Genomic DNA, 56,830 nt, shown 5'->3' with positions numbered 1-56,830 from the left:
TGATGCCTTATCTGACGGCGGAAGAGAATATCGCTATCCCCGCACTCTATACCGCGATGCCCGCCGCTGAACGCCAGGCGCGAATCGCGCTACTGGCGGAAAAATTGGGGATTGATGCGCGTTTACAGCATAAACCGGCGCAACTTTCCGGCGGGCAGCAGCAGCGGGTCAGCGTCTGTCGGGCGCTGATCAACGGCGCGCAGATTATTCTCGCCGATGAACCTACCGGGGCGCTGGATAGCGTCAGCGGCCGGGCGCTGATGGATGTTCTGCACCAGCTCAACGCCGACGGGCACACGGTGATTATCGTCACCCATGACCGCGAAGTGGCGCAGCAGGCGCAGCGGATCATCGAGATCAGCGATGGACAGATCGTCGCCGATAATCGCTATTCCGCGCGTGATAATGATGACATTCAATTGCTGCCTGCGGTACAGGATAACGGCCGGGCTTCTCTTTCTCGCAGCGTGGCGGAGTCGGTACGGATGGCGTGGCGCGCGTTGCTGGGCCATCGAATGCGCGCCTTCCTGTCGATGCTTGGCATTATCATCGGTATCTCATCGGTGGTCTCCTCCATGGCGGTAGGCGAAGGCGCCCGGCGGACCATCATGGACGAGATAGGCAAGCTGGGTAACACCACTCTTGAAATCCGTCCCGGCACCGGTTGGGGCAGCAAACGCCCGGACATGGAACGGGCGCTGTCGCTGGAAGATATCGCCAGCTTCAGCCAGCAGCCCTGGGTGCTCGGCGTGTCGCCCGTTGTCTCCAGCATGACGACCGCGGTGCGTCAGGGATTTGACTCCTCAATTATTCTCTCCGGGGTTTCCGCCGACTATTTCTCATTGCAGGGGATCCGTTTTATTCATGGCAACGGTTTTACTCACCGCGATGTCAATGATCGGGAGCCGGTGCTGGTACTGGATGAAACCAGCAAAGAGACGCTGTTTCCGGGCAATGAAGATCCGTTGGGGAAAATTGTGCAAATCGCCGGCGCGCCGTGGCGGGTGATCGGTATCGCCAGCAAACCGGGGCCGAAGGTGGTCAGTGGATTTATGTCGGCGTGGATCCCCTACACCTCGCTTCTGCAGCGGATTTCCGGCGATAAGCCGCTGGAGGCGCTCACGCTGCGCTTTCCGGAGACGCTATCGCCGCAGGAGGCCGCGCGGCGTGCGGAAAGGCATCTTATTCGCGAACACGGTAAAAAAGATTTCTTTGTCCAGACTGACGAACAGCTTGCCAGGACGCTGCAAAAAACCTCTGACTCGATGTCGCTGCTGATCACCGCGATTGCCGCGATTTCGCTGTTGGTCGGCGGCGTCGGGGTCATGAATATCATGCTGGTGTCGGTTACCGAGCGAATCCATGAGATTGGTATTCGCCTGTCGGTGGGCGCCCGTCCGTCCGACATCATGCATCAGTTCTTGATTGAGGCGGTGATGATTTGCGCGCTCGGCGGGCTGACGGGGGTGTTAGGCTCCTGGGTCGCCGGTAACCTGTTTGCGCTGCTGACGCAGGCGTTTTCGATGGTCTTCACCTGGCGACCGGTGGCGATGGCCTGTGGTTTTTCCGCCCTGATTGGCCTGACGTTCGGGTATTTCCCGGCGCGCAGAGCCGCGCGGCTTAATCCGACGGAGGCGTTGGCACGCGAATGAGATCCTCTCTTTTATTGATGTTGATAATCCTGCTCACCGGCTGCGGGAACCTGACCCGCAGCGATTATCAGCGTCCGCTGCTGTCGGTGCCTGCACACTGGCAGCGGACGGAGGCGCTGAGTATGACGTCTTCACAGGAGAACGCGGGACGCTGGTGGGATCGTTTCGGCGACGAGCGGCTGTCGCGGGTGATCGGTCAGGTGCTGGAAAGTAACAACGATCTGGCCGCTGCCGCGTTAACGCTAAAACAGGCGCGTATTTCAGCCGGGCTCACCGGGACGAATATCAGCCCTGAGGCGACGCTCAACGGCAGTGGTACGCATTCAAAAGCGTTAAATAGCGGACGTTCGCAGGAGAGTTACAGTGCCTCCTTGTCATTAAGCTATGAACTGGATCTCTGGGGCAAGCTGGCGCGGGTTCGCGAACAAAGCGAGTGGGAAGCGATTGCCAGCGAACAGGACTACCGGGCGACGATCCTGTCAACCATTGGTACCACTGCGCAGCTTTACTGGAATATCGCTCTGCTGAATCAACAGATGGCGTATCAGACGGTTAGCCTGGACATTGCCAGACAGACGCTGGCGCAGATTGAGTCCTGGCAGCGGGCAGGGAAGGTCGGGCGGCTTGATGTGCTGCAGGCCCGGCAGACGCTCATTAGCCGCCAGAATGAACGGCTTGCCCTGCAACAGCAGCGGGCACTGGCACGCAACGCGCTGGCGCTGCTGCTTAACCGACCACCCGCCCAGCATAGCGATGAAGCCCCCGGGCTGGATGTTCGCCAGCGTATCGCCATTGATTCCGCAACCCCGCTGGCGGCGCTCGCCAGCCGACCCGACCTGCAGGCGGCGGAGTCCCGTCTGCGCGCGGCGCTGGCGGGGTCGGATGCCGCGCGGCTGAGCTTCTATCCCACCCTTTCGCTACAGGGAACCCTCAGCGCCGGGAGCCAGATTTTTCGCCAGTGGTTTAGCGATCCGCTACGGGTTGTCGGCGGCAGCGTCGGCGCCCCCTTTATCCAGTGGAATACGGTACAGCTCACCGTGGCGCAGGCCAGCGTCAAGGTACAGCAGGAGGCGGTGAATTTCCGCACGACGGCTTATACCGCGCTGTCGGAAGTGGATAACGCCATGGAAAAACGGCTTAACGCCGACGAGCAGCGCGATCGTTTGTTGCAATCGCTGCAATGGGGTCAGCAGCGTCTGACGCTCACCGCGAGTCGCTATCGGGCGGGCGCGGTGGACTACCAGACGCTACTGAACGCCCAGGATACGCTGCTTGATGTGCAGAACAGCCTCGCACAAAACCAGTACGACTATCTTTATGCCACTTTGCAGCTCTGGCTGGCGCAGGGAGGCAATAACCCGCAACAGAGGATATCCCGACATGCGTCACAGTAACCCTCCCTATCGCGTAGTGATAACCGGCTATGGCGCAGTGACTCCTCTGGGCGATAGCGCCGCCGAAAGCTGGCAGGCGATCATGGATTATCAATACGGCTACCGCTATGTGGATCTTTCGTCTCACGGTATTCATACCCATTTTATTGGACAGGTGGCGAACGAACCGAGTCTGAAGGGCGTTCCCGCCGTCATTCGTCGGCGTCTGCCGCGCCACGCGCGCCTTGCGCTGGCCGCCGCGCGGGAAGCGATGGCGATGGCTTTTGCCGGTGAACAGCCCGCCGCGTTTTATGAGCCGCTGATGTGCGGCGCGATTATTGGTTCCGGTTGGGCCGGGTTAGATGAAAGCTATCTGGCGGTGCCGGAGTTTGAGAAAAAAGGCGTTTCTTCACCCTTTAGCTGCTTTTTCTCTATGCCGAATGTCACCACTGCCGCCTGTAGTCAACTGTGGAACTTACGCGGATATCAAAATACGCCGGTTGCCGCCTGTGCCACCGGCACCATCGCTATCGGCGAGGCTTATGATGCGATTCGCTTTGGACGCGCCAGCATGATGCTCGCCGGTGCCGGGGAGTCATTAAACAGCGTTTGCGCCATCTGGAATATTGATGTGCTTGGCGCGCTGAGCCGGGAAACGGAATCGCCGGAGCGTGCCAGCTGCCCGTTCAGCCTGCAACGCAGCGGGTTTGTACTTTCGGAGGGGGGAGCGGTGCTGTGCCTGGAAGAGCGTGAGCGTGCGCTTGCGCGCGGCGCGACGATCCTCGCGGAAGTCACCGGTTATGCTAATTTTTCCGATGCGGTGGATTTTACCTCCCCGGCGGAAGATTGCGTGGCCCGCGAACAGACCATCCGCTGGGCGCTGCGCGGCGCGGATCTTCAGCCCGCCGATCTCGACTATATCAACGCTCATGGCACTTCGACGCCGCTTAACGATATTAACGAAACGCAGTCGCTGAAAAAGGCCCTGGGTGAATATGCGTACCGGATCCCGGTTTCCAGCACTAAAGCCTACTCAGGGCATCTGATCGCCGCAGCAGGAAGCTTTGAAACGATCGTCTGCCTGCAGGCGATGGCGTCCGGGATCATGCCCGCGACGGCGCATTTAACCCAACCCGATCCGCAATGCGATCTTGACTATATCCCTGAAGGGCATCGTCAGGGCGAGGTTCGCCGGGCTCTGAATCTCAGCTTTGGTTTCGGTGGCGCAAATGCCGCGCTGGTGCTGGAGAAACATGCGTGAAGCGGCTTCATTACACCCTTGCCGACGCCCGGCAGTGGGCGGCTTTTTCCGGGGATGATAATCCAATCCACTTCGATCTTGAGGCTGCGCGCGCAATGGGCGGCAGTCAGCTGAGCGTTCACGGGATGCGCGCGCTGCTGGACGTGAAACGCGATGTCCAGGCGCGGTTGCCCTATCTGATGTCTGATGCCGGACGTTATCTGAAATGCCGGGTTCGTTTGCGCAGGCCGCTATGGTGCGATACCGACTGGTTGTTAATGCCAGGAGCGGCGAGAAAGCACATTTTATCCGCCGCGACAGTCAACGATCCACAGCGCGGCGAGGCCTGTTTGTCATGCCAGCTCAGCTTTGCCGCTGAGCCGGAATCGCTGGCGGGAAAGCAGCCCAGCACGCTTGCCCCCCGGACGCTACTTGCCCTGCAATCTTATTTCAACAGCGCCTGGCCCGATCTTGCGCAGTGGCAGTTTCTCGACGCGTTGCTCTTCCGCCAGTTGATTTGCGATGAAGCGTTGCTGCGCCAGGAGAACATTGCCGTTCTGCTCGGTCAGGGGGAAACCTCGTTGCAGCAAATCTTTACCCATTATCCGGTGCTGCAAACCCATCAGGAAGTGGTGTTCGATACCCGTCTTATGAACACAGGGGGGCCGATTTGGCCCGAATCTCTGTCGCTCTGGCTGCTGCCCTCGCTGGTGGTCGGCCAGGTGGGCAAGGGAGCGGTGGTGCGTATTGCCGCGGCGGCACAGTGGGATGACCTGATAATGACGAATGTGCTTACGCTAAAAGTTGGTCCAGTTATTAATTGATAAATAAGGATAATTTATGATTCCGTATGATGAGGTTCTGCAAAAAGTCTGCGAAATGCTTTGCGATGCCAAAGATCTCGAGCCTGATGAGGTGGATGAGAACACGCCCCTCGTTCGGCTGAAGCTGGATAGTCTGGACTATGTTGAGCTGATGGTACTGGCAAAACGTGAATTCAACATTACCCTGGAGGCAGACTGGTTTATCCATAACCCTGGGATGACTATCGGTGAACTCTGTCAGCATATCAGCAAAGGATCGGACAACTGATATGGCGCAAAAATGGATACTGGTAACGGGGGGGAGTCGCGGTATTGGCCGGGCGCTGGTCACAGGGTTAGCGCAACACTGGAACGTGGTGTTCACCGGGCGCAACGAAGCCGCTATTCACGCTATTACAGCTCAGGAGCAGAACAAAAATTCCTCCCATTGGGTGCAAGGCTACGCCTGCGACGGCAACGATGAAGCAGGCGTGGAGTGTCTGGCGCATGATTTGGTGGCCGAGTGGGGCGCTCCCGAGGCGATCATCCACAATGCGGGGATCGCTCGTGATGGACTGCATATTCATCAGCATGCCGCGCAGTGGCGTGATGTGCTGGAAACCAACGTTATTTCAATGATTAACTGGAATCGAACTCTGCTTCCGGCAATGATGGTACAGCGGCGCGGCTCCCTTGTGCTGATGTCATCGGTCAGCGCGCTAAAGGGCAACGTGGGGCAGACAGCGTACGCCGCAAGTAAAGCGGCGATGAGCGGCATGGCCCGTTCGCTGGCGTTGGAGGTGGCGCGCTTTGGCATCCGGGTGAACTGCCTGGCGCCGGGCCTGATTCGCACGGAAATGTTGGAGGAGATACCCGCTCAAAAATTAAAAGAGTTACGCCAGTCCATACCGTTGCGCAGGCTTGGAGAAACGGAGGATGTGCTTCAGGCCGTGGCGTTTTTAATTGGCGAGGGGAGTCAATATATGACCGGGCAAACCCTGGTGCTGGACGGCGGGCTGTGTGCCTGAATACTATCGCCGTAGGTACCAGGCTGGCCTGCTATCTGTCGGCGTCAGTAAGTTGTGAAATGCGTTCCACTAACCCTGCTATCTCTTTATCTGTCGTCTGATAAATCTGCATAATCTGCGAGGAATATTGTGCGACCAGGGACATAATAAATTGATGCATTTTATCTCCGCGATGATGGTTGATGATCTGAGCCAGCGATTTTTCCCCCGTTCGTGTGCTGGTGAAGACTTGAACTATCTGGCGCCCGATTGCGATCAGCGCCGCTTCGGGTTCAAGGCAAGGATTGCTTAATTGATAGGGGTTAAGGCTATTTTGCATAATCATCCATTCTGAAATATCGTCAATGCCCTCAATAAGATAGAGCGGTTGTTTACTTTTCTTCGCAGTAGATAAACGTTGCAGTGGCGGGCTATGGTCGAGACAAGAAATATTATGCAATAACCCACCAATTTCGACTTTTAGCGTTTGCGCTGCGCTCATTCCCATTTTTGTCGCCAGATAACCGGCAATACGTCCCACGGCTGCGGAATAGCATGGCGTTTGCTCAGCGAATTGATCGATGATAAAAGAGAGCAGTTTGGCGATATCGCGTAGGTTATGTAGTGAGATCGTGTCGTTATGAATTCCGGGTATTTCTTTGATGTAATCCCGATAGTCAGAGGAGGCCATGACTGTCCAGAAATGTTTATTTTCCGAGAGTGTCCTGAATGCTTGTATATATTCTTCTTTATAGAGGATGTGCGCACCGGCATTAACGATTTCAAGGAGTTTTTTACCTAAAAAAGCGATATGGGTCGCGCGGTGTTGACTGTAAAGGACATCAAGTCGATCGGCGAAAAACAACAGATGGCTCTCTTCGGGAACCAGTTCCCCTTCTATGTAATGCCCCAGACCGTTACGCCAGTGGGTATGGTGGTAGCGAACTATCTTGTTCAGTGGACGAAAAAGCGGAATCCGACTGAGTAATTCGCTCCCGATGAGCGCATGGTTGTTACGCTCATCATCAATGTAATTCAGTGGTTCCAGACGGGATTTTTCATTTAATCCGCCGATATCATGGACCAGCGCGGCAAGAACAGTTTTGCGCTGTAAAGCGGGTGACAGATCAACCCGACTGGCCAGATGCGATGCGATAAACGCGGTTCTGATATGATGCAGGTTCAGTTTCGGATTGATCATATCAATAGTATTGGCAATGCTGGCTAAGGTCGGGAGTAAATGTATGGTCATGATATCGCTGTAATATTAAACGGATGAGATAAGAGCCTATCCCATTAGGTCTATTTTGCTTGTCATTTTGAACCTGGGCAGTGCTCAGAATCCTCACGTACTACGTGTACGCTCCGGTTCTTCCGCGCTGGCCGTGTTCAAACTGTCTGCGCCAATAACGCCTGGTGGGATAGGCTCTAAGTCGCAATCAATGATGGACTATTTACGCTTGCAGCCATATTGAGGGAACGCCGGATTACCGAATAATATAGTATCATCATTAATATGATTGATATAGATTATTCTGTCATTGTTTTGGTCACTAAAGATGATTTTTTGAGCAATGCTTTCTGGCGTGTTATCATTATTATGACGAATTATCCTAATTTCCGGCGCGTGGAAAAGCGTGCGGCTGTTTTTATATTTTTTCAATGAGAGAGAAATACTGCGCGAGACAATATATTTTTCATCGTTACTGGTGATCAATCCTTCAAAATTGATAAAAAGACCATCCGGTGAGAACTCAGCGGAGAGGAGTCCCTCGGCGCGGAAAGTATCTTCATTTATTTGCTGAGTAACATCATACTTCGATTCGCAGGATAATACACTGCGGTTATTGAGACAAAAATAAAATAACAGCGAAACTGCTATGATCAGGCCAACGCCAGTCGCTAATAGATATTTACGCATTTTTTATTTCCTTATAATAGTAACTGTGGCATTGCTGGTGTTTAAGATCGCATTCAAGGATAAATATGTTCATGTAACGTCCTAATCCATGGTCATCATTGATTTTTCGTTTGAAAAAATAAATCTCCTTAGGTGTCGAACAGTCAATTTCCGAGGGGAGCATTTTTTCATTTTGAGGATTATCAAGAAACTCTGTTGTGGATAGCGCGTCGACAGAGTGGATGCTACACTTATCCTGATAGAAGGTTTGATTGCTGGTTTGTTTTTTATAGAAAAATGAGTAAGTGATAAAAAAAATACTTACGGATAATATCAGGGCGAAAAATAATGTCTTGCGGTGTCGCCAGATAAGTCTTTTTCTGGAGAGTTCCGGAGGAATGTCCGGAAGGGTGAATGATGAGTGGTAATCGCAGTCGGTCGTGACAATGATTTCATCAGAAATCTTAAAACCAATTCGCGGTATCGTAATAATCACATTTTTCTCAATGCCAAGGTCCGAGAGGCTGCGACGAAGCGTTGAGATGTATTGATTAAGATTACTGTTTGACGGCCTGGCACCGTATTTTTCAAATACCGCCTGAAAAATATCAATACGTGAAATGATATCTCCCTGCTGCCGCAACAGGGTGGCCAGAAGACGAGTCGATGTCGCTGAAAGTTCAATACAATCACCCGTTAACAAGTTGACCAGAGAAGCTTCCTCTGTATCGAAAGTAATAAATCCCTCTATATCGAACCGCATTTTTATCTCCATACGGAATTAAAAATCCACTCTTTATATCAGGGTTTTTATCATAAAAAAAAGTAATTTTTAGATAAATATTCTGTTTAAAGTGAATTTTTAAGCTAATGTTGTCGTTTTTGTGTGGTCAATCCATACTGTCATTCGTTGGAATTGACAGAAGGAGCTGATGCATGAAGATTGCAACCTCATTATGTAACCCTGGCTTACAGCATAGGTCTGGTCGTGCTGTTGAGAGTTTAAGGGTATTGATGACCGCTATGGGTATCAATAAACTCTCCGGGGTGAACGTACCAGAGCAAGAGCATATTCTTTACATACTAAAAGAACATTCTCCTGAAGGATTACTTACTCGTGAATTAGCTGACATATGTGAAATGTCAATATATAAAGTCAGACATTTGCTATTGCCACTAGAGAAGTATGGTCAGGTCGTTAGAATAAAAATAAAAAAACATCATAAATGGTATTTTTATAATAAATATATTGATTGAAAGCCATACTAACAAGAGGCCTGGATGTTTGCAATCAACAGAGGGAATTTAGCTGATTTTTACATTTATTAATTATGCCTGAGGGGCTAAATCTCGCGAGATACTGAGAATGTTCTTAGTAATAGTGCGTCTCACCTCTTAAAGAGATCGTTTTTTACTTTGGCAATTCTTATTTTGATAAGTATTTATCAATAATAACAGATAATTCTTATAAAAAGCGTTCGTGATGGCGCCGGTAGACGCCGACTCTGTTGATAAAATGCGGCGGTTGTTTGTGACATGTTATTGTTATGTAGCAATGAGTTTTGCTCAGCATCGAGTGCATCTGACTACGGTTCATTGGACGGCCAGGGACTGGCCTGATTATTGTGCGTAGCGCACGTCATCCTGAAAGCGTACGGGTATCTATACGCTATCTTTCATTCTGTCTGATCCGTTCTGCTCTACAGCCCGGTTTTATGTGTAAAAATGCGATCCCTTTCACTGCACGGGATAACAGTGTGATCTGGCTCAAATTAAACACTGCGTGAGAGAAATACTTCCCGTTGGATTATATGCTGAGCTGTGACTCAGGACCGCTGTGACCACGGCAGAGAGTGATGTCCAATATACTGGAAAAACTTCCCGTAATATAAGGTGAATGAGAATTAACTGAGCTTGAGTGCGGGAGGATTGAGGGGTTGTTTGATATTAAATAATAAAACTACCGTGTCATTCACGTTACTGTAAGTCTAAATATTATGGTGATTAAACATGTGTACTGGAGGGAGTACAAGATGGCTTACAGAATGATTTTAAACGAAACCTCTTATTTTGGCGCAGGCTCCATTAGCTGCATTGTCGATGAAGTGAAAAAACGGGGATTCAAAAAAGCGCTGGTGGTCACTGACGAGGATCTGATTCGTTTTAAGGTTGCGACAAAAGTATTCGACATTCTTGACGGAGCCGGACTGGCCTATAGTATCTTTGATAAAGTGATCCCCAATCCGACGATTGAGGTGGTGCAGCAGGGCGTTGAGGCCTTTAAGCAATCGGGGGCCGACTATCTGATTGCCATTGGTGGCGGTTCGCCGCAGGATACCTGTAAAGCGGTCGGGATTATCATTAATAATCCCGAATTTGCCGATGTTCGCAGTCTGGAAGGTGGTGCAGACACGAAAAATGCCGCCGTGCCAATGATTGCCATCCCAACGACTGCCGGTACGGCGGCGGAAGTGACCATTAACTACGTCATTACCGATGTTCAGAATCGCCGTAAATTTGTTTGTTATGATCCACATGATATCCCGGTTGTGGCGATTATCGATGCTGAGATGATGGCCAGCATGCCCGCCAGCCTGAAAGCCGCGACCGGTGTTGATGCGCTGACTCACGCGATTGAAGGATACATCACTAAAGGTGCGTGGGAACTAACCGACATGCTGCACCTGAAGGCTATCGAAGTCATTGGCCGTTCGCTTCGCGCTTCGGTACGGGGCGAGGCGCAGGGAGCCGAAGGGATGGCGCTGGGGCAATATATTGCCGGGATGGGCTTCTCGAATGTCGGGCTTGGTCTGGTTCATGGCATGGCGCATCCGCTGGGCGCGTTCTACGGTACGCCGCATGGCGTCGCGAATGCGGTGCTGTTACCGCATATTATGGCCTACAATGCCGAATTTACCGGTGAGAAATATCGCGATATTGCCGTTGCGCTGGGGAATAAACAGGCGGCGACCTTACCGATCGCTGAAGCGCGTAAGGCGGCGGTTGACGCGGTGGCCGCGCTTAATCGCGACGTGAATATCCCTGCGCGTCTGCGCGATGTCGGAATGAAAGAGGACGATATTGACGCCCTGGCTGCCGCAGCGCTGGCGGACGTATGTACCGGCGGTAACCCGCGTGATACCAGTCTGGAAGAGATTAAGGCGCTGTATCGGGCAATTTTTTAAGCTAACCATCTCAACCGTAGCCGGTAATGCAACCGGCTACGGTGTGATTTCGCTATAACCATCCATCAATTACCGCTCGTTTCAGACTTAATCTTGTCAATGGCAGTCACGTTTTCCGACATCGCTTCATTGAGGACTTTTACCGCTGTGCTGGCATCGCGATTCTTAATCGACATATAGACCTTGATATGGGCTTCAACGCTTTCAAGGGTAATGCCCAGTGCGCGGTTAAGTTCTTCAAGATAATAGTAATAAATATCTTTGATAGAATTCATTACGTTATAAAAGACGCTATTGTGCGAGGCTTTGACAATCGCCAGATGGAAAGCGTAATCCGCTTCAGAATATTTTTTATAGTCGCCTTTGTTGATGAGCATATTGTTGAGCGCTTGTTCAAGCTGGAGAATATCTTCATCAGTAGCGTGAGTGACGGCCAGTTCTACGCATTTGAATTCCACGGTCTGACGGAAGATCATCATATCGTGAAACTCTTCTCGGCTAAGATGCATGATAGGGCGAGGATCGTTGCTCAGCATTTGCGGTGTGAAGTGATCGCTAACGTAACTACCGCTTCCCTGGCGGGTGACGATAATGCCGAGATCGCGAAAACGTTGAACTGCGCTGCGCACGCTGACCCGGCTGACGTTAAAGGAAGTGGTAAGCTCAGCTTCAGAGGGGAGGCGGCTACCCGGCGGCCAGCTACCATCCAGCAGTTTTGCGCTTATCTGATCATAAATTTCACTGACAACATTCTGTTTTTGAATGGATTTTATGCTCAAAATCGCTGTCCATTAAAGTGCTGAGAATAACAGCATTGTATAACAATTCATTTTTAAGAACAAAGCGCCCGACCGGGCGCTTGTCACTATTATTCAAAGCGAATGAGGACCTTAGCAGAAATATTTTTGTCGGTGGCGGTAATCAATGCCTCTTCAATTTTTTCTGGAGAGAACTCGGCGCTGATTAACGGGCGTGGATTAATGCGCCCGTCTTCCAGCCACCTCACCGCAGTTGTAAATTCGTCGATAAATCGGAAAGAACCAATCCAATTTATCTCTTTGACCAACATTGCTGAAACTGGCCAACTTTCCGGATTTGCGCCCATACCAACCTGAACGATCTTTCCCGTAGGTCGCGTGAACGCCACCGTTGAGGTGATAGCGGCTGGTGCGCCTGATGCTTCAAAGACTACATCAAAGTAACCTCTATTTTGCTGATAATGCGTCACGCGTTTTTCGTCGCGTGGATCCATAACTGCCGTAGCCCCCATCTGTCGTGCCAGATCCAAACACCGTGGACTTAAATCGGAGGCGACCAGTTCAGAAGCACCAGCACATTTTGCCGCGGCTAAAATCAGACAACCGATAGGTCCCGCGCCGATGACCAACACACGTTTCCCGGTGAGCTGTCCCGCCATTTTTACCGCGTGTATGGCGACGGCTAAAGGTTCGGAAAAGGCCATCACATTTGCCGGAACCTGACTGGCATAAGGAATGCATTGTTCCGGTTTAACCACCACATATTCTGAGAAGCCGCCATTAACGTGAGGGTTAAATTGCGCACTTCCCATAAAGCGCATCGCGCCACACATATTTTGCTTGCCTGAAAGGCACATTTCACATTGGTTACACGGGCTGGAGGGGTTTATGGCTACAGTCTGACCAACCTTCAATTCACTGCCTGCCGGGATTTTTTCGACGATGCCGACAAATTCATGTCCGATAACCATCGGATGTTTCAGAATCGACATGCCAGCGCGACCATGCTGATAATAGTGGATATCAGAGCCACAGATCCCACCGCAGGCTACTTTGACCACGACGTCATCATTACTGTATTCAATGTCACGCGATTCAAAACGAACATCTTTTTCTGCATGCGCCAGGCATGCATTACAGGTTATTTTCTCAGTGTTCATGATTTCCTCATTATTTATTTGTGGGGGCGGCTGGATGCATTACGCTGTCATTGCTACTATTTGCCTTCTTGTTATCAGGCAAAATAACTTCGATTTTTCCTACCAGGAAAATATAAGCCAGCAGTCCGAGTCCGGCGACCGCTGCGATATACCACATGGCATAATGAAAGTTATGCGTACGATCGAGAATAACGCCGATAACTATTGGGCTAACGATACCAGATAAATTTCCACATATATTCAGGATTCCCCCCATAGTGCCGAGAAAATTACGTGGTATGACATCGCTCCAGACTACCCAGCCTAAATTTGAAAAAGCATTGGCGAAAAATGCGATTGAGAGAATAACAATAGCGACGATCGGTTGATCTTCAAAAAAGTTCACCATGACAATAATCATGGTGACGCACAGGCCAGCCATTACTGGTAATTTACGTGCTAATGTTCTGGATTTTCCTTTTTTCAATAGCATATCACTGAGTGTTCCGCCGCATAACACGCCAAGCATTGCCATAATATAGGGGAGCATGGCACCAATGCCTGCTTTGGAAATAGAAAGATGTAGCCCTTTTTCCAGATAGACAATAAACCAGGTGAGAAAGAAATAGAGCGTTGAGGAACAGGCGAATTGGGTAATAAAAAGCCCCCAGACGGTCTTCTTAGTGAGAAAGAATTTAATATCCTGCCAGCTTATTTTGGTATTGACGGAAGATTGGTTTACGGAACCATAACCACCACCGGCCTTGATATAATCGAGCTCTGCTTGATTAGCCGAAGTACTGTGTTGCGGATCACGGTAGTATATTAACCAGTATATGCCAAACAATATTCCCACGCCACCGGACAAATAGAATGACATTTCCCAACCGTAATTCGCCACAACAAATGATAGTGCCGGTGTCAGCAGAGCCAGACCGATATATTGTGCGCTGGAGTAAATGGCCGTGGCTCGTGCGCGTTCATGATCCGGAAACCAGGTAGCAATAATTTTTGTATTAGAAGGAAATGATGGTGCTTCGGCGACGCCAATTAATGCGCGGCACACTAATAGCATAGCGAATGAAGCAGTAGTGGTAGTGAATAAATGATGAGAGGAAAATCCCATCATGAAAGTAAATATACTCCATAATATAATTGCACCGCCATAAAGAATACGCGAGCCAATTCGGTCGAGAACGTAGCCGACGGGGATCTGGCTGGCGGCATAAGCCCAGGTGAACATAGAAAAAAGTAAACCGAGCTGTGTTGGCGTTAGCGTAAAATCATTCTGGATATTCGTGCCGGCAACTGCAAGATTGGCGCGATCCATATAATTAATTGCCGTTACAATAAACAACAATGTGAGAATAAAGAGTCGTGATCTTGAAGCCTTCATAATAATACCTGTGTTATGTCGGCAGGTTTTTACATTTAATGCAAAAACTTGCCGGGAATTTTAAAGGCAAAAATGTTAATTTCTTTGCCGAATTACAGCACCGCCAGCCAGCCGCCATCGACGTAAATAATCTGCCCGTTTATATAATCAGAGGCTTTTGATGACAGAAAAACAGCGGTGCCAATTAATTCACTTGGGTGACCCCAGCGCTGTGATGGGTTGCTATTTTTCACCCAACTATCGAACTGTTGATCTTCTATAAGCGCGGTATTCATATCTGTCAGAATATAGCCTGGGCCAATGGCGTTAGTCTGGATATTAAATTGCGCCCATTCGGCTGCCATGGAGCAGGTGAGCATTTTGATGCCGCCTTTCGCCGCTGTATAGGGGGCGACAGTCGGTCGGGCTGCCTGGCTGGTCAGCGAACCAATATTGATGATTTTCCCTCCGGAATTGCGAGCAATCATCCGTTTCGCAGCGGCACGAGAAACGAGGAAAGCGCTGGTCAGGTTGGTATCAATCACCTTTTGCCAGTTTTCCAGCTCAAGTTCCACCATCGGTTTACGATACTGAATACCGGCATTGTTTATCAAAATATCGACGTGGATATTTTGCGCATCAAGCTCTGCAAAGGCTTTTTCAATGGCGTCTTCATTTGTCACATCAAACGCCATGCCGTGTGCGCGATACCCTTTACTTGCCAGTTTTTCTACAGACTCTGTCAGCAGCGTATCGCGAATGTCGTTCAGAATTACTGTTGCGCCCTCAGCGGCGAGCCCTTCCGCATAGGCAAATCCCAGCCCACGTGCCGATCCGGTGACCAGCGCTGTTTTCCCCGTTAAATCGAATAATGCGCTCATTTCATTTCCTCATTGGCTTTATTTGTATGACGACTGTCTTATTTAAGATTGTTTTTTTGAATGATAAAAGCAACATCCTAAAAATAAATTTGCAACCATGATCACAAATGCAAGGCATTCTTATAAAGTGTTTATAGTTATATTATTGTTATTAATGTATTTTTTTATATTTTGTATCAATGATATGATCGAGGTCACAGAATAGGGCATTGAGGAAACGCTTACCTTTCAGGCGTGATATAACAATACTAAGTTGTAGGACAACCTACAAATTTAGCGTTGCCATTTCATTATGACTTGTTGCATGGCATGTAGTTAATTCGCGGAACTAAGGAGTTAAAGTGAGTAACCTGAAAATCACCAATGTGAAAACGATTCTGACGGCGCCCGGTGGCATTGATCTGGCCGTTGTAAAAATCGAAACCAACGAACCAGGGCTGTATGGCCTGGGCTGTGCGACATTTACCCAGCGTATCTTCGCGGTGAAAAACGCCATCGATGAGTACATGTCGCCTTTTCTCGTTGGCAAAGATCCGATGCGTATTGAAGATATCTGGCAGTCAGGTGCGGTCAGCGGTTACTGGCGTAATGGGCCGATTATGAATAATGCGCTATCCGGCGTTGATATGGCTCTGTGGGATATTAAAGGTAAGTTGGCGGGGATGCCGGTTTATGAGTTGTTGGGCGGCAAATGCCGCGACGGTATCCCGTTGTATTGCCATACCGATGGTGGTGATGAGGTGGAAGTTGAGGACAATATCCGCGCCCGAATGGAGGAAGGTTATCAGTATGTACGCTGTCAGATGGGGATGTATGGCGGTGCAGGGACAGATGATTTAAAGCTGATTGCAACTCAGTTGGCTCGGGCGAAAAATATTCAGCCCAAACGCTCTCCACGGAGTAAAACGCCGGGTATTTATTTTGACCCGGACGCCTACGCGAAAAGTGTTCCGCGTCTGTTTGACCATCTTCGCAATAAGCTGGGCTTTGGTATTGAATTCATACATGACGTACATGAGCGAGTGACCCCGGTTACCGCGATTAATCTGGCGAAAACGCTTGAACAATATCAACTTTTTTACCTTGAAGACCCGGTAGCACCGGAAAATATCGACTGGCTCAAAATGCTTCGTCAACAATCTTCCACGCCGATTTCCATGGGGGAGCTGTTTGTGAATGTGAATGAGTGGAAGCCGTTAATCGACAATAAGCTGATCGATTACATCCGTTGTCACGTCAGCACCATCGGCGGCATTACACCCGCGAAGAAACTGGCGGTATACAGTGAGTTGAACGGCGTGCGTACTGCGTGGCACGGACCTGGCGACATCTCGCCGGTCGGTGTCAGCGCAAATATGCACCTTGATCTGAGCTCGCCAAACTTCGGCATTCAGGAGTACACGCCGATGAATGATGCTTTACGTGATGTCTTCCCGGGATGTCCAGAGATAGAGCTAGGGTACGCTTATGTGAACGATAAGCCGGGCCTGGGAATCGATATAGATGAAGCTAAAGCGGCGAAGTATCCCTGTGAAGGCGGGATCCCGTCATGGACGATGGCGCGGACGCCGGATGGGACCGCGTCAAGACCGTAAGCTGCGCAGTAAACCACTGAAACGGCGCAAGCGGGCTTTATATACGCTTGCGCCCTTTTGCTCACGGCGCCAGATACACCTGCGGTACGGCGATATCCGGGTGCTCTCCCATACTTACCTCCGCCCCATACCAGCGGCTAATAATCGGTTGTTGAATCACTTCCCGCGGCGTGCCCTGCGCTACCACGTTGCCCTGATGCAGCAACAGAATATGGTCGGCCCAGAGCGCCGCGAGATTCAGATCGTGCAGGACCACACAGACATGCAGTTTGCCGCTGCGGGTCAGACGCCTGAGCAGGCGCAGAAGATGTTGCTGATAGTACAGATCCAGCGCCGAAGTGGGTTCATCGAGAAACAGCCAGCCTTCGGGCGCGCCATCGCGCCATAGCTGCGCCAGACTCCGGGCCAACTGGACTCGCTGCTGCTCGCCGCCGGAAAGAGATGGATAGCGTCTCCCGGCGAGGTGATCACAGCCGGTCTCATTCATCACCTGGCGGATCATCTCCATGTTCGGCGTGCTGCCCCAGGGCGAGCGGCCCATGGCGATAACGGTTTCAATCGGCCAGTCGGCGTGGAGCTGAGTACGTTGCAGCATCACCGCCCGGCGACGGGAAAGCGCTTGCGCCGACCAGCTTTCCAGCGGCCGTCCCTCGATTAACCGTTCGCCATCGTCGGGGGTTAAAAAACCGGTTAACAGACGCAACAGGGTTGATTTCCCCGCGCCGTTAGGGCCAATCAGCGCCATCATTTCGCCGCCACGCAGTTCAAGGGAAACATCGTTAATAATCTGCCGATTACCGATGCGCAAAGAGAGCGAACGCGCACTATAGCGGTTATCCATGAATTTCTCTTTCCCGACGAAAAATGAGCCACAGGAACCACGGCGCGCCGAGCGCGCTGGTCAACAGACCGACCGGCATCTCCGCAGGGGCGGCGACGGTGCGCGCCAGGGTGTCGGCCAGCAGGAGCAGTATCGCGCCGCACAGCAGCGAACCGGGGATCAGGCCGCGATGGTCAGGCCCCAGCCACATCCGCATCAGATGCGGCACCACAAGGCCGATAAAACCAATAATGCCGCTGATAGCCACTGCGGAGGCCACCAGCAGTGCGCTGCATAACAGCAACAGCCGCTGCAATGCGCGGACGTTAACGCCGAGATAGTGCGCTTCTTCATCGCCCAGCTGTAACAGATTAAGACGCGAGGCCATTGCCCATACCACGATGGCGGCCGGGATCATCAGCGTGGCCGCCACCAGCAGCGTGGACCATTCCGCCTGGCCGAGGCTACCCATGCCCCACAAGGAAAGCTGACGCAACTGGCTATCATTGCTGAGCCACGCCAGCACCCCGACCAGCGCGCCGCACAGGGCATTAATGGCAATGCCGACCAACAGCAGGCGCGAGAGCGAGGCGTCTCCGGCCCGGCTGAGAATAAAAATGACTACCATCACCGCCACGCTACCGATAAACGCCGCCAGCATCGGCGCATACAGCGCCACCAGCGCCGGGACCGACAGAGGGAGCACCAGCCAGCAGGCCACCGCCAGCGCCGCGCCGCTGCTGATCCCTAAAAGCCCTGGATCGGCGAGCGGATTGCGAAACAGCCCCTGCATCACGCAGCCGGAGAGCGCCAGCGCAGCACCCACCAGCAGCGCCAGCAGTACCCGCGGCAGGCGTATGGTTAACCAGATATTTCTCAGGATCTCATCGCCGGAAGGGAGCAGGCTGCTCAATGGCAGACGCATCGCCCCAAGGCTCGTGGCAAACAGCGTCAGGATGACCAGAAGCAGCGTCATTAACCACAGATGACGGGCAAGGTGGGATCGCATCAGGGCAACTGCTCCGCTTTTTGCCGCAGGGCGAGTATCGCCTGCGGCGTGCGCGGGCCAAAGCCAAGCAGGGCCATATCGTCAATCACCAGCACCTGCTTATGACGGCCCGCCGGCGTTTGCGCCAGTCCCGGCAGCTTCCACAGTCCGGTTTCGCCGCCCATCCCTTTCAGACCATCGGCGGAAATGACCACCAGATCCGGCCGGCTGGCGATAACGCCTTCCTGGGACATACTGCGATAATGGTCGAAGCCCTGCATCGCGTTCTGTAGACCAGCCGCCCTGATCGCGCCGTCTGCCGCCGTTTGTTTACCGGCCACCATGCTGTTCATGCCGCCGTGGCTGAGAATAAACAGCACGCGTTTATTCATGGGCTGAGACGGAATTTGCGCTATCTGCCGATGAAGCTGCTGACGCAAGGCTTCACCTTCGCGCTGTTTGCCGAGGGCGTCAGCAATGACAGCGATCTTTTTCTCGATTGCCGGAAAATCATAGCCGCCCGGTACGCTGACCACTTTAACCTTGTTCTCTTCGACCTTTTTCAGCACCAGAGAGGGCCGTGCCTGCGCGCTGGCTAAGACCAGCGTCGGGCGCAGAGAGAGGATCCCTTCGGCGTTCAACTGGCGCAGATAGCCCACATCCGGCAGGTTCTGCGCGGCAGCAGGCCAGGTACTGGTGCTGTCTTTGGCCACCAGTTGCGGCTGGGCGTCAAGCGCGTAAACCACCTCCGTGACGTCGCCGCCGAGAGAGACTATCCGCTCGGCGGCGGCGCAGACCAGCAGCGGAAACGCCGCAAGTAATATCAGCCAGCGCTTCATGCGATCGACCCTTCGGTTGTTAAACGATCAACCTGCGTGCGCCACTGCGCCTGTTCCGGGTGGCCTTCGCTGCGTTGGCCATATAGCTGGGCGATTTGCGTGCCGTCTTTCGCGAACAACTCGACGCTGGTAACGTGACCGTCGGACGTGGGTTTGCGGGTTACCCAGATTTCATCGACGCTATCTTCGCGCAGATGCAGGGTAAAAGCGGTATTGAATATATTCAGCCAGCCGCGCATTGGGGCAACGTTTTCCAGTACGCCGGTGAAGATCTGCACGCAGCCACGGTTGCCGACGAAAATCATGATCTCATTGCCATCCTTGTGGATGGTGTCCAGCAGTGCCGGGAGTGTCTCTTTTTCAATCCGGCAGGCGAGATCATCGCTGACCAGGCGGAACGCCTGCTGACGTGACAGGTTATATTTTCTCAGCAGGCCGAAGAACTGGTGTACGTCGGTCATGGCGCGCCATTCCTTTTCCAGCGCCGCGCCGTCGGCGGAATCGGCAAATTTCACCTCCGTGACCGGAAGAATCGTCAGCGGAGCAGGAGCGCTTTGCCGGTACCCGGCAATCAGCGCATCCCAGGCCGCCATATCCGTATTTCCGGTGGTGTAAACCTTGAGCAACGCATCGCCGTGGGCGTCGAAGAACTGAATACTCTGGCGACCATTGTCGGTCAGGTGAAAAGCGCTGGCCCACTGGCTAAGGAACAGGCGCAGGTCGAGGGCGCGTGGATTGAGGATCAGCCCGGCGTGGCCGCTCAGATGTTGATGAGTAAATGCGCCGACCTGTTCATGTACCGCGTATTCATTGCGGCAGATGCATTTGGTTTCGCCTACCGCTTCCAGCGCCGCCAGAATCGCGCGCGCGTCGTCCTGCAGGCGTACAGCATCGTGGCCCAGACGGGCCTCGGTCAGTTCGGCTTCGCTAATCCCCATTTCACTGGCGATATCGCGCGCGTATCTGGCGGAGGATTGTGCTTTGGTGGTCAGATAGCGCTGCCACAGCGGAGCATGTTGCGATGGCGTGTTTGGCATAATTCACATCCTTCTCTACGATGAGTATCCCCGGCGCGCGGGCCGGGGAGCAGGTTTCTTATTATTGCGTTTGTCAAAAACGTATCTGGCTAATCAGAAATCGACGTTAACGCCCAGTTGCCAGGTCCGTCCAGGCATCACCGCCAGCGCTTTATCGTTAGCGTCCTGATTGGTGGCCGTTTCGATATTGCGGCTGCTCAGATAATCCCAGTATTTACGATCGGTAACGTTGTAAACCCCGCCGTTCAGGCGCACGTTTTTCGTCACCTGCCAGTAAGCGGTCCAGTCCAGCATGCCGTAACCCGGAACGCGCATATATTCGCTGGTGGAATCGGTAATGGCCGAGCCGCTGTTGGAGTAGCTTTCGCGGTTGGTGGCGGTAGCGCGTTTGCCCTTAACAAAGGTGGCAGTCAGGGCGGTACCGTACCGTTTTGCCGGATCGTCCCATGCCACGCCGACGATCGCCTTCATTGGCGCGACGCTATCAAGATCGACGTATTTATCGCCGCTGTAGCTGGATTTCGATTGTCCTTCGCTATAACCGTAGGCGAGGGTGGCGCTCAGGCCGTTAACCTCTTCAAACCAGGTGCCAAAGTTGAATCTGGCGCTAATTTCGCCGCCGTAAATATAGGCTTTATCGCGGTTTTCCGCCTGGTAGATGGTGTAGATGTTCGACGGCACATTGGTGAACTGTGTCGGGTTATTGGCGCGGGTGTAGCGGGTATAGGCGATAAAGTTCTTATAGCTGTTGTAGAACAGTGCGGTGCGCAGGGTAATGCCTTCCGTCACTTCGCCCTTCATCCCCCACTCGAGGTTATCGCTGGTTTCGGTTTTCAGATCGGTATTCCCGATCAGTGCATACTGCTGACTGGCCGCATAGCTGGAGCCGAGGTTCCAGGAGCCATACAGCTGGCTGGCGTTGGGGAACTGCGCCCCGCGCTTATATTGCAGGTAAGTCATCAGCCGAGGAGTGATATCGTACTGGAAAGTCAACGACGGCAGCGCCTGGGTATCGGCGTTCTTGCCATACAGCGTCGAGACCGCCGACCCCGTCAGCACGCTGCTGTTGTTGGCCAGGTCGGAGAGATTTTCCGGTTTGGTCGATTGATGTACCACACGAATGCCCGGGATAACGGCGAAATTATGGCTGTCGAGGTCGAAGTTAATCTGGTCCTGCACGAAACCGGCGACGATATAACTGCGGCTGTCGGCGTCCGGTTGCATAATCACGCTGTAGGCACCAGGGGTTGGCGACTGGGTTAGCGGGCGCTGAGTTTTGGTGGTGCTGGCGTTAAAACCGGCGCTCAGGTCGTGGCGGCCGATCGATTTTACCAGCGCGCTCTGAATGCCCCAGGTATCGGTATCGTAGTCGGAGCTCACTGTTTGCATCGCGCGGGTGATACTGTCCGGCATATAAGTCCAGTCATGGGCTTCGGTATGCTGGTAGTAGACTTTGGTTGATACGCCGTCGATATAGTCATTCATCGGCGTCCAGTCATCTTTCAGGCTCAGGCCCCAGCGGCGGGTCTGGCTGGTCTGGTTGGTGGTGCCGATGATGCTGCTGCCGCTGGAGTTCCAGGCGTCGTAATGGGTATGGTTGGTTTTATGGTAATAATCGAATGTACTGGTCAGCTTGTGTTCGTCATTCGGCTGCCAGATCCCGGACGCCATAAACGCGTCCGAGTGCCAGTTTGCCGGGTATGAATCAAGCGTCCCGCTGTTATTTTCCGTCTCCTGACCGTCGCGACGGCTGTAGACGAAGATGCCGCGCAGGGTTTCATCGCCGCCAGCGACCGTGACGCCATTGTGCCAGCTACGGTCGGCGGAATCATAGCCGCTGCGGTAGCCGAAGGCGCTGGTTTTCCCCGGATGCAGATAGTCATCGGCGGATTTCGGACGGAAAGAGACGTTGCCGCCGATAGCGTTGTTGGGGGTATCGATCGAGGTCGCTCCGGACTGAATATCAATGCTGCCGTACATGTACGGGTCGATGTAGTCGCGCCCCATTCCGAAAGTATTGAGGCCTGCGCGGCTGGCATAGCTGCGCCCGGTGGCATTGGGCTGGGCGATACCGTCGACGTCGATACCGACGCGGTTGCTTTCCATGCCGCGAATGTTGTAGCCGGTATAGCCGCCGCGGTCGAAGCCGCTTTTACCGTTGCCGGAACCGCCGCTGGCGCCGGTCGCGCTAATCAACGGTTCGTAACGCATAATGGAACCAAAATCGTTGGCGCCTTTATCCTGCAATTCCTGAGCGCTGATGGAATGCTCGCTGCCTGCTTTTAGCACAGGGGCTGGCGCGGTCACGGTCATCTGTTCCGAGCTATCCTCAGAGGCGGTATTGCTGGCCGCTTTCGTGTTGGTATCTGCCGCCCCGGCAGAAGTTTGATAGATTGCTGCAAGCAAAGAGGTCACCAGCAGGCTTTTCTTGAACCATGCTGTTGATTGAGTGGAGATATACATAATAGCCACGCCTTGATAATTATTAGTATTGGCCCACGCATTACTTCCAGAGTGCAGGTGTGTCCTGTTATTCCATGACCGGACATATTGTTCCATACTTAATTATCGCGAATGGTAATGATAGGTATTATCGTTTGCAACAAAATTATTGATTATTTCTCAATTAATCTGCAAGTTGTTTACAATTTACCCCTTTACTGACAGTGAGAAAGCGATGAGTCACAAAGCCGCTATTACCATTACCTATTGTTCGCAATGTAACTGGATGCTGCGCGCCAGCTGGATGGCCCAGGAATTGCTGCACAGTTTCAGTACCGATATTGGCTCGGTGACGCTGGTACCGGGAACCGGCGGGATTTTCGTGGTGACGGTTAATGAGGTACAAATTTGGGAGCGTAAGCAGGATGGTGGTTTTCCCGATGCCGCCGAACTGAAACGCCGGGTTCGCGACGTTTGCTTCCCGGACAAAGCGCTGGGACACGTGGATAAACCGGCATACTCCTCAGGGAGTAGTGAGTGACATTGCTCTCTTTAAACGTGTATTATTAATGCATCTTTATTGGTGAGGAACAGTCTATGGCGGGGAAACGTATTGCGCGGGAAAAAAAGACCATTAGCAGTATGATTTCGCTCTATCGGCGCCTCTGTCAGGATGCCAGTGACGACGCTGAACATTACCGGGCGCTTAATGCCTACGCGGACAAGCGTCTGGATAAGTGCGTATTTGGTGAAGAAAAACCCGCCTGCAGGCAGTGTCCGGTACACTGCTATCAACCCGCGAGACGCGAAGAGATGAAGCAGATTATGCGCTGGGCCGGGCCGCGAATGCTCTGGCGTCATCCGATCCTGACTCTTCGCCATCTGATTGATGATAAACGCCCTGTCCCCGCGCTTCCCGAAAAGTACCGGTCTAAAAAATAGCCCCGGCTCGCGCTGCGTAGCGCCTTCGGAAGCGTCCCCTCACCCTGAAAGGGCAAGGGGGCCTGTTTTATTCCAGGCACTTCCGGCGGCGCTAGCCGCGGCCTGGTGCTTCTGACAGCGTTCGATGATCGCGAACCGACGTACTGACAAACGCGATAACAAACAGGAGGGTAAACAACACCACAATGGTCGGCGCGGGGGCGCTGTCGAGATAAAACGACAACCACACGCCGCCCAGTGAACAGCTCACCGCAATGACCACTGCCAGCAACAGAGCGCTGACGAAGCGCCGTGTCAACAGCAGGGCGATTGCCCCCGGCGCGATCAGTAATGAAATCGACAGAATAATCCCCACGGCTTTTAGCGTTGCGACGATGGTCAGCGCAATCATGCACAGCAGCCCGTAGTGCAGCAGCCCGCAGCGCAGCCCGCTGGCCCTGGCCTGCTGCGGATCAAAGGCGTGCAACAGAAAATCGCGCCACTTCAGGCCGATAATTAAGGCGATGAGCAGCGCAATCAGCGACGTTTGTACAATATCATTGGCCGAAATACCCAGCATATCGCCAAACAAAATATGGTCGAGATGAACCTCCGACTGAATCGCGACGTACAGCACCAGACCCGCGCCGAACATCCCGGAAAACACAATTCCCATGATCGTGTCGCGCTTGATGCGACTGTTATCATCGAGGTAACCGGTGGCGATAGCGCAGAATAACCCGGCGATAAACGCGCCGATGGCGAAGGGGACGCCGACAATATAGGCCACCACGACGCCGGGAAATACCGCATGGCTCATGGCGTCGCCCATCAGCGCCCAGCCTTTCAGCACCAGGAACACGGAAAGCAGCGCACAGGGAACGGCGACAATCATTGCCACCAGTATGGCGTTAACCATAAAAGGAAACTGGAAAGGTTCAAGCAGCACGTTCAGCATGGGACCTCCTGGCGAGACGACGGCTGGCAAGCAGGCCGTGCTTCGGTGCAAAAACAAAAGCGACTAAAAACAGCAGCGTTTGCGCCACGACGATGATGCCGCCGGTCGCACCGTCCAGATAGTAGCTGATCCACGCGCCGAAAAAGCTGGTCAGGCTACCGATAGCCACGGCAATGAGCAGCAGGCGCGGGAAGCGGTCGGTCAGCAGCCAGGCGGTGGCGCCGGGGGTGACCACCAGGCAAATCACCAGAAATGCGCCGACGGTTTGCAGTGCCGCCACGGTACAGGCCGCCAGCAACGTGAAGAACAACAGTTTCAGCCCACGGGTATTGAGGCCAATTGAACGGGCGTGGTTCTCATCGAAAAAGGTTACCATCAGGTCTTTCCACTTCAGCAGCAGAATTACCATCGAAATAAAACCAATTGCCGCCAGTTGAATAATATCCTCCGGGGCAATGGCCAGAATATTGCCGAGAATAATGGTCTGGATATTCACCGACGTGGGATTCAGTGAAACCATAAACAGGCCGATGCCGAAAAAAGAGGAGAAGATCAGGCCGATAATCGCATCTTCTTTCAGCTTCGAGCGTTGATTGAGAAACAGCATACTGCCCGCTGCCAGCCCGCCGGAAAGAAAGGCGCCCAGCGCGAAAGGCAGGCCGAGCATATATGCTCCCGCCACGCCGGGTACGATGGAGTGGGAGAGGGCATCGCCAATCAACGACCAGCCTTTGAGCATCAGATAGCAGGAGAGAAACGCGCACACGCCTCCCACCAGCGCCGAGACCCACATCGCGTTCAGCATATACTGATAGCCAAACGGCTCCAGCAGCCAGTTCATTCCTTACCTCCCGCCACGCAGCGGCTAATAAACGGCCGCTCATCGTCGGTAATAATTTTCTCTTCCGCGCCGCTCAACACTACATGGCGCAGTACGCCGCTAAAAGCGATCTCAAGGTTTTCAGCGGTAAACGTGGTTTCCGTCGGGCCGCTGGCCAGCACGGTACCTTTGACCATCACCGTGTAGTCGCAGAATTCGCTCACCGAACCGAGGTTATGGGTCGAAACCAGCATGGTACACCCTTCATTGCGCAGCTCCCGCAGCAGCTCAATGATGCGCGCTTCCGTCTGCACATCGACGCCGGTAAAGGGCTCATCCAGCAGAATCACTTTCCCTTGTTGGGCGATCGCGCGGGCCAGAAACACGCGCTTTTTCTGTCCGCCGGAAAGTTCGCCTATCTGCCGGTGGCGATACTCGCTCATGCCGACCCGCGCCAGCGCGGCATCAACAATTTCATGGTCGCGTTTTTTCGCTCGTCGTAGCCAGCCCATATGGCCGTAGCGGCCCATCATCACCACGTCTTCCACCAGCACCGGGAAGGACCAGTCCACTTCTTCCGCCTGCGGGACATAGGCGACGAGGTTCTGGCGCAGGGCCCGGTTAACCGGCTGGCCGAGAATCGCAATATCGCCGCGCGCCACGTGAACAAAGCCCATCAATGCTTTAAACAGCGTCGACTTTCCTGAGCCGTTCACCCCGACCAGCGCGGCAATCGAACCGCGTGGGACGTTGAATGACGCATCCCGCAGGGCGGTATGCCCGTTACGCCAGGTCACGCTGACGTTGTTGACTGCGATCCCCGGTAGTGCGTCACTCATGATTGTTTCCTCAATCCGTCGTTGATGCCCTGGACGATGGTTTGCGTGGTGACGCGCAGCAGGTCGAGATAGGTCGGCACCGGGCCATCGGCGGCGCTCAGAGAGTCGACGTATAAAACGCCGCCGTAGTGAGCGCCTGCTTCTCTTGCCACCTGGCGCGCCGGTTTATCGGAGATAGTGCTTTCGCTAAAGATGGTCGGGATATGCTTTTTCTTCATCGTATCAATGGTTTTGCGCACCTGCTGCGGCGTGCCCTGTTGGTCGGCGTTGATTGGCCACAGGTAGAGTTCGCGCAGATCGTTGTCGCGAGCCAGATAGGAGAATGCGCCCTCACTGGTCACCAGCCAGCGTTTATCCTGCGGCAGTTTCCCCAGTTCCGCCTTCAGCGGTGCCATGGTCTGGCGAATTTTCTCTTTGTAAGTCTCGGCGTTGTGGCGGTAAGTATTGGCATTCTCAGGATCGTATTTCACCAGCGCGTCGCGGATATTGTCGACATAGATCAGGGCGTTATCTGCGGACATCCAGGCATGTGGGTTGGGTTTGCCGTTATAAGGCCCTTCGCTGATGCCCATCGGCTGAATGCCGTTGCTGACCACCACCTCTGGTACGCCGTTCAGGTGCTGATAAAAACGGGCGAACCACAGTTCAAGATTGAGGCCGTTGGCGAGGATCAACTGCGCGCCTTGTGCCCGCCTGATATCCCCGGGGGTCGGCTGATATTCATGGATCTCGGCACCGGGTTTAGTGATTGAACTGATGTCAGCCGCATCGCCCGCGACGTTTTGCGCCATGTCGGCGATGACGGTAAACGTGGTAATGACTTTAAATTTCTCTTTTGCCTGGACGGGGGCAATGGTCAGTAGCGCCAGAGTCGTGGCAAGCAGCAGATGTTTCAAAGGTGGCAGGTGCAGCATAGGATCCCTCACAGGTTGCAGGTTGCGATTAATTAATCATCATTTATAGCTTTTGCTATGTTATATAGCACAGGCTATTAGTAAATGAAAATGATTATTATTTAAATTCAAGGCAAATGGTTAGCATGAGAACAAAATCGTGCAGCAGACCAGATTCTGTCAGGGGAATGATGAAGAAGGCAGTGGAGGCGGTTTTTCTTAATTTTTTATTATATAACAATATGTTATTTGTTTAAGGCCATTTACTGAAGAGACGCTTAATGAAGCGTGCGCTTACCGACTTACAAGAGGCAGGAGGCTAATGCTGGTCAGTTAAGGGGCTGTCAGCCGTGTGTAGAGGCTGGCTGCTCGGTTCCGTTAATCGGTGGTTCTGGCGAAATCCCTATTCGGTTGCAAAACGCAGGAGATTTGAACCCACAGCCGCAGGGGAGTAACCGTTTCAGCCCAGGCTCACAGCAGGGGGGTTGGGCGCATCAAGGAAACCTGGCGGGAACGCAGGCGCGCATCCAGGACTGGCCGCCAGGACGGCGGCCAGAGGGCGGGTCGAGACAGGACGTCGAGTCCCGCCCGGTCCGCCAGATGAAGCCGGAGTGGAGCGGACCGCGCAGCGGCAGGTTTTCAGCGCAATGCCGGGGGTGCAGGGGGACGGGCGAAACGTCCCCCTGGCCGTTCACACGCAATGCATATGAAGAATATCCTCGTATTAACCGTGAACGGAACAGGCCACTGAATCCAATGGGGAAATTAAAAATGCGCCATTTTCACCAGAACCACCGAAAAAGCGAATGCCGTTAGTCAATGAAACAGACGACAACACCGATGACTCGCTTAACCGATTGGCATCAGAACAGGTGACGCTATTTTTTCATGTCGGGCAGCGAGTCTATCCAGTTCATCGCCAGCTGCGGCCACTCGGCGACGGGCAGACCTTTCGTTCCACGAATACCGAAGCCATGCTTGCCCTCGGCGAACAAATGCAATTCCGTCGGCACCTTGTGGGCGCGCAGCGCGTTGAACATGACCAGTGAGTTATCCACCGGTACCGAAGGATCGTCTACCGCATGCAGAATAAATGTCGGCGGCGTCTCAGGCGTCACATTCTGCTCCGGCGAATAACGGCGCTGTTGCTCTGCTGTCGGCGTATCGCCAATCAGCGCTTTGCGCGAGCCGCGATGGGCAATCGCCGGCTCCATGGAAATCACCGGGTACGCGAGTATGGCAAAATCTGGTCGCGCGCTCTGCTGGTCGATAGCATCGATGGCGGTGTAAACCGACGCGTTGTAGCGGGTCTCCAGGCTCGCTGCCACGTGCCCCCCGGCGGAAAACCCCATGATACCGATTTTATGCGGGTCGATATGCCACTCTGCGGCACGCGACCGCAGGGTACGCAACGCGCGCTGTACATCGGCCAGCGGAGCATCGCTGCCCTCCGTGTGACCCTCCGCGGGCATCCGATAAGTCATCACAAACAGGGTATAGCCTTGCGCATTAAATACCGGCGCAAGGTCGCTGCCTTCTTTATCCAGCACCACACGCTGATATGATCCTCCTGGCGTCACCAGCAGGGCGATACCGTTGGGCTTCTCTGGCGCATAAACGGTGATTGCCGGGGCGCGAATGCCGGTGACGGCGCGGTCAGGCAGCACGGGATTGTTACTGCGCTCCACGAGAGATTCAACCACCGGGCTGTGTTTCGCCCCGGGCGCTTCACCGCCGGGCCAGACTGAAAAGGTCGACAGGGAGGCGAATGCCGTCGGAGCAGACAAAAGCAGCATGATGGCCGCCGCCAGGGGTAAACGCGTCATAAGCATCTCCAGTAAGGAAAAGGCTTATTTATCATTGATGAGTAACAAGTATTGCGAGTGGCTTCACAGAACGCCGTTTCATTTAAATAGAAATGAAACGGCGTTCTGAATATTAATCAGGCGCGGGTGGCAATAAGAATGGCGGAAGCCTTAATCAGCGCGATGACACGGCTGCCCTGCGCCAGCTTCATCTCTTGCTGGCTTTCATTGGTGACCACGGCGATGATTTCAAAGCCCGCGTCGGCCTGAATATGCACGGTGGCGTTCACCGCGCCTTCTGTCACCTGGGTCACGCTACCGGTGAACTGGTTGCGGGCGGAAAACTTCAGACCACAATCTTCTGTCGCCAGCGTGACCCACGGCGCTTTAATCAGCGCAATGGCGTCTTTACCTGTCGCCAGACCCAACACTTCTTTGCTGCTGTGGGTGACGATCGCCACCAGCTTTGCGCCGCCCGCTAAAGTCAGTTCGATTTCGTCGTTGACTGCGCCAGTGGCGACCGCGCTGACTGTGCCGGCGAGTTGGTTACGTGCTGATACCGCCATAATGCCTCCGCTCAATGCGTTTAGAAATGACTCTCTGGTTATACCAGAACATCTTTGCTAATGCCCAGACGTTTCATACGGGAAAGTAATGTTGTGCGTTTTAATCCCAGTCGTTGGGCCGCGCCTTTCGGCCCGGCAACCACGCCGTTGCTCTCTTTCAGTACCCGGACAATCAGCTGGTATTCGTCCTCTCCTTCTTTTGCTGCTACCTCCGCTGTCAGCGGCGCCTGCTCGATACTTATTTCCGGTAGTGATAATTGCAGCACGTTGCCGCGGGTCAGCAGCACCGCCCGTTCGATAACGTTCTCCAGTTCGCGCACATTACCCGGCCACTCCATACGGCTGAGGGTACGCAACGTTTCCGCCGGAATGCTGTCGATATTGCGCCCAAGACGGCGGGCGATTTTAAAGGTGAAGGCTTTCACCAGTAACGGAATATCGTCCGGGCGTTCGCGCAACGGCGGCAGGTGGATCGGAAAGACGTTCAAGCGGTAGTAGAGATCGCTACGGAATTCACGATTGGCGACCATCTGCTTAAGGTCGCGGTTAGTCGCGGCGATCAGGCGGACATCGGTGTGAATCAGCTTATTGCTACCGAGGCGTTCGAACTCCTGTTCCTGTAATACGCGCAGCAGTTTCGGCTGCAGTTCCACGGGCATGTCGCCGACTTCATCAAGGAACAGCGAACTTTTATCCGCCAGTTCGAAGCGGCCAATGCGCTGGGCGCTGGCGCCGGTAAAGGCGCCGCGCTCGTGGCCAAAGAGATCGCTTTCCAGCAGTCCGGCGGGCATGGCCGCGCAGTTCATTTTCACCATCCGGCGGCTGTTGCGGCCGCTCAGGTTATGAATGGCGCGAGCAATCAGCTCTTTACCGGTCCCGGTTTCGCCAAGGATAAGCACCGTGCTGTCGCTGTGCGCCACCATCTCGACCTGCTTAAGCACGCGATGCATCGCTTCGCTGCGGCCAATGATTTCGCCAAATTCGCTCTCGACGTTATTGAGCTGTTCAGTCAACGCGAGGTTCTCATCCACCAGACGCTCTTTCAGGCGCTGAATCTCACGATAGGCGAGGGCGTTATCAATGGCGATTGAGACCCGTTCGGCAATCTGCCGCAACAATTTGAGGTTGGTGGTGGTGAATACTTTTTCATCGCACTGCGCCAGCTTCAGCACGCCAAGCAGCGTGTTGCCGGACATCAACGGCAACAGGCACAGGGTCTGGATTTTGTTGTCCCATATTTCAAAGAGCATTTTTTCGTACGGCGCCAGCCGGTCATAATCTTGCAGATTGAGCAGCAGCATTTCTTTGCTCTTAAATACCCGCTCGGTCAGGGTTCCGGCTTCATCCACCTCGCTTTGATCGTGCACCGGATGGTCGGCGTCAAGATAGTGGGTGGAGTAGATATTGAGCTTGCCTTTACGGTTGCTGCGCAGCACGACGCTGATGGCGTCAATGCGGAAATAATGATAAATCTCCTTCGCCACTTCGCTGACCAGCTCATCGATATCCAGCCGCGAGAGTACGGCATTGGTGATCGCCACCAGAATGCGAAAATTATCGCGCTCACGACATAGCAGATTGTAATCGCTGTTATTGCTGACACGGCTCTGGATTTGCTCGGTCACCACGGCAATGATTTGCGTAAAGGTGTGCAGCCGCTGGTACTCTTTTTCCGTCCACGGTTGGTCGGCATTGCGTATAAATTCGCAGCCGCCGAAGATGCGGCCCTCCGCCGCCAGCGGCAGCAGGCAGTAATAACCAAATGTGGGGTAGAGTCCGCTGCTGGCCAGCTGCGGCCAGGTTTCGGCAAAAGTCGCCCTGTCGCAATACAGCGCATCCGGTCGCGACAGCAGGCGTCGTACCGGACCGTTGGCAAGGACGGTTTCGTCTTCGTAGTTTAGCGGGTGCCCGGCTTCGTCGCAGGCATGCCGGACCGCACGATGGTTACCGGGATGCCATAAAATAATTGCCGCCCGGTCGGCGAGCGCGGACTGTTGCACCAGACGGGTTAACGTTTCGCTCAGCGCAGCCAGATCCGGCTGCTGTAATAACGTGCGGGTGATATCAAACAGGCCCTGCTGCCCAAGATCGCCCATTGGTGTATACGACATTGCTTAAGCCCAAAAGCACCGCAAAGCAGCGCGTAATAAAGTGATGATACAAATAAGAGCCTATCCCATTAGGGCTATTTTACTTGTCATTTTGAACCTGGGCAGTGCTCAGAATCCTCACGTACTACGTGTACGCTCCGGTTCTTCCGCGCTGGCCGTGTTCAAACTGTCTGCGCCAATAACGCCTACAGGGATAGGCTCTAATAGTCTGTTAAATTAAGCGGTCATTGCCGCCGTAAACCGATCCGTGGTGGCCCGATGATTTGGGCTGGATAATGAAGCGGTGAGCCAGGCGGGTTTTCACCCTTGCTATTCTATCCGTGCCGTGCATTCCTCCTCACCCTCTCCCTGAAGGGGCGGGGGGAGCAACAATGTGTTCTTTAGTTTTCCATAACAAGTCGTTGAGATAATGCTACCCGGACGGGCACAACGCGTCGCCTCCGGGAAATCGCCATACATTGTTAACAAATTCGCGGCAACGGCTCGGCGTGGGGAAGATCAAGGGTGCGCTTCACACCGTACAGGCCGATGGCGCGCACGCCCGGACGTTCCACAACATCGCCAACGATCGCCGCATTGCGCCCCAGCGGGTGAGCGCGTAAACGCGCCAGCACGTTTTCCGCAGCGTGCCGGGCGGCGACAATCACCAGCTTGCCCTCATTGGCAAAATTAAGCGCATCCAGCCCGAGGAGTTCGCATACGCCGCGTACGGTATCGTTGATCGGCAGATTTTGTTCATGCAGTTCAATCCCGCAGCCGCTGGCGGCGGCAAACTCATGAGCGACTGCGTTAACGCCGCCGCGGGTCGCATCGCGCAGCGCCTTGACCCCGGGGATGTCGCGCAACGTTTGAATCAGCGGTGTCAGCACCGCGCAATCGCTGGACAGCGCACCGTCCAGCCCCATCTGCTCGCGCAGATTAAGAATCGTTGCCCCGTGATCGCCAAGCGTACCGCTGACCAGCAGCACGTCGCCGGCGCTAATTTGTTGGGCGCCCCAGTGAATGTCTGCCGGGATCGCGCCGATCCCGGCGGTGTTAATAAACAGTTTATCCGCCGATCCCCGCGGCACCACTTTGGTATCGCCGGTGACAATCGCGATCCCGGCTTCCCGTGCGGTCTGCGCCATGCTATCGACGACCGCTTCGAGCGTGGCTATCGCCAGCCCCTCTTCAAGAATAAACCCGCAGGAGAGGTAGCGCGGCAGCGCGCCGCTCACCGCCACGTCATTCGCTGTGCCGCATACCGCCAGCTTGCCGATATTGCCGCCGGGGAAAAATAGCGGATCGATAACATAACTGTCGGTGGAAAAGGCGAGACGATCGCCCTGCGCGGTAAGCCCGGCGAGATCAAGCCGCGCCTGATCTTCCAGTTCCGCCAGCCAGGGGTTGGCGAAAGCCTGCATAAACAGGTCGCCGATCAACTGTTGCATCGCCTGACCGCCGCTACCGTGAGCTAACTGGATGCTTTTCATACTTCGATTTCCTGACTGCGATATTGATACCAGGCGGCGCAGGCCCCTTCCGAGGAAACCATCAGCGCGCCAAAGGCGCTTTGCGGATTGCAGGTACTGCCGAACAGCGAGCACTGGTGCGGCTTACAGCGGCCGGTCAGCACCTCGCCGCAGCGGGCGCGCGGGTCATCGCAAACGCGCTGCGGTGCCGGGCGGAAATGCGCCTCGGCGTCAAAACGCTGATACGCGGGCATCAGACGGACGCCAGAGTTGTTAATCACGCCCAGACCTCGCCACTCGCTGTCGCCGCTGAGGCAGAACACATCGGCGATGACCGACTGCGCCAGTGGATTGCCCTCATCAGGCACCACCCGGCGATACTGGTTTTCCACCTCACTGTGCCGCGCTATTGTCTGCTCAACCAGCATCACCGCGCCTTGCAGTAGATCAAGCGGTTCGAATCCCGCCACCACTAAAGGACGATGATAGTCGCTGGCGATAAACCCGTAGGCTTCGGTGCCAATAACCATGCTGACGTGACCGGGGGCGAGAAAAGCATCGATCCCGTTATTCGGCTGATCGAGCAGGCTGCGCAGGGTCGGCAGCAGAGTGATGTGCTGGCAGAAAAAGTAAAAATTAGCCACATCGCGCTCGCGGGCCTGACGCAGCGTGAGGGCGGTGGCGGGCATAGTGGTTTCGAAACCGAGACCGAAGAAGACTATTTCATGGTCGGGATTTTGCTGCGCCAGCTTCAGGGCATCCATTGGCGAATAGACGATACGCACGTCGGCCCCGCGTGATTTCGCCTGCAACAACGAACCGTTTTTTCCCGGCACGCGCATGGCGTCGCCAAAGGTGCAGAAAATGACGCCCGGACGGCTGGCGATATCGATACAGGCGTCAATGCGTCCCATCGGCAGTACGCACACCGGGCAGCCGGGGCCGTGGATAAATTCGATATTTTCCGGCAACAACTGGTCGAGGCCGAATTTAAAAATGGCGTGAGTATGGCCGCCGCACACTTCCATAATGCGCAGCGGGCGTTCGGCGGTATGCGTCAGCAGGCGGGCCCGCTTGCGAAGGTGTTCCACCAGTTGCATTACCTGCTCCGGAGCGCGGTATTCATCAACAAAACGCATTTACCGCTCCTCGCCGTAGAGCAGCGCGCCGACGTCCGGCTCGACGGCAAACATGTTTTGCAGCGCGTCAAGGGTATCGCGGGCTTCAGCTTCATTAATCACGCTCATGGCGAAACCGACGTGCACCAGCACCCACTGGCCCAGGCGCGGCTGGCCCTGGTCATCGACCGGGCCGACCAGAGTGAGATCGACTTCGCGCTGAATGCCGCACACGTCCACCTTTGCCAGATTGCCGTCAATGGCGCGAATTTGTCCCGGAACGCCTATGCACATCGCTGCGCCTCCAGCCAGTTAAGCCACTGGTCCATGCCTTCCCCGTGGGTGGCGGAAAGAAGAATAATGTCAATATCCGGATTCACCTCCCGGGCACAGGCCAGACATTTTTCCACATCAAAGGTGAGATACGGCAGCAGGTCGACTTTATTGAGCAGCATCAGGCTGGCGGCGGCGAACATATGCGGATACTTCAGCGGCTTGTCTTCCCCTTCGGTCACCGACAGCACTGCCACCTTATGGCGCTCGCCGAGGTCGAAATCTGCCGGGCATACCAGGTTGCCGACGTTTTCGATAAACAGAATGCCGTTGTCATCCAGCGGCAGGCGCGGCGCGGCATCGGCGATCATCTGGGCGTCAAGATGGCAGCCTTTACCGGTGTTGACCTGAATGGCCGGCGTGCCGGTGGCGCGGATGCGCGCGGCGTCGTTGATCGTCTGCTGATCGCCTTCAATGACCGCACAGGGGGTTTTTTCTTTCAGCCGTAGCAGGGTTTCCGTCAACAGGGTCGTTTTGCCGGAGCCGGGGCTGGAGACCAGATTCAGCACCAGCTGGTTTTTGGCGGCGAAGCGCGCGCGGTTGCGGGCGGCCAGACGGTTGTTTTTATCCAGCACGTCGATTTCCACTTCCAGCATGCGTTTCTGGCTCTGACCCGGCGCATGACTACCCGCTTCGCCGTGACCGTAGTGCAGATCGCCGTTTTCAGTACGCTCAGGGGTGAAGTCATCACGTTTTATGCCGGTAATATTCATCATCTGACGCGGGGCGGCCGCGAAGGGGGCGCTGCGAAACGCCGAATGCGGGTTATGTTCGTCGCCTTCTATATAAAGGTTGCCTTTCCCACAGCCGCAAGTCGTACACATAGTTTTGCTCCTGGTCTGTCCCGTCATATTTCGTATTGTCGCTTTGTTGGCCGCGCCTGGCGCTGCGAGACAACCGAATTACCCGGGAATCACTTCTATTCGCTGAATCTGTAAACCCTCGTCCGCCACAATCTGCAACCGATCGCTCTGACACTGTGGACAGCGGCGCACGTGCTGCGAGATAAGCTGCACGTACTGCTGGCAGGATTCACACCAGCATTCAGCCTGTTGTTCGGCGATATGCAGTTCGCAGCCTTCCGCCAGCGTGCCGCGGCACACCAGTTCAAAACAGAAGGTCAGCGCGCTGGCTTCCACGCAGGAAAACGCCCCAACTTTTAGCCACACGCCGGTAACCCGACGTGCGCCAGCCTGCTGCGCCTGCTGTTCGATAATTTCCAACGCCCGCTGGCTAAGCGTGATTTCGTGCATGATGCCTCCGTATCGCGATGGCCCATCTATGCAATAACGATGCCATCTCACCGCTACTGTCGACTGACTGACGATGACGACCGTCAGGTATCGTCATCGTCATGTCTTCTTAACGCATTGTTGTGATTAAATTTATTAAATATCAATTAATTACAATTTGGCATGGAAAGTGCTTAACCGGTGCGACTCATATCTCGGGGGAACCAGGATGACTATTTGGGAATTAAGTGAAAAGGCGGACTACATCGCCGATCGTCACCGCCAGCATCAGAAGCAGTGGCACACCTACTGCAGCTCGCTGGTCCAGGGGATAACCCTGTCGAAAGCGCGTCTGCATCATGAAATGAGTTGTGCGCCAGATAGCGAACTCTGCTTCGTACTGTTTGGCCACTTTCAGGTCTACGTGGCGCTGGCCGAGGGCTTTAACAGCCATACCATCGAATATTACGTGGAAACCCGGAACCGCGCTGACAGGCAGTTGATTGCCCGGGCAACGCTGGACTCCGATGGCACCATTGATGGCCGTATCAGTAACCGCGATCGCGAACAGGTACTCGAACACTATCTGGCGACGATCGCCACCGTGTATGACCGCCTGTATGACGCGATGGAACAGGACCAGCCGGTGGATTTAAGCCGTCTGACGCTGGCCCGTTAATCGCCAGGTGTCGATAAGTGTCGAAATTGACACTTACGTAGCCTGTTTTCGTCAAAAATGACTTTCACCTGAGGATGACCCGGTGAACCGTTTTGTAATTGCTGACTCCACCGTTTGTATCGGCTGTCGTACCTGCGAAGCCGCCTGCGCTGAGACTCACCGCCAGCAGGGACTGCAATCTGCGCCCCGCTTGCGGTTGATGCGCAATGAAAAAGAATCCGCGCCGCAGATGTGCCACCACTGCGAAGATGCGCCCTGTGCTGTCGTATGCCCGGTCAACGCGATTAATCGCGTCAATGGCGCGGTACAGCTCAATGAAAGCCTGTGCGTAAGCTGCAAGTTATGCGCAATCGCCTGCCCGTTCGGCGCTATTGCGTTTTCCGGCAGCCGTCCGCTGGATATTCCGGCTAATGCCAATACGCCGATGGCCCCCGCCGCGCCACCGGCCCAGTCCCGCGTCAGCGCTTTGCTCGATTGGCTGCCGGGCGTGCGTGCCGTCGCCGTCAAATGCGACCTGTGCCATTTCGATGAACAGGGCCCGGCGTGTGTACGGACCTGCCCGACCAAAGCGTTGATGCTGGTGGATATTCGTGATATCGCCCAGGCCAACAAGCGTAAGCGGCAACTGGCCTTTCATACCGACTTCGGCGATCTGTCGCGGTTTCAGGCGCAACAAGGGGATGTGAAATGAGTGTGATTGCCTTAGTGAATCAGGCGGTGGTCTGGTACGCCGCCAGCGCGGTGCTGGCGTTTCTGTTCACGCTGCGTAAACCGCTGAGCGGCGCGATTGCCGGGGTGGGCGGCGCGGTCGCCAGCGTCATGCTGGCGCTGGCGGGCGGAACGGCGCTGTTGATGCCGGAGCACGGAGACGACGGCATGTTGCAGATGCTGCATCTGAGCATTCGGATTGGCGGCGTCAACGCCCTGTGGCTGCTGGCGATTGGCCTGTCGGCGCTGCCGATTTCCCTGTTTAATATTTCCTGGCATCGCCACCCGCAGGTGAAGGCTAACGGCCTGCTGGTGAACCTGCTGCTGGCTGCCGCCGCCAGCGCGGTGGTTGTCACTAACTTTGGCGCGCTGGTGGTGATGGCGGAGATTATGGCTCTCTGCGCCGCTTTCCTTACCGGCTGCCCACAGTCCGGCAAACTGTGGTTTGCGTTGGGGCGGTTTGGCACTCTGCTGCTGGCCTGGAGCTGCTGGCTGGTCTGGTCGTTCTACGGCACGCTTGAACTGGCGCAGATTACGCAACTGGCGATGGACGCTCCGCAAAACGCGCTGCTGTGGCTGCCTGGGCTGATCGGTTTTGCGCTGTTGGCCGGTGTTATCCCGCTCCACGGCTGGGCGCCGCAGGCCCATGCGGGCGCCAGCGCCCCGGCCGCCGCGCTGTTCTCCACGGTGGTGATGAAGGTTGGCCTGTACGGCATTCTGACGGTGTCGCTGGCCGGGAGCGTGCCGCCGCTGTGGTGGGGCGTGATGTTGCTGGTGCTGGGAATGATCACCGCATTCGTCGGCGGATTGTACGCACTGATGGAGCACAATATTCAGCGGCTGCTGGCGTACCACACTCTGGAAAACATCGGCATTATTCTGCTCGGTTTCGGCGCCTTCGTCACCGGCATCGCCAGCCATAACCCGGCGCTGATGGCGCTGGGCTTTATTGGCGGTATGTATCACCTCATCAACCATAGTTTGTTTAAAACCACGTTGTTTCTCGGCGCGGGGGCGGTGTGGTTTCGCACCGGCCATCGCGATATCGAAAAACTCGGCGGGATAGGCAAGAAAATGCCGCTGATTTCGCTTTCCATGCTGGTGGGCCTGATGGCGATGGCTGCGCTGCCGCCGCTGAATGGTTTCGCCGGAGAGTGGGTTATCTATCAGTCTTTCTTCCGGATGAGCACGGGCGAGGTGTTTATTGGTCGTCTGCTTGGGCCGCTACTGGCGACAGGCCTGGCGGTGACCGGCGCGCTGGCGGTGATGTGTATGGCGAAAGTCTATGGCGTCGCTTTCCTTGGTGCACCGCGCAGCCCGGAGGCGGAGAACGCGACCTGCGCGCCGCGGCTGATGACCTTTAGCGTGGCGCTGGCCGCCATCTGCTGCGTGATTGGCGGAGTCGCCGCGCCGCTGCTGTTACCGCTTGTCGGGCGCGTTTTCCCGGCTCATGCTGAGGCTTCAAGCGTGGTTTCCCAGCCGCTGATAGCCCTCCTGCTCATTGCCTGTCCGCTGTTGCCGCTGCTGTTGATGCTCTTCTTTAAAGGCGATCGTCTGCCTGCCCGCACGCGCGGCACGGCCTGGGTCTGCGGCTACAACCATGAGAAATCGATGGTTGTTACCGCCCACGGTTTCGCCATGCCGGTGAAAGAGGCTTTTGCGCCGGTTTTTAAACTGCGTCACTGGTTGCATCCGGCGCGTCTGCTCCCCCGCTGGCAACGTACCGCCGCGCCCGTACGGATTTCCGGCTGGCAGAGCGATTCCGCGCCTGCGCTGTTTCGCGGCGTAGCGCTGGTTGAACTGGCGGTGCTGGTGGTGATTATGATTTCCCGAGGAGCCTGAAAATGAACCTGGTGATTGCATTCTTGCAGGCTCTGGCGCTGTTCGCCGCCGCGCCGTTGCTGTCTGGCATTACCCGCGTCGCCCGCGCGCGTCTGCATAACCGCCGCGGTCCGGGCGTTTTGCAGGAGTATCGCGACCTGATCAAACTCCTCGGGCGGCAGAGCGTGGCGCCCGCGGATTCCGGCTGGGTCTTTCGTCTGATGCCGTACGTGATGGTCGGCGTGATGCTGACTATCGCCACCGCGCTGCCGGTGGTGACAGTGAGGTCGCCGCTGCCGCAACTGGGCGATCTGATCACCCTGATCTATCTGTTCGCTATCGCTCGCTTCTTCTTCGCTATTTCCGGCCTTGATACCGGTAGCCCGTTTACCGCGATCGGCGCAAGCCGCGAGGCGATGCTCGGCGTACTGGTGGAGCCCATCCTGCTGCTCGGCCTGTGGGTGGCGGCGCAGGTGGCCGGTTCCACGCACATCAGCAATATCACCGACACGATTTACCACTGGCCGGTAGCGCGCAGCATTCCGCTGATGCTGGCGCTGTGCGCCTGCGCATTCGCCACCTTTATCGAGATGGGCAAACTGCCGTTTGATCTGGCGGAAGCGGAGCAGGAGTTGCAGGAAGGCCCGCTGACCGAATACAGCGGCAGCGGCTTCGCGGTGCTGAAGTGGGGGATCGGTCTCAAACAACTGGTGGTATTGCAGATGTTCGTCGGCGTGTTTATCCCGTGGGGACAGATGGAGACCTTCAGCGCGAGTGGACTGCTGCTGGCGCTGGTACTTGCCGTCGTCAAGCCGATTGTCGGCGTGCTGGTGATTGCCCTGTTTGAAAACAGCATGGCGCGCCTGCGCTTTTGCGCCGTTTCCCGCGTCACCTGGGCCGGGTTTGGTTTTGCCTTTTTAGCCTTCGTCTCCTTGCTGGTGGCGTGATTTAAGAGAGTTTGAGCATGTCTGAAGAAAAAATCGGTCAACACTATCTTGCCGCGCTGCATCAGGCCTTTCCCGGCGTGGTGCTGGATGAAGCCTGGCAGACCAAAGATCAGCTGACCCTCACCGTGAAGGTGAACTATCTGCCGGAAGTGGTGGAATATCTCTACTATCAGCAGGGCGGCTGGCTGTCGGTGCTGTTTGGCAATGACGAACGTAAACTCAACGGTCATTATGCCGTTTACTATGTGTTGTCGATGGAACAGGGGACGAAATGCTGGATCACCGTGCGCGTGGAGGTGGACGCCAGTAAAGCGGAATATCCGTCGGTGACGCCACGGGTGCCCGCAGCCGTGTGGGGCGAGCGTGAAGTTCGCGATATGTATGGCCTGGTACCGGTCGGCCTGCCTGACGAACGCCGCCTGGTGCTGCCGGACGACTGGCCGGATGAACTCTACCCGCTGCGTAAAGACAGCATGGATTACCGCCAGCGCCCGGCGCCAGTCGTCGATGACGAAACCTACGAATTTATCAACGAACTGGGTGACAAGAAAAATAAGGTGGTGCCGATCGGCCCGCTGCACGTCACTTCTGATGAACCGGGCCACTTTCGTCTGTTTGTCGACGGCGAAAACATTATCGACGCCGACTACCGTCTGTTCTATGTCCATCGCGGTATGGAGAAACTGGCGGAAACCCGTATGGGCTACAACGAAGTTACCTTCCTGTCGGACCGCGTGTGCGGCATCTGCGGCTTTGCCCACAGCACCGCGTATACCACCTCCGTTGAAAACGCGATGGGCATCGTGGTGCCGGAACGCGCGCAGATGATCCGCGCCATCCTGCTGGAAGTTGAGCGCCTGCATTCGCACCTGCTGAATCTCGGCCTGGCCTGTCACTTCACTGGTTTTGATTCTGGCTTTATGCAGTTCTTCCGCGTGCGTGAAACGTCGATGAAAATGGCGGAGATCCTGACCGGGGCGCGTAAAACCTACGGGATGAACCTGATCGGCGGGATTCGTCGCGATCTGCTGAAAGCGGACATGATCCAGACCCGTCAACTGGCGCAGCAGATGCGCCGGGAGGTGCAGGAGCTGGTGGATATGCTGCTCAGCACGCCGAACATGGCGCAGCGAACCGTCGGTATTGGTCGCCTCGATCCGGAAATCGCCCGTGACTTCAGTAACGTCGGGCCGATGGTGCGCGCCAGCGGCCACGCCCGCGATACCCGCGCCGATCACCCGTTTGTCGGCTATGGCCTGCTGCCGATGGAAGTGCACAGCGAGCAGGGCTGTGACGTCATCTCCCGTCTGAAAGTGCGTATCAATGAAGTCTACACCGCGCTGAATATGATCGACTTCGGTCTCGATAACCTGCCGGGCGGCCCGCTGATAGTCGAGGGCTTCACCTATATTCCGCATCGCTTTGCGCTGGGCTTTGCCGAAGCACCGCGTGGGGATGATATCCACTGGAGCATGACCGGCGACAACCAGAAGCTGTACCGCTGGCGCTGCCGGGCGGCGACCTACGCCAACTGGCCGACCCTGCGCTATATGCTGCGCGGTAACACGGTCTCCGACGCGCCGCTGATCATCGGCAGCCTCGACCCTTGCTACTCCTGTACTGACCGTATGACCGTGGTGGATGTGCGTAAGAAGAAGAGCAAAGTGGTGCCGTACAAAGAACTTGAGCGCTACAGCATTGAGCGTAAAAACTCGCCGCTGAAATAAGGAATCGCCATGTTTACCTTTATCAAAAAAGTCATCAAAACCGGGGCGCCGACGTCGTCGTATCCGCTGGAGCCGATTGCGGCCGATAAACACTTCCGCGGCAAACCGGATCATAACCCGCAGCAGTGCATTGGCTGCGCCGCCTGCGTCAATGCCTGTCCGTCGAATGCGCTGACGGTTGAAACCGACCTCGCTACCGGCGAACTGGCATGGCAGTTCAACCTCGGGCGCTGCATCTTTTGCGCCCGCTGCGAGGAAGTGTGCCCGACGGCGGCGATTACGCTCTCGCAGGAGTATGAGCTGGCGGTGTGGAAAAAAGAGGATTTCCTTCAGCAGTCGCGTTTCGACATTTGCCGCTGTCGGGTATGCGAACGGCCGTTCGCCGTGCAAAAAGAGATCGACTACACCATCGCGTTACTGAAGCACAACGGGGACACCCGCGCTGAGCGCCATCGCGAAAGCTTTGAAACCTGCCCGGAGTGTAAGCGCCAGAAATGCCTGCTGCCGTCCGATCGTATTGAACTGACCCGCCATATGAGAGAGGCCTGCTGATGAGCAACTTATTAGGCCCGCGCGATGAAAATGGCATTCCGCTACCGATGACGGTGGATGAGTCCATCGCCAGCATGAAAGCATCGCTGCTGAAGAAAATTAAGCGTTCCGCCTACGTCTACCGCGTGGACTGCGGCGGCTGCAACGGTTGTGAAATCGAAATTTTCGCTACTCTGTCGCCGCTGTTTGATGCCGAACGTTTTGGCATCAAAGTGGTGCCGTCGCCGCGACATGCGGATATTTTGCTGTTTACCGGGGCGGTGACGCGCGCGATGCGTTCGCCGGCGCTGCGCGCCTGGCAGTCCGCGCCGGACCCGAAAATCTGCATTTCGTACGGCGCCTGCGGTAACAGCGGCGGTATCTTCCACGATCTTTATTGCGTCTGGGGCGGTACCGACAAAATTGTGCCGGTGGATGTGTATATTCCCGGCTGCCCGCCGACGCCCGCCGCAACGCTGTACGGCTTCGCGATGGCGCTGGGTCTGCTGGAGCAGAAGATCCACGCCCGTCTGCCGGGCGAGCTGGACGAACAGCCAACCGGGCTTCTCCACCCGGAGATGGTGCAGCCGCTGCGCGTGCGTGTCGACCGCGAAGCGCGTCGTCTGGCAGGGTATCGCTACGGTCGGCAGATTGCCGATGACTATATGCGCCTGCTGGGGCTGGGCGATCATCAGGTGGCGCGCTGGCTGGAAGCGGAAAGCGATCCGCGTCTGACGGAAATCGTCACCCATCTTAATCAGGTGGTTGAGGGAGCGCGTATCCGATGAGCGAGACGGTGGTGTTCAGTCAGCTGAGCCGTAAATTTATTGATGAAAACGACGCCACGCCTGACCAGGCGCAGCAGGTGGTTTATTATAGCCTGGCGATTGGCCACCACCTCGGCGTTATCGACTGTCTGGAGGCGGCGCTAAGCTGTCCGTGGGAGGCGTATCTGGCGTGGATTGCCACTCTGGAAGAGGGCAGCGTCGCGCATCGTAAAATGGCCGGTGTGCCGAAGTATGGCGAGATCGTCATCGACAGTAATCATGTGTCGATGCTTGCCCATGCCTTCGATAAAGCGCTGGTCAGGCAGACCCCTGAGCAGCAGGCGTGGAGCAAAACGATGCTCAGTATGCTGCATGATATTCACGAGGAGAGCGCGATTTACCTGATGGTGAGGAGACTCCATGACTGATGTTTTACTCTGTGTCGGCAATAGCATGATGGGCGATGACGGCGCGGGCCCGCTGCTGGCGGAAATGTGCGCCGCGCAGCCTAAAGGCAACTGGGTTGTTATTGACGGCGGTAGCACCCCGGAAAACGATATCGTCGCCATTCGCGAATTGCGCCCGGATCGCCTGTTGATCGTCGATGCTACCGATATGGGGCTGAATCCCGGCGAAATCCGCATCGTTGACCTGGACGATATCGCCGAGATGTTTCTGATGACCACCCACAATATGCCGCTGAACTACCTTATCGATCAGTTGAAAGAGGATATCGGCGAGGTGATTTTCTTAGGCATTCAGCCAGATATCGTCGGTTTTTATTATCCGATGACGCAAGCGATTAAAGACGCGGTTGAGGTGGTTTATCAGCGTCTTGAAGGATGGCAGGGGAATGGTGGATTTGAGCAGTTGGTTGCTGAGGACGAGGAGTAGGCGTCGTTTGTGATGCCGGATGGCGCTAACGCTTATCCGGCCTGCATACGGCGCGTTTCTTGTAGGCCGGGTAAGGCGAAGCCGCCACCCGGCACACTATGTTTACGCCAGATCTTCCCCGTTACTCGCAATCACTTTCTTGTACCACCAGAATGACTTCTTGCGCTTACGCGCCAGCGTACCCTGACCCGCATCGTCGCGGTCAACGTACACGAAGCCGTAACGCTTGCTCATCTCACCGGTAGAGGCGGAAACCAGGTCGATACAGCCCCAACTGGTGTAGCCTATCACCGGAATGCCGTCTTCAATAGCATCGCCCATCGCTTTAATATGCTCGCGCAAATAACTAATGCGATAGTCATCGTTAATCTCACCGTTGGCGTCAATCTCATCGCGCGCGCCGAGACCGTTCTCCACAAGAAACAGTGGCTTCTGATAGCGGTCATACATCATATTCATGGTAATGCGCAGACCGAGTGGGTCGATACCCCAGCCCCATTCGCTGGCCTGAATATACGGGTTCTTCAGCGACTTGACGATATTGGCGGCGTTGGTGTTACTGGCGTTCATCTCCGCCGAAGCGCAGCGGGAAGCGTAATAGCTGAAGGAGACGAAATCGACGGTATTGTGCAGAATCTCATCATCGCCCGCTTCTTTGACGAGGGTTACCCCTTTCTCGCGGAATACCCGCGCCGCCCACACCGGGTACGCGCCGCGCGCCTGGACATCGATAAAGAGCAAATTCTCGCGATCTTTCTCCAGCGCCATCCATACGTCTTCCGGCTTACAGGAGTATGGATAGAAATTGCCGCCCGCCAGCATACAGCCGACCTGATTTTGCGGGTTCACCTCGTGGGCGATTTTGGTGGCTAAGGCGCTGGCCACCAGTTCATGGTGTGCGGCCTGATATTTCACCTGATCCTGATTCTCACCCTCTGCAAACACCAGACCGGCCCCGGAGAACGGACTATGCAGCATGATGTTGATTTCATTGAAGGTAAGCCAGTATTTGACTAAACCGTCAAAGGCTTCAAAACAGGTGCGGGCGTAGCGGGTGAAAAACGCCACCATTTTACGATCGCGCCAGGAGCCGTATTCAGTCACCAGATGCATCGGCACGTCGAAGTGGCACAGCGTCACCAGCGGCTCAATATTGTACTTTTTGCACTCTTCGAACAGCGAGCGATAAAAGGCGATCCCTTCCTGATTTGGCTCCAGCTCATCGCCCTGCGGAAACAGACGGCTCCAGGCGATGGAGGTGCGGAAGACGCTGAAACCCATCTCCGCCAGCAGGGCGATATCCTCTTTATAACGATGATAAAAATCGATGGCCTCGTGGCTCGGGTAGAACTCATCGTCGCGCAGTTCGAATCGCTTCTCCAGCCCCAGCTTAATCGGCAGGCGGTGAGCGCCGTGGGGAATGGTATCGACGGTGGTCAGTCCCTTACCGCCCTCCAGATATGCTCCTTCAGACTGGTTGGCGGCCAGTGCGCCGCCCCATAAAAATCCCTGTGGAAAAGTCGCCATGCGTTACCTCGTTAATAAAATTGTGTTCAGGCGTGTGATGCCAGGGGGCTGGCCTGGCGCTGTCTGGCATCGGCAGCGGCCTCTTCAGGCGGAATATCTTCGAAACCGAGTATCAGCGTCAGAATGAAAGACAGTACGATAGCCAGCGCCATAACGCCAAAGACCCAGACGATGGTCATCGGATTGGCCGGATCGAAGAACTGAACGCTGGTAAACAGGCCCGGCGCCGCCATTGAGTGGCTGGCGAGCCCGGCAATTCCGGCTACTGCGCCGCAGACAAAGCCGCTGATCAGGCTGGCGATCAGCGGGCGCTTGAGACGCACCGCCACACCGTACAGCGCCGGTTCGGAAATCCCTGCCAGAATCGCGGAGGCCGCCGCCGCCAGCGCCGTCTGCCGCAGTTCCGGGTTTTTGGTTTTCCACGCCACCGCCAGCGATGAGCCGCCCAGCGACAGGTTTGCGCCGATTTCCGACGGCATCACCATACCTTCTTTACCGGTTTCGGCAATGGTTTGAATGATCGTCGGCGTAAAGACGCGGTGCATCCCGGTCATCACCAGCAGCGGCCACAACGCGCCCATAATGGCTACCGACAGCCAGCCCAGATAACTATGAATTGTATAAACCAGCGCGGAGATGGCGCTACCGATCCAGATCCCAAGCGGGCCAATCAGCAGAATCGCCAGCGGGGCGGCAATCAGCACGATGAGCATCGGTTTAAGGAAGTTTTTGGTTACTGCCGGGGTAATACGGTCGACCCAGCGTTCGATGTAAGAGAGACACCAGGTCATTACCAGTGCCGGGATCACGGTGTAGGTATATTTCACCGCTGTCACCGGAATAAAGGCAAACTCAACGTGCTCGCCCTGGGCGGCTTTCGCCATCAGATCGATAAAGCTCGGGTGCACCAGTACCCCGGCGATGGCAATCGCCAGCGACATATTGGTTTTGAATTTTACCGCCGCGGAAGCCGCCACCATCAGCGGCAGGAAGAAGAATGCACCGTCGCCAATCACCGTCAGAATGGTCAGGGTTGGCGCGCCTTTTGGCAACACGCCGGTCATTTCGAGGATCATCGCCAGCAGTTTGACCATCGATCCGCCGATAATGGCTGGGATCAGCGGTGACATGGTACCGATCAGCGCGTCGAGGATCCCGGCGCCGATGCGTTTTAACGTGACGGGCGGTTTACCCTGTGGTTCAGCAGGGCGCAGATCCCCCGGCAGCAAGGCCACCACTTCACGGTACGCCTGGGAGACGGTATTGCCGATGATCACCTGGCACTGGTTATCGCTGCGCACCACGCCGAGTACGCCTTTCAGTCCCTTCAGGGTGGCGCTATCGACCTGTTGGTTGTCTTTGACCACGAAGCGCAGGCGCGTCATACAGTGAGTGACGGCGGTGACGTTATCCACGCCGCCAATCGCCACGATAATTTGCTGCGCCAGGGCGGCATAATTTTTAGACATCGGATTTTATCCTGTTTATCAATGGGGTACTGGCCTGTCGCCGCGCGGTAGAACAGCGCGGCACCATGCATATATAGGAAACCGGTTCCACAAAATCATGATTAGTTTCATTTTCATCAGCAAGAGTTAAAAAAAGAAAATATTAATTTTGTGATTTTGATCGCTTTGTAAGCGCAGGCGGGATGGGGGCAAATGCTGAAAAAACACCGCAGGTGCAGTACACTGCGGGCAACATTGGCAACAGGAATAACCACATGGCAACGATGCTGGAGGTAGCGAAGCGCGCGGGGGTATCGAAGGCCACCGTTTCGCGGGTTCTCTCAGGGAATGGCTATGTCAGCCAGGAGACCAAAGATCGCGTATTCCAGGCGGTGGCTGAAAGCGGCTATCGGCCTAATCTGCTGGCGCGCAATCTGGCGACCAAAAAGACCCAGACCCTCGGGCTGGTGGTGACCAACACCCTCTATCACGGCGTCTATTTTAGCGAGCTGCTCTATCATGTGGCGCGGATGACCGAAGATAAAGGGCGGCAGTTAATCCTCGCCGACGGCAAGCACAGCGCGGAGGAGGAGCGGGAAGCGATCCAGTATCTGCTCGATCTGCGCTGTGACGCGATTATTATCTATCCGCGCTTTCTCAGCGTTGATGAGATGGATGAGATCATTGAGGATCATAATCAGCCTATTATGGTATTGAACCGCCGTCTGCGCCGTAACGCCAGCCACTGCGTCTGGTCCGATCAAAAAGCCTCGGCGCAGATGGCGGTAGAAAAGCTGATTGCGCTTGGGCATCGCGATATCGCTTTTATTACCGGTTCGCTGGATTCACCGACCGGGGTCGAGCGCCTCTCCGGCTATAAGGACGCGCTGGCCCGTCACGGTATTGCCCTGAATAGTGATTTGATCGTCGAAGGGCGCTGGACGCCGGAAACCGGCGCGGCAGGGGTGGAGACGCTGCGCCAGCGCAATGCCAGCTACAGCGCGCTGGTGGCGAGTAATGACGATATGGCGATTGGCGCGATGAAACAACTGCATCAGCTTGGCGTTAAGGTGCCGGAGCAGGTGTCGGTGGTGGGGTTTGACGATATTGTGCTGGCCCCGTTTATGGTGCCCGCGCTCTCCAGCGTTAAAGTGCCGGTAACGGAGATGATTAAAGAGAGTATTAACCGCCTGATATTTATGCTCGATGGCGGGGATCTGAAATATCAGCAAACCTTCCCCGGCGCGCTAATGGAACGCGGCTCCATTATTCCCGGACCCTTTGCCTGACGTCGTCATCTGTCATCGTCACAACTGACGATGACAGTCTTTTATCGGTTTATTTCCTTTATTATCAATAAGGTAAAAACTGGAATATATTATGCATACTTTGGCGGGTAACCTTCTTACCGCTGGAGAAATGGATGAACCGTTTCATTATCGCCGACGCGAGCAAGTGCATCGGCTGCCGCACCTGTGAAGTGGCCTGCGTGGTTTCTCATCAGGAAAATCAGGATTGCGCCGCGCTGACGCCAAAAAACTTTTTACCGCGTATTCATGTGATTAAAGGCGTCAATGTCTCGACGGCTACCGCCTGTCGTCAGTGCGAAGACGCCCCGTGCGCCAACGCCTGTCCGAACGGGGCGATTGGCCGCGACAAAGATTTTGTCCACGTCATGCAGGAGCGCTGTATCGGCTGTAAGACCTGCGTGGTGGCCTGCCCGTATGGCGCGATGGAGGTGGTGGTGCGTCCGGTTATCCGCCACAGCGGAGCAGGGTTGAACATAGTGGCGGATAAAGCCGAAGCCAACAAGTGCGACCTCTGCTACCATCGCGAGGCGGGACCGGCCTGTATGGATGCCTGCCCGACTCACGCGCTGATGTGCGTCGATCGCGGCAAACTCGAACAGATGAATAACGAAAAGCGCCATCGTACGGCGCTGAGCTGGTAACCCGACCGCATGCTGAACGGGGTGCAAATCCGCATTCGCGGCAAAGTGCAGGGGGTGGGATTTCGCCCCTTTGTCTGGCAACTGGCGCAGCAACTGGGTCTGCGCGGCGACGTGTGCAATGACGGCGATGGCGTGCTGGTGCGCCTTGCCAGTGATGACGCGCTGTTTCTCGCCGCGTTAACCCGACGCTGTCCGCCGCTGGCGCGTATTGACAGTACCGAAACCCGGCCGTTTGTCTGGGCTGCCGCACCGTCAGACTTTTCCATCCGCCAAAGCGGAGCCGGGAGCATGCGCACCCAGATCGTGCCCGATGCCGCCACCTGCCCGGCGTGTCTTGCGGAGATGAACGATCCGCAGGATCGCCGCTACCGCTACCCGTTTATTAACTGCACCCACTGCGGGCCGCGTTTTACCATTATTCGCGCCATGCCCTACGACCGACCGTTAACCTCGATGTCGCCGTTCCCTCTTTGTCCCGTCTGCGCGGCGGAATATGGCGATCCTGCCGATCGCCGCTTTCATGCTCAGCCTGTGGCCTGCGCTGAATGCGGGCCGCGGCTGGAGTGGCGCGGCGCGGAGGGCGCTCTGTTCGGAGAGAGCGCTTTAGACACGGCGATTGCTCGCCTGATGGCGGGAGAGATTGTGGCGGTGAAGGGGCTGGGCGGTTTCCACCTGGTGTGCGATGCCGGAAACCGCCATGCGGTGGCGACGCTGCGGGCACGTAAACGTCGTCCGGCCAAACCGCTGGCGGTGATGCTGGCGACGACGGTGGGACTCTCTGACCAGGCGGTGAAGCTGTTGACTTCTCCCGCCGCGCCGATTGTGCTGCTGGACAAAGCGCAGGTTGATGGCCTGTGCGATCTCATTGCGCCAGGGCTTATTGACGTCGGGGGAATGCTGCCCTCGAATCCGCTGCAGCATTTGCTTTCGCAGGCGCTGGCGCGCCCCCTGGTGATGACTTCCGGCAACCTCAGCGGCCGCCCGCCAGCGCTAAGCAATGACCAGGCGCTGGCGGATTTAGCCGGGATTGCCGACGGGTTTCTGCTGCATAACCGTGAGATTGTGCAGCGGATGGATGATTCCGTGGCGCGGCAAAGCGGCGAAATGCTGCGCCGCGCCCGCGGCTACGTGCCGGACGCGCTGACGCTGCCGCCGGGGTTCCACGATGCGCCGCCGCTGTTGGCCCTCGGCGCGGATATGAAAAATACTTTCTGCCTGCTGCGCGGAAACGAAGCGGTGCTCAGTCAGCACTTCGGCGATCTTGACGATGAGGGCGTGGAGGCGCAGTGGCGGCGGGCGTTGCACCTGATGCAGGCGATTTACGCTTTTACGCCGCAGCAGGTGGTGGCTGATACCCATCCCGGCTATCGCGTCTCGCAGTGGGCGGCATCGCTGGCGCTGCCGGTGGAGCACGTTTTACATCATCATGCCCATGCGGCCGCGTGTCTCGCCGAGCATCGCTGGCCGCTGGATGGCGGCGACGTTATCGCCCTGACGCTGGATGGCATCGGCATGGGGGAAAACGGGGAGCTATGGGGCGGCGAGTGCCTGCGGGTCAACTACCGGGAGTGCCAGCGTCTCGGCGGATTGCCCGCGGTGGCGTTGCCCGGCGGCGATCTTGCCGCCCGTCAGCCGTGGCGCAATCTGCTCGCCCACTGTCTGGCGTTTGTGCCTGAGTGGCAGAACTATGCCGAAACCGCGGCGCTGCGCCAGCAAAACTGGCCGCTGCTGGCGCGGGCTATCGAGCGCGGCATTAATGCGCCGAAAGCGTCGTCGTGCGGGCGTCTGTTTGATGCTGTCGCTTGTGCCCTGGGCTGCGCGCCGCCAGGCCTGAGTTATGAGGGCGAGGCGGCCTGTCGGCTGGAAGCGCTGGCGGCGACCTGCAAAGGTATTGACCACCCGGTGACATTGCCGTGGCGCGACGGCGCGCTGGATTTATCCACTTTCTGGCGACAGTGGCTGGCCTGGCAGGCCACTCCGGCGCAGAAGGCGTGGGCATTTCATGACGCCCTGGCCCGCGGGCTGGCGGCAATGGCCCGTGATTGCGCGCGCGCGCAGAAGATCTCCACCCTGGCCTTTGGCGGCGGCGTGCTGCATAACCGATTGTTGGTGGCGCGATTGACCTTTTATCTGGCCGATTTTACTCTGCTCTTTCCGCAGCAGTTTCCTGCTGGCGATGGCGCGATTGCTCTCGGCCAGGCGGTTATCGCCGCAGCCCGCCTGCAGTCTTAAAGGATAGCAACATGATAGTGACGATTTTGCGTCAGCAGCCGCGCGCGACGGCGCTGGTGATGGTGTTAATTGTGGCCAATTTGCTGGCCTGGATCTGGGCGTTTGCGGCATTTGGCGATAGCGGCGCGCTGATGGCCGCCAGCCTGCTGGCCTGGGGATACGGTCTGCGTCATGCGGTGGATGCCGATCATATCGCGGCGATCGATAATGTTACGCGCAAAATGATGCAGCAGGGGCGACGGCCTTTCGCCGTTGGCGCATGGTTTTCGCTGGGGCACTCGTCGATTGTGGTGCTGGCTTCGGCGGCGATTGCCGCTACGGCTACCGCATTCGGCCAGCAGATGAGCTGGTTTCACGATACCGGCAGCGTGATCGGTACCGCCGTGTCGGCGCTGTTTTTGTTGGTGATGGCGTTTATCAACCTGGTTATTCTGCGCAGCGTCTGGCGCAGCTTTCAGGCGTGGAAGCAGGGCGAAAAGGTCAGCGATGAGGTGGCGGCCAGCGGCGGCATGATGAGCTGGCTGTTTGCCAAAACCTTTCGCCTCATCAGCCGCAGCTGGCAGATGTATCTGGTGGGATTTCTGTTTGGTCTCGGCTTTGATACGGCGACGGAGATCGGCGTGCTGGGGATTTCCGCCGCCAGCGCGTCGAGCGGGATGTCGATCTGGTCGATTATGGTTTTTCCGGCGCTGTTCGCCAGCGGGATGGCGCTGGTGGATACGCTCGATAACGTGCTGATGGTCGGCGCCTACGGCTGGGCGTTCAGCAAACCCCAGCGCAAGCTCTATTACAATATGACCATTACCGGTACTTCAGTGGTGGTGGCGCTGTTTATCGGCGGCCTGGAGGCGCTGGGGCTGTTGATGGATAAGTTTTCCCTGAGCGGCGGAGTATGGCGCTGGATTGGCGCATTAAATGATCATCTTGGCGATGCGGGGTTTGCCGTTGTGGGGCTATTTGTGGCCTGCTGGGTGTTGTCGGTGCTTAACTATCGCTGGCGCGGTTACGACAAGCTGGCCAGGTAGATTGGGGATAGTCTCCCGGAAGCGGTAAGGGAAATTGGCCGCCTCCGGGAATAACGTCCGTTCTGGCCATTTAGCTGGCCAGTTGTTTGAGCAGGCTAAAGGCGTCTTTCATGCGGTCCTCGCTGACCACAAAAGCACGCAACTGGTTTTCGGCATCCACGCCTTTCGCCACCATACTGTTTTTAGCGGCAACGATATTCCACGTCAGATCCTCACGCAGCGTATCGCCCGCCAGGTGCAGCGGTAAATCCGGCGTTTTGACTTTCACCAGCATCGGCGGCAGTTTTAGTTCGCTCTGCCAGGCCAGCAGATTTTTGCTCAGGCAGATGGCGCTCAGCAGAGTCGGCTGCAGGAACGGCAGGATCATCCCGTTGATTTCCGCGCAGTCGCCGAGGGCGTATATCGCCGGATGGCTGGTTTGCAACTGGCTGTTTACCACTACGCCGCGATTAATCTTCAGGCCCGCATGCCGCGCCAGCGCTGTTTCCGGGCGCAAACCGGCAGCAGCGACCACCGCATCAACGACCACCGTGCGTTCACGGTCCACAGTGACGCGAATACCATCAGTGCGCTGCTCCAGGCTTTTAAGTTGCGATTTCAGCATCAGATGTACGCCCCTATCGGTCAGATGATGCTGTAAACGACTACTCACCTCCGGCGGCGTCAGCGCCGACAGCACGCTGGCGGCGTTATCCACTACTGTCACCGCTTTCCCGGCGCGGCAGAAATCCATCGCCAGCTCGCAGCCAATCAGGCCGCCGCCGACAATCAGCACCCGCCTGGCGTCGCGTAGCTGGCTCTGCGCCGCGCCGTATTCCTGCTGGCTGTTCAGGGTCAGCATCAGCTCGCGTCCTGGCACCGGCGGAATAAACGGCATCGCGCCGGTGGCCAGCACCAGCTTGTCATAGGGCCACTCGCGCGCCCGGCTCTTCACCACCTGATTATCGGCGTCGATCTCGCTTATCCGGGTGTGCGGAAACAGGCGCAAACAATATTGCTCAGCGAACTCTCCCGCCGTTTGCAGGGTCAGATCGTCGGCGTTCTGTTTGCGACTGACCACATGGCTGAGATCCGGTTTGTTGTACTCATCCATACTGTCGGCGGCTATTAACGTCAGCGGGATTTGCAGGTCCTGTTTGCGGATATTTTTCACCAGCTGACGGGCCGCGAAGCCCGAACCGATGATAACGATGCCAGCACTCATTTTGCCTCCGATGCCAGAACATCAAACACATCTTTACCCAGAGAACACTCAGGGCACAGGAAGTTATCCGGGACTTCGCTCCACGGCGTGCCGGGCTGGACATCCTGGTTCGGTTCACCTTTCGCTGGATCGTAAATCCACTGGCAAACGCCGCACTGCATTTTCGGACCGCAATCAACGGTGGCTGCCGCTGCGCAAGCCGTGGCGTTCTCCTGGTTATGCGGCAGCGGGGAGAGGGCCCACTGACGGGCGATTTCGCGACCGTGTTCGCGGCACAGCGCCAGGGCGTCGCGATCCGGACGCCATTTGGCCTTCAGGCTCAGGGACATTTCAAATCCCGCGTCCTGCAAACGCGTGGACAGACGGTCAACCGCGCCGCCGCTCCAGCCGTGGGAACCAAAGGCGCTGGCGTGTTTGTTACGAAAACGCAGGCCGGTCATCTCTTCCACCAGACCGGCAATTTTCGGCATCATTACGTTGTTCATGGTTGAGGTACCGACCAGCACGCCTTTTGAGCGGAACACGTTGGTCAAAATGTCGTTTTTATCGCTGCGGGCGACGTTAAAGATTTTCACCGCCACGTTCGGGTCAACTTCATTGATGCCCTGGGCAATCGCGTCGGCCATCATGCGGGTGTTGTTGGACATGGTGTCATAGAAAAGGGTGATCCGGTCTTCCTGATAGTCCGCCGCCCATTTCAGGTACAGCTCAACGATCTGCGTTGGGTTATCGCGCCATACCACGCCGTGGGAGGTGGCTATCATCTCTACCGGCAGGTTGAAGCTGAGGATCTCGGTGATTTTAGGCGTGACCAGACGGCTGAACGGGGTCAGGATGTTGGCGTAGTAGCGCTGGCACTGTTCGAACAGTTCGTTCTGGTCCACTTCGTCGTTGAACAGACGTTCATCGCAGTAGTGCTGGCCAAAGGCGTCGTTGCTGAACAGCACGGCATCGCCAGTCATGTAGGTCATCATGCTGTCCGGCCAGTGCAGCATCGGTGTTTCCACGAAGATCAATTGCTTGCCGTTGCCGATATCCAGGCTGTCGCCGGTTTTCACCACATTAAAGTTCCACTCCGGATGATGGTGATGGCCGTTGATGGAGTCGATGGCATTGGCGGTACAGTAAATCGGGGTGTCCGGGATCTGCGCCATCAGTTCGGTCAGCGCGCCGGCATGGTCTTCTTCGGCATGGTTAATAATGATGTAATCGATATCGGCGAGGTCAATTTCGCCGCGCAGATTCTGCACGAACTCGCGACTGAATCTATGGTCGACGGTATCGATCAGCACATTTTGTTCTTCCCGGATGAGATAGCTGTTATAGCTGCTGCCACGCAGCGTTTTGTATTCGGTTCCGTGAAAATCACGGACTTCCCAGTCACGTTGGCCCACCCAATGAATGTTATTCTTAACCAGAATTGACATAGCAACCTCAATAAATTCAGCATGGTTTAAAAACAGATATGTTGCTTATATCAAGGTGCGTGCCAATTTTTAATTATTTGATTTTTAATGTTTTAATATTTTCATTAAAACTATTGATGTCAAAAAGACAATGGTCATAATAGTCATTATGACTCTTTTTATTGTCAAAATGACAATGAGGCGACAATGAGTTTTTCCGTCGAAGCCCTGGCGAAAATCGCCATTGATTTACAAAGCGATCTTGGTCATGCCGATCGTTTCTCGCGCCTGATCGCCACTCTGCGACAGATCCTTGGTTGCGATGCTTCTGCGCTGTTGCGCTATGAAGCGCATCAGTTTGTGCCGCTGGCGATTGATGGTCTGGCTCAGGATGTGCTCGGGCGGCGCTTCGCCCTTGAAGGGCATCCGCGGCTGGAGGCGATTGCCCGCGCCGGGGATGTGGTGCGGTTCCCCGCAGACAGCGATTTGCCGGACCCTTATGATGGGTTGATCCCCGGCCTGGAGAGTCTGAAGGTACACGCCTGCGTCGGGCTGCCGCTGTTTGCCGGGCAAACGTTGATTGGCGCCCTTACCCTTGATGGCATGGATGCGGACCGTTTCGATAGCTTCAGCGATGAGGAACTGCGCCTGATTGCCGCCCTCGTGGCCGGGGCGCTCAATAACGCGCTGCTGATTGCCAGGCTGGAAAATCAAAATGTGCTGCCGGAGCCGACCAGCGTTTACCCGGTATCCGAACGCCAGGAAATTATTGGTCTGTCGGCGTCGGTGCAGCAACTGAAAAAAGAGATCGATATCGTCGCCGCTTCCGATCTAAACGTCCTGATTAGCGGTGAAACCGGCACCGGTAAAGAGCTGGTGGCGAAGGCTGTTCATCAGGGATCGCCGCGGGTGGCTAATCCGCTGGTATATCTCAACTGTGCGGCTTTACCGGAGAGCGTGGCGGAGAGCGAGCTGTTTGGTCACGTTAAAGGGGCGTTTACCGGGGCGATAAGCAACCGCAGCGGCAAGTTTGAAATGGCGGATAACGGGACGCTTTTCCTCGATGAAATTGGTGAACTGTCGCTGGCGCTGCAGGCCAAGCTGTTGCGGGTGCTGCAATATGGCGATATTCAACGGGTCGGTGACGATCGCAGCCTGCGGGTCGATGTGCGGGTTCTGGCGGCCACCAACCGCGACCTGCGCCACGAGGTAGTGGAGGGGCGTTTCCGCGCCGACCTTTATCATCGTCTGAGCGTGTTCCCGCTGTCGGTTCCGGCGCTGCGCGAACGGGGAAATGACGTGGTGCTGCTGGCGGGCTATTTCTGCGAGCAGTGCCGTTTACGCATGGGGCTGGCGCAGGTGATTTTAAGCGAGGCCACACGCGCCAGGCTGCTTGCCTGGTCATGGCCGGGTAATGTACGCGAGCTTGAGCATGCCATTCATCGGGCGGTGGTGCTGGCGCGGGCGACCCAGGCGGGTAATGAGGTGGTGCTGGAGCCACAGCATTTTCAGTTCACGGTTGAAGCGCCGGGTCTGCCGGGCATAAGCCCGCAGCCAGTGGCTGAAGTCGTGAGTTTGCGCGCGGCGACGGAGGCGTTTCAGCGTGCAACCCTTGCCAGAGCGCTGGCGGATAACAACCGTAACTGGGCAGCCACCGCCCGGGCGCTGGATCTTGATGTTGCCAACCTGCACCGGCTGGCGAAGCGTCTCGGGCTTAAAGGATCCCGGCCTGATAAAAACTCTGCAGGTTGATGGCGCCGACCAGCTGGCCGTTCTCATCAATTACCGGAGCGGCGCTGATTTTGTGCTTCATCAGGCGCTCTTTGGCTTCTATTGCGCGACTGTCTGCCTGCAGCGTTACGCCGTTACGGGTCATTGCCTG

General features: G+C 55.8%; 54 protein-coding genes (2 of these 54 only partly in view). 25 read left to right on the top strand and 29 right to left on the bottom strand.

Annotated elements, in window-relative coordinates:
• The 6 genes in view from FE839_RS05430 to FE839_RS05405 are tightly spaced (at most 16 nt apart) and all read left to right on the top strand, a layout consistent with a single transcriptional unit that may run on beyond the window.
• Positions 1-1,652: the 3' portion of an ABC transporter permease gene (locus FE839_RS05430; RefSeq protein ID WP_138359820.1), read on the top strand. 292 nt of this gene lie to the left of the window's left edge; the window shows 1,652 of its 1,944 coding nt (coding positions 293-1,944); its start codon lies beyond the left edge, outside the window; its stop codon occupies positions 1,650-1,652.
• Positions 1,649-3,046 carry a TolC family protein gene (locus FE839_RS05425; protein WP_138359819.1) on the top strand — a complete coding sequence of 466 codons (1,398 nt, stop codon included), beginning with the start codon at positions 1,649-1,651 and terminating at the stop codon, positions 3,044-3,046. Before FE839_RS05430 ends, FE839_RS05425 begins: the two co-directional genes overlap by 4 nt.
• Positions 3,033-4,286, top strand: coding sequence for a beta-ketoacyl-[acyl-carrier-protein] synthase family protein (locus tag FE839_RS05420; protein ID WP_138359818.1), 1,254 nt, complete (start codon positions 3,033-3,035; stop codon positions 4,284-4,286). Before FE839_RS05425 ends, FE839_RS05420 begins: the two co-directional genes overlap by 14 nt.
• Positions 4,283-5,089, top strand: coding sequence for a MaoC family dehydratase (locus FE839_RS05415; protein WP_138359817.1), 807 nt, complete (start codon positions 4,283-4,285; stop codon positions 5,087-5,089). The genes FE839_RS05420 and FE839_RS05415 overlap by 4 nt, the downstream gene beginning before the upstream one ends.
• A gap of 16 nt (positions 5,090-5,105) precedes the next feature.
• On the top strand, positions 5,106-5,357 hold the full coding sequence (locus FE839_RS05410) for an acyl carrier protein (RefSeq protein ID WP_138359816.1): 252 nt from the start codon (positions 5,106-5,108) through the stop codon (positions 5,355-5,357).
• Position 5,358: 1 nt separating this feature from the next.
• Positions 5,359-6,096 carry an SDR family NAD(P)-dependent oxidoreductase gene (locus tag FE839_RS05405; RefSeq protein ID WP_138359815.1) on the top strand — a complete coding sequence of 246 codons (738 nt, stop codon included), beginning with the start codon at positions 5,359-5,361 and terminating at the stop codon, positions 6,094-6,096.
• 31 nt (positions 6,097-6,127) lie between these two features.
• On the opposite strand, the gene FE839_RS05400 is transcribed toward FE839_RS05405, so the two are convergent.
• The 3 genes from FE839_RS05400 to FE839_RS05390 form a co-directional block, all read right to left on the bottom strand.
• A complete protein-coding gene (locus FE839_RS05400; protein ID WP_138359814.1) occupies positions 6,128-7,327 on the bottom strand; it encodes an HD domain-containing protein in 1,200 nt (399 codons plus the stop codon).
• A 198-nt stretch (positions 7,328-7,525) separates the two neighbouring features.
• The gene (locus FE839_RS05395) at positions 7,526-7,996 is read right to left on the bottom strand and encodes a hypothetical protein (RefSeq protein WP_138359813.1); all 471 of its coding nucleotides are present in this window, start codon (positions 7,994-7,996) and stop codon (positions 7,526-7,528) included.
• Positions 7,989-8,738 carry a winged helix-turn-helix domain-containing protein gene (locus tag FE839_RS05390; RefSeq protein WP_138359812.1) on the bottom strand — a complete coding sequence of 250 codons (750 nt, stop codon included), beginning with the start codon at positions 8,736-8,738 and terminating at the stop codon, positions 7,989-7,991. The genes FE839_RS05395 and FE839_RS05390 overlap by 8 nt, the downstream gene beginning before the upstream one ends.
• Positions 8,739-8,911: 173 nt before the next feature.
• On the opposite strand from FE839_RS05390, the gene FE839_RS05385 reads away from it, so the two are divergent.
• Positions 8,912-9,232 (top strand): FaeA/PapI family transcriptional regulator, encoded by a 321-nt coding sequence (locus FE839_RS05385; protein ID WP_138359811.1) that lies wholly within the window; start codon positions 8,912-8,914, stop codon positions 9,230-9,232.
• A gap of 776 nt (positions 9,233-10,008) precedes the next feature.
• A complete protein-coding gene (gene fucO, locus FE839_RS05380) occupies positions 10,009-11,160 on the top strand; it encodes a lactaldehyde reductase (protein ID WP_138359810.1) in 1,152 nt (383 codons plus the stop codon).
• Between the two features lie 65 nt (positions 11,161-11,225).
• Here fucO and FE839_RS05375 read toward each other — a convergent pair whose 3' ends face one another.
• From FE839_RS05375 to FE839_RS05360, 4 genes are all read right to left on the bottom strand, one after another.
• Positions 11,226-11,939 carry a FadR/GntR family transcriptional regulator gene (locus tag FE839_RS05375; protein WP_138359809.1) on the bottom strand — a complete coding sequence of 238 codons (714 nt, stop codon included), beginning with the start codon at positions 11,937-11,939 and terminating at the stop codon, positions 11,226-11,228.
• Between the two features lie 89 nt (positions 11,940-12,028).
• Positions 12,029-13,078 (bottom strand): L-idonate 5-dehydrogenase, encoded by a 1,050-nt coding sequence (gene idnD / locus FE839_RS05370; RefSeq protein WP_138359808.1) that lies wholly within the window; start codon positions 13,076-13,078, stop codon positions 12,029-12,031.
• 10 nt (positions 13,079-13,088) lie between these two features.
• Positions 13,089-14,453 carry an MFS transporter gene (locus FE839_RS05365; protein WP_138359807.1) on the bottom strand — a complete coding sequence of 455 codons (1,365 nt, stop codon included), beginning with the start codon at positions 14,451-14,453 and terminating at the stop codon, positions 13,089-13,091.
• 92 nt (positions 14,454-14,545) lie between these two features.
• A complete protein-coding gene (locus FE839_RS05360; RefSeq protein WP_138359806.1) occupies positions 14,546-15,313 on the bottom strand; it encodes an SDR family oxidoreductase in 768 nt (255 codons plus the stop codon).
• 341 nt (positions 15,314-15,654) lie between these two features.
• Between FE839_RS05360 and FE839_RS05355 the strand changes: the two genes are divergently transcribed.
• Positions 15,655-16,908 (top strand): enolase C-terminal domain-like protein, encoded by a 1,254-nt coding sequence (locus FE839_RS05355; RefSeq protein ID WP_138359805.1) that lies wholly within the window; start codon positions 15,655-15,657, stop codon positions 16,906-16,908.
• Between the two features lie 61 nt (positions 16,909-16,969).
• On the opposite strand, the gene FE839_RS05350 is transcribed toward FE839_RS05355, so the two are convergent.
• The 5 genes from FE839_RS05350 to FE839_RS05330 all read right to left on the bottom strand — a co-directional run bounded on the left by FE839_RS05350 (position 16,970) and on the right by FE839_RS05330 (position 23,055).
• Positions 16,970-17,749, bottom strand: a complete 780-nt coding sequence (locus FE839_RS05350) for a heme ABC transporter ATP-binding protein (RefSeq protein WP_138359804.1) — start codon at positions 17,747-17,749, stop codon at positions 16,970-16,972.
• A complete protein-coding gene (locus FE839_RS05345; protein ID WP_138359803.1) occupies positions 17,742-18,737 on the bottom strand; it encodes a FecCD family ABC transporter permease in 996 nt (331 codons plus the stop codon). The genes FE839_RS05350 and FE839_RS05345 overlap by 8 nt, the downstream gene beginning before the upstream one ends.
• Positions 18,737-19,555 carry a heme/hemin ABC transporter substrate-binding protein gene (locus tag FE839_RS05340; protein WP_138359802.1) on the bottom strand — a complete coding sequence of 273 codons (819 nt, stop codon included), beginning with the start codon at positions 19,553-19,555 and terminating at the stop codon, positions 18,737-18,739. Before FE839_RS05340 ends, FE839_RS05345 begins: the two co-directional genes overlap by 1 nt.
• Positions 19,552-20,592: a hemin-degrading factor gene (locus FE839_RS05335; RefSeq protein ID WP_138359801.1), complete on the bottom strand. Its 1,041-nt coding sequence runs from the start codon at positions 20,590-20,592 to the stop codon at positions 19,552-19,554. Before FE839_RS05335 ends, FE839_RS05340 begins: the two co-directional genes overlap by 4 nt.
• A gap of 93 nt (positions 20,593-20,685) precedes the next feature.
• A complete protein-coding gene (locus FE839_RS05330) occupies positions 20,686-23,055 on the bottom strand; it encodes a TonB-dependent receptor domain-containing protein (protein WP_138359800.1) in 2,370 nt (789 codons plus the stop codon).
• 214 nt (positions 23,056-23,269) lie between these two features.
• Here FE839_RS05330 and FE839_RS05325 point away from each other — a divergent pair, with 214 nt between their 5' ends.
• Positions 23,270-23,575 carry an Rdx family protein gene (locus tag FE839_RS05325; protein ID WP_138359799.1) on the top strand — a complete coding sequence of 102 codons (306 nt, stop codon included), beginning with the start codon at positions 23,270-23,272 and terminating at the stop codon, positions 23,573-23,575.
• 56 nt (positions 23,576-23,631) lie between these two features.
• A complete protein-coding gene (locus FE839_RS05320) occupies positions 23,632-23,976 on the top strand; it encodes a nitrous oxide-stimulated promoter family protein (protein ID WP_138359798.1) in 345 nt (114 codons plus the stop codon).
• Between the two features lie 91 nt (positions 23,977-24,067).
• Here FE839_RS05320 and FE839_RS05315 read toward each other — a convergent pair whose 3' ends face one another.
• From FE839_RS05315 to hypA, 12 genes are all read right to left on the bottom strand, one after another.
• Positions 24,068-24,913: a metal ABC transporter permease gene (locus FE839_RS05315; protein WP_138359797.1), complete on the bottom strand. Its 846-nt coding sequence runs from the start codon at positions 24,911-24,913 to the stop codon at positions 24,068-24,070.
• Positions 24,894-25,754, bottom strand: a complete 861-nt coding sequence (gene sitC / locus FE839_RS05310) for an iron/manganese ABC transporter permease subunit SitC (protein WP_138359796.1) — start codon at positions 25,752-25,754, stop codon at positions 24,894-24,896. The genes FE839_RS05315 and sitC overlap by 20 nt, the downstream gene beginning before the upstream one ends.
• Positions 25,751-26,572, bottom strand: a complete 822-nt coding sequence (locus FE839_RS05305) for a manganese/iron ABC transporter ATP-binding protein (protein WP_138359795.1) — start codon at positions 26,570-26,572, stop codon at positions 25,751-25,753. The genes sitC and FE839_RS05305 overlap by 4 nt, the downstream gene beginning before the upstream one ends.
• On the bottom strand, positions 26,569-27,486 hold the full coding sequence (locus FE839_RS05300; protein ID WP_138359794.1) for a metal ABC transporter substrate-binding protein: 918 nt from the start codon (positions 27,484-27,486) through the stop codon (positions 26,569-26,571). The genes FE839_RS05305 and FE839_RS05300 overlap by 4 nt, the downstream gene beginning before the upstream one ends.
• 857 nt (positions 27,487-28,343) lie before the next feature.
• A complete protein-coding gene (locus tag FE839_RS05295; RefSeq protein ID WP_138359793.1) occupies positions 28,344-29,291 on the bottom strand; it encodes an alpha/beta hydrolase in 948 nt (315 codons plus the stop codon).
• 116 nt (positions 29,292-29,407) lie between these two features.
• Positions 29,408-29,836, bottom strand: coding sequence for a TOBE domain-containing protein (locus tag FE839_RS05290; protein ID WP_138359792.1), 429 nt, complete (start codon positions 29,834-29,836; stop codon positions 29,408-29,410).
• 38 nt (positions 29,837-29,874) lie between these two features.
• A complete protein-coding gene (gene flhA, locus FE839_RS05285; protein WP_138359791.1) occupies positions 29,875-31,947 on the bottom strand; it encodes a formate hydrogenlyase transcriptional activator FlhA in 2,073 nt (690 codons plus the stop codon).
• Positions 31,948-32,408: 461 nt separating this feature from the next.
• Positions 32,409-33,419 carry a hydrogenase expression/formation protein HypE gene (gene hypE, locus FE839_RS05280; RefSeq protein WP_138359790.1) on the bottom strand — a complete coding sequence of 337 codons (1,011 nt, stop codon included), beginning with the start codon at positions 33,417-33,419 and terminating at the stop codon, positions 32,409-32,411.
• Positions 33,416-34,537 carry a hydrogenase formation protein HypD gene (gene hypD, locus FE839_RS05275; RefSeq protein ID WP_138359789.1) on the bottom strand — a complete coding sequence of 374 codons (1,122 nt, stop codon included), beginning with the start codon at positions 34,535-34,537 and terminating at the stop codon, positions 33,416-33,418. The genes hypE and hypD overlap by 4 nt, the downstream gene beginning before the upstream one ends.
• Positions 34,538-34,810, bottom strand: coding sequence for a HypC/HybG/HupF family hydrogenase formation chaperone (locus tag FE839_RS05270; RefSeq protein ID WP_138359788.1), 273 nt, complete (start codon positions 34,808-34,810; stop codon positions 34,538-34,540). It lies immediately after the preceding gene.
• Positions 34,801-35,673: a hydrogenase nickel incorporation protein HypB gene (gene hypB, locus FE839_RS05265; RefSeq protein WP_138359787.1), complete on the bottom strand. Its 873-nt coding sequence runs from the start codon at positions 35,671-35,673 to the stop codon at positions 34,801-34,803. The genes FE839_RS05270 and hypB overlap by 10 nt, the downstream gene beginning before the upstream one ends.
• 78 nt (positions 35,674-35,751) lie before the next feature.
• Positions 35,752-36,102, bottom strand: coding sequence for a hydrogenase maturation nickel metallochaperone HypA (gene hypA / locus FE839_RS05260; protein WP_138359786.1), 351 nt, complete (start codon positions 36,100-36,102; stop codon positions 35,752-35,754).
• Positions 36,103-36,310: 208 nt separating this feature from the next.
• Here hypA and hycA point away from each other — a divergent pair, with 208 nt between their 5' ends.
• From hycA to hycI, 9 genes are all read left to right on the top strand, one after another.
• Complete coding sequence (gene hycA / locus FE839_RS05255; RefSeq protein WP_138359785.1) at positions 36,311-36,760, top strand: formate hydrogenlyase regulator HycA; 450 nt, start codon at positions 36,311-36,313, stop codon at positions 36,758-36,760.
• A gap of 82 nt (positions 36,761-36,842) precedes the next feature.
• A complete protein-coding gene (locus tag FE839_RS05250) occupies positions 36,843-37,451 on the top strand; it encodes a 4Fe-4S dicluster domain-containing protein (protein ID WP_138359784.1) in 609 nt (202 codons plus the stop codon).
• Positions 37,448-39,310 carry a formate hydrogenlyase subunit 3 gene (gene hycC, locus FE839_RS05245; RefSeq protein WP_138359783.1) on the top strand — a complete coding sequence of 621 codons (1,863 nt, stop codon included), beginning with the start codon at positions 37,448-37,450 and terminating at the stop codon, positions 39,308-39,310. The genes FE839_RS05250 and hycC overlap by 4 nt, the downstream gene beginning before the upstream one ends.
• Positions 39,311-39,312: 2 nt before the next feature.
• On the top strand, positions 39,313-40,236 hold the full coding sequence (locus FE839_RS05240; protein ID WP_138359782.1) for a respiratory chain complex I subunit 1 family protein: 924 nt from the start codon (positions 39,313-39,315) through the stop codon (positions 40,234-40,236).
• 17 nt (positions 40,237-40,253) lie between these two features.
• Positions 40,254-41,963, top strand: coding sequence for a formate hydrogenlyase subunit HycE (gene hycE, locus FE839_RS05235; RefSeq protein ID WP_138359781.1), 1,710 nt, complete (start codon positions 40,254-40,256; stop codon positions 41,961-41,963).
• 9 nt (positions 41,964-41,972) lie between these two features.
• Positions 41,973-42,515: a formate hydrogenlyase complex iron-sulfur subunit gene (locus FE839_RS05230; protein WP_138359780.1), complete on the top strand. Its 543-nt coding sequence runs from the start codon at positions 41,973-41,975 to the stop codon at positions 42,513-42,515.
• Positions 42,515-43,282 carry an NADH-quinone oxidoreductase subunit B family protein gene (locus FE839_RS05225; protein ID WP_138359779.1) on the top strand — a complete coding sequence of 256 codons (768 nt, stop codon included), beginning with the start codon at positions 42,515-42,517 and terminating at the stop codon, positions 43,280-43,282. Before FE839_RS05230 ends, FE839_RS05225 begins: the two co-directional genes overlap by 1 nt.
• Entirely contained in the window at positions 43,279-43,689 is a 411-nt protein-coding gene (locus tag FE839_RS05220) for a formate hydrogenlyase maturation HycH family protein (protein ID WP_138359778.1), read from the top strand. The genes FE839_RS05225 and FE839_RS05220 overlap by 4 nt, the downstream gene beginning before the upstream one ends.
• Positions 43,682-44,155, top strand: coding sequence for a hydrogenase maturation peptidase HycI (gene hycI / locus FE839_RS05215; RefSeq protein WP_138359777.1), 474 nt, complete (start codon positions 43,682-43,684; stop codon positions 44,153-44,155). Before FE839_RS05220 ends, hycI begins: the two co-directional genes overlap by 8 nt.
• Before the next feature lie 102 nt (positions 44,156-44,257).
• Here hycI and FE839_RS05210 read toward each other — a convergent pair whose 3' ends face one another.
• Both FE839_RS05210 and ascF read right to left on the bottom strand, forming a co-directional pair.
• Positions 44,258-45,682 (bottom strand): 6-phospho-beta-glucosidase, encoded by a 1,425-nt coding sequence (locus tag FE839_RS05210; protein ID WP_138359776.1) that lies wholly within the window; start codon positions 45,680-45,682, stop codon positions 44,258-44,260.
• 26 nt (positions 45,683-45,708) lie between these two features.
• The gene (gene ascF, locus FE839_RS05205; RefSeq protein WP_138359775.1) at positions 45,709-47,151 is read right to left on the bottom strand and encodes a PTS cellobiose/arbutin/salicin transporter subunit IIBC; all 1,443 of its coding nucleotides are present in this window, start codon (positions 47,149-47,151) and stop codon (positions 45,709-45,711) included.
• Positions 47,152-47,405: 254 nt separating this feature from the next.
• On the opposite strand from ascF, the gene FE839_RS05200 reads away from it, so the two are divergent.
• The 4 genes from FE839_RS05200 to FE839_RS05185 all read left to right on the top strand — a co-directional run bounded on the left by FE839_RS05200 (position 47,406) and on the right by FE839_RS05185 (position 52,338).
• Positions 47,406-48,419, top strand: a complete 1,014-nt coding sequence (locus tag FE839_RS05200) for a LacI family DNA-binding transcriptional regulator (protein WP_138359774.1) — start codon at positions 47,406-47,408, stop codon at positions 48,417-48,419.
• Positions 48,420-48,553: 134 nt separating this feature from the next.
• Complete coding sequence (gene hydN / locus FE839_RS05195; RefSeq protein ID WP_138359773.1) at positions 48,554-49,081, top strand: electron transport protein HydN; 528 nt, start codon at positions 48,554-48,556, stop codon at positions 49,079-49,081.
• Positions 49,082-49,093: 12 nt separating this feature from the next.
• Positions 49,094-51,313, top strand: coding sequence for a carbamoyltransferase HypF (hypF, locus tag FE839_RS05190; protein WP_138359870.1), 2,220 nt, complete (start codon positions 49,094-49,096; stop codon positions 51,311-51,313).
• Positions 51,314-51,324: 11 nt separating this feature from the next.
• Positions 51,325-52,338, top strand: coding sequence for a HoxN/HupN/NixA family nickel/cobalt transporter (locus FE839_RS05185; RefSeq protein ID WP_138359772.1), 1,014 nt, complete (start codon positions 51,325-51,327; stop codon positions 52,336-52,338).
• A gap of 70 nt (positions 52,339-52,408) precedes the next feature.
• Here the strand turns inward: FE839_RS05185 and norW are convergent, their stop codons facing one another.
• Together norW and norV are read right to left on the bottom strand one after the other, a co-directional pair.
• Positions 52,409-53,542 carry an NADH:flavorubredoxin reductase NorW gene (gene norW, locus FE839_RS05180; protein WP_138359771.1) on the bottom strand — a complete coding sequence of 378 codons (1,134 nt, stop codon included), beginning with the start codon at positions 53,540-53,542 and terminating at the stop codon, positions 52,409-52,411.
• Positions 53,539-54,969: an anaerobic nitric oxide reductase flavorubredoxin gene (norV, locus tag FE839_RS05175; RefSeq protein ID WP_138359770.1), complete on the bottom strand. Its 1,431-nt coding sequence runs from the start codon at positions 54,967-54,969 to the stop codon at positions 53,539-53,541. The genes norW and norV overlap by 4 nt, the downstream gene beginning before the upstream one ends.
• Before the next feature lie 186 nt (positions 54,970-55,155).
• Between norV and norR the strand changes: the two genes are divergently transcribed.
• Positions 55,156-56,700, top strand: coding sequence for a nitric oxide reductase transcriptional regulator NorR (norR, locus tag FE839_RS05165; RefSeq protein ID WP_138359768.1), 1,545 nt, complete (start codon positions 55,156-55,158; stop codon positions 56,698-56,700).
• On the opposite strand, the gene gutQ is transcribed toward norR, so the two are convergent.
• A protein-coding gene (gene gutQ, locus FE839_RS05160; RefSeq protein WP_138359767.1) for an arabinose-5-phosphate isomerase GutQ crosses the window boundary here: on the bottom strand, positions 56,663-56,830 show its end. It continues 798 nt past the right edge of the window; 168 of the gene's 966 nt are visible here — the last part of the coding sequence; its start codon lies beyond the right edge, outside the window; it ends in the stop codon at positions 56,663-56,665. The genes norR and gutQ overlap by 38 nt on opposite strands.

It is taken from the genome of Klebsiella indica (assembly GCF_005860775.1).
GTDB classification, from domain to species: Bacteria; Pseudomonadota; Gammaproteobacteria; order Enterobacterales; family Enterobacteriaceae; genus Klebsiella; species Klebsiella indica.
Note: the sequence above shows the minus strand (reverse complement) of the source record. Positions and strands in the feature narration are given on the sequence as shown.

What these genes read in the sequence shown, in the direction of transcription:
- FE839_RS05425 (WP_138359819.1), top strand. Translation starts at nt 1,649, where the DNA reads ATGAGATCCTCTCTTTTATTGATGTTGATAATCCTGCTCACCGGCTGC.
- FE839_RS05420 (WP_138359818.1), top strand. Translation starts at nt 3,033, where the DNA reads ATGCGTCACAGTAACCCTCCCTATCGCGTAGTGATAACCGGCTATGGC.
- FE839_RS05410 (WP_138359816.1), top strand. Translation starts at nt 5,106, where the DNA reads ATGATTCCGTATGATGAGGTTCTGCAAAAAGTCTGCGAAATGCTTTGC.
- FE839_RS05405 (WP_138359815.1), top strand. Translation starts at nt 5,359, where the DNA reads ATGGCGCAAAAATGGATACTGGTAACGGGGGGGAGTCGCGGTATTGGC.
- FE839_RS05400 (WP_138359814.1), bottom strand. Translation starts at nt 7,327, where the DNA reads ATGACCATACATTTACTCCCGACCTTAGCCAGCATTGCCAATACTATT.
- FE839_RS05395 (WP_138359813.1), bottom strand. Translation starts at nt 7,996, where the DNA reads ATGCGTAAATATCTATTAGCGACTGGCGTTGGCCTGATCATAGCAGTT.
- FE839_RS05390 (WP_138359812.1), bottom strand. Translation starts at nt 8,738, where the DNA reads ATGCGGTTCGATATAGAGGGATTTATTACTTTCGATACAGAGGAAGCT.
- FE839_RS05385 (WP_138359811.1), top strand. Translation starts at nt 8,912, where the DNA reads ATGAAGATTGCAACCTCATTATGTAACCCTGGCTTACAGCATAGGTCT.
- fucO (WP_138359810.1), top strand. Translation starts at nt 10,009, where the DNA reads ATGGCTTACAGAATGATTTTAAACGAAACCTCTTATTTTGGCGCAGGC.
- idnD (WP_138359808.1), bottom strand. Translation starts at nt 13,078, where the DNA reads ATGAACACTGAGAAAATAACCTGTAATGCATGCCTGGCGCATGCAGAA.
- FE839_RS05365 (WP_138359807.1), bottom strand. Translation starts at nt 14,453, where the DNA reads ATGAAGGCTTCAAGATCACGACTCTTTATTCTCACATTGTTGTTTATT.
- FE839_RS05360 (WP_138359806.1), bottom strand. Translation starts at nt 15,313, where the DNA reads ATGAGCGCATTATTCGATTTAACGGGGAAAACAGCGCTGGTCACCGGA.
- FE839_RS05350 (WP_138359804.1), bottom strand. Translation starts at nt 17,749, where the DNA reads ATGGATAACCGCTATAGTGCGCGTTCGCTCTCTTTGCGCATCGGTAAT.
- FE839_RS05345 (WP_138359803.1), bottom strand. Translation starts at nt 18,737, where the DNA reads ATGCGATCCCACCTTGCCCGTCATCTGTGGTTAATGACGCTGCTTCTG.
- FE839_RS05340 (WP_138359802.1), bottom strand. Translation starts at nt 19,555, where the DNA reads ATGAAGCGCTGGCTGATATTACTTGCGGCGTTTCCGCTGCTGGTCTGC.
- FE839_RS05335 (WP_138359801.1), bottom strand. Translation starts at nt 20,592, where the DNA reads ATGCCAAACACGCCATCGCAACATGCTCCGCTGTGGCAGCGCTATCTG.
- FE839_RS05330 (WP_138359800.1), bottom strand. Translation starts at nt 23,055, where the DNA reads ATGTATATCTCCACTCAATCAACAGCATGGTTCAAGAAAAGCCTGCTG.
- FE839_RS05325 (WP_138359799.1), top strand. Translation starts at nt 23,270, where the DNA reads ATGAGTCACAAAGCCGCTATTACCATTACCTATTGTTCGCAATGTAAC.
- FE839_RS05320 (WP_138359798.1), top strand. Translation starts at nt 23,632, where the DNA reads ATGGCGGGGAAACGTATTGCGCGGGAAAAAAAGACCATTAGCAGTATG.
- FE839_RS05315 (WP_138359797.1), bottom strand. Translation starts at nt 24,913, where the DNA reads ATGCTGAACGTGCTGCTTGAACCTTTCCAGTTTCCTTTTATGGTTAAC.
- sitC (WP_138359796.1), bottom strand. Translation starts at nt 25,754, where the DNA reads ATGAACTGGCTGCTGGAGCCGTTTGGCTATCAGTATATGCTGAACGCG.
- FE839_RS05305 (WP_138359795.1), bottom strand. Translation starts at nt 26,572, where the DNA reads ATGAGTGACGCACTACCGGGGATCGCAGTCAACAACGTCAGCGTGACC.
- FE839_RS05300 (WP_138359794.1), bottom strand. Translation starts at nt 27,486, where the DNA reads ATGCTGCACCTGCCACCTTTGAAACATCTGCTGCTTGCCACGACTCTG.
- FE839_RS05295 (WP_138359793.1), bottom strand. Translation starts at nt 29,291, where the DNA reads ATGACGCGTTTACCCCTGGCGGCGGCCATCATGCTGCTTTTGTCTGCT.
- FE839_RS05290 (WP_138359792.1), bottom strand. Translation starts at nt 29,836, where the DNA reads ATGGCGGTATCAGCACGTAACCAACTCGCCGGCACAGTCAGCGCGGTC.
- flhA (WP_138359791.1), bottom strand. Translation starts at nt 31,947, where the DNA reads ATGTCGTATACACCAATGGGCGATCTTGGGCAGCAGGGCCTGTTTGAT.
- hypE (WP_138359790.1), bottom strand. Translation starts at nt 33,419, where the DNA reads ATGAAAAGCATCCAGTTAGCTCACGGTAGCGGCGGTCAGGCGATGCAA.
- hypD (WP_138359789.1), bottom strand. Translation starts at nt 34,537, where the DNA reads ATGCGTTTTGTTGATGAATACCGCGCTCCGGAGCAGGTAATGCAACTG.
- FE839_RS05270 (WP_138359788.1), bottom strand. Translation starts at nt 34,810, where the DNA reads ATGTGCATAGGCGTTCCGGGACAAATTCGCGCCATTGACGGCAATCTG.
- hypB (WP_138359787.1), bottom strand. Translation starts at nt 35,673, where the DNA reads ATGTGTACGACTTGCGGCTGTGGGAAAGGCAACCTTTATATAGAAGGC.
- hypA (WP_138359786.1), bottom strand. Translation starts at nt 36,102, where the DNA reads ATGCACGAAATCACGCTTAGCCAGCGGGCGTTGGAAATTATCGAACAG.
- hycA (WP_138359785.1), top strand. Translation starts at nt 36,311, where the DNA reads ATGACTATTTGGGAATTAAGTGAAAAGGCGGACTACATCGCCGATCGT.
- hycC (WP_138359783.1), top strand. Translation starts at nt 37,448, where the DNA reads ATGAGTGTGATTGCCTTAGTGAATCAGGCGGTGGTCTGGTACGCCGCC.
- FE839_RS05240 (WP_138359782.1), top strand. Translation starts at nt 39,313, where the DNA reads ATGAACCTGGTGATTGCATTCTTGCAGGCTCTGGCGCTGTTCGCCGCC.
- hycE (WP_138359781.1), top strand. Translation starts at nt 40,254, where the DNA reads ATGTCTGAAGAAAAAATCGGTCAACACTATCTTGCCGCGCTGCATCAG.
- FE839_RS05230 (WP_138359780.1), top strand. Translation starts at nt 41,973, where the DNA reads ATGTTTACCTTTATCAAAAAAGTCATCAAAACCGGGGCGCCGACGTCG.
- FE839_RS05225 (WP_138359779.1), top strand. Translation starts at nt 42,515, where the DNA reads ATGAGCAACTTATTAGGCCCGCGCGATGAAAATGGCATTCCGCTACCG.
- FE839_RS05220 (WP_138359778.1), top strand. Translation starts at nt 43,279, where the DNA reads ATGAGCGAGACGGTGGTGTTCAGTCAGCTGAGCCGTAAATTTATTGAT.
- hycI (WP_138359777.1), top strand. Translation starts at nt 43,682, where the DNA reads ATGACTGATGTTTTACTCTGTGTCGGCAATAGCATGATGGGCGATGAC.
- FE839_RS05210 (WP_138359776.1), bottom strand. Translation starts at nt 45,682, where the DNA reads ATGGCGACTTTTCCACAGGGATTTTTATGGGGCGGCGCACTGGCCGCC.
- ascF (WP_138359775.1), bottom strand. Translation starts at nt 47,151, where the DNA reads ATGTCTAAAAATTATGCCGCCCTGGCGCAGCAAATTATCGTGGCGATT.
- FE839_RS05200 (WP_138359774.1), top strand. Translation starts at nt 47,406, where the DNA reads ATGGCAACGATGCTGGAGGTAGCGAAGCGCGCGGGGGTATCGAAGGCC.
- hydN (WP_138359773.1), top strand. Translation starts at nt 48,554, where the DNA reads ATGAACCGTTTCATTATCGCCGACGCGAGCAAGTGCATCGGCTGCCGC.
- FE839_RS05185 (WP_138359772.1), top strand. Translation starts at nt 51,325, where the DNA reads ATGATAGTGACGATTTTGCGTCAGCAGCCGCGCGCGACGGCGCTGGTG.
- norW (WP_138359771.1), bottom strand. Translation starts at nt 53,542, where the DNA reads ATGAGTGCTGGCATCGTTATCATCGGTTCGGGCTTCGCGGCCCGTCAG.
- norV (WP_138359770.1), bottom strand. Translation starts at nt 54,969, where the DNA reads ATGTCAATTCTGGTTAAGAATAACATTCATTGGGTGGGCCAACGTGAC.
- norR (WP_138359768.1), top strand. Translation starts at nt 55,156, where the DNA reads ATGAGTTTTTCCGTCGAAGCCCTGGCGAAAATCGCCATTGATTTACAA.